This window comes from Actinomyces urogenitalis DSM 15434 (genome assembly GCF_000159035.1).
GTDB classification, from domain to species: domain Bacteria; phylum Actinomycetota; class Actinomycetes; order Actinomycetales; family Actinomycetaceae; genus Actinomyces; species Actinomyces urogenitalis.
This window is the reverse complement of sequence record NZ_DS999576.1, coordinates 190,968-241,715: the sequence shown is the minus strand read 5'-3', so window position 1 is coordinate 241,715 and position 50,748 is coordinate 190,968. Positions and strand designations below refer to the sequence as shown.

The 50,748-nt window shown below is 69.3% G+C and carries 44 protein-coding genes and 2 tRNA genes; 11 read left to right on the top strand and 35 right to left on the bottom strand.

Going from position 1 to position 50,748, the window contains the following annotated elements:
- Nucleotides 1-210: 210 nt before the first annotated feature.
- Nucleotides 211-2,100: a helicase HerA-like domain-containing protein gene (locus HMPREF0058_RS09235; RefSeq protein ID WP_006549514.1), complete on the top strand. Its 1,890-nt coding sequence runs from the start codon at nt 211-213 to the stop codon at nt 2,098-2,100.
- Nucleotides 2,101-2,112: 12 nt separating this feature from the next.
- Here the strand turns inward: HMPREF0058_RS09235 and HMPREF0058_RS09230 are convergent, their stop codons facing one another.
- From HMPREF0058_RS09230 to HMPREF0058_RS09210, 5 genes are all read right to left on the bottom strand, one after another.
- Entirely contained in the window at nt 2,113-3,144 is a 1,032-nt protein-coding gene (locus tag HMPREF0058_RS09230; RefSeq protein WP_006549513.1) for a family 20 glycosylhydrolase, read from the bottom strand.
- The gene (locus HMPREF0058_RS09225; RefSeq protein WP_006549512.1) at nt 3,144-4,136 is read right to left on the bottom strand and encodes an acetylxylan esterase; all 993 of its coding nucleotides are present in this window, start codon (nt 4,134-4,136) and stop codon (nt 3,144-3,146) included. The genes HMPREF0058_RS09230 and HMPREF0058_RS09225 overlap by 1 nt, the downstream gene beginning before the upstream one ends.
- A gap of 14 nt (nt 4,137-4,150) precedes the next feature.
- Nucleotides 4,151-5,089 carry a carbohydrate ABC transporter permease gene (locus tag HMPREF0058_RS09220; RefSeq protein ID WP_197055195.1) on the bottom strand — a complete coding sequence of 313 codons (939 nt, stop codon included), beginning with the start codon at nt 5,087-5,089 and terminating at the stop codon, nt 4,151-4,153.
- Nucleotides 5,073-5,963 (bottom strand): carbohydrate ABC transporter permease, encoded by an 891-nt coding sequence (locus HMPREF0058_RS09215; RefSeq protein WP_006549510.1) that lies wholly within the window; start codon nt 5,961-5,963, stop codon nt 5,073-5,075. The genes HMPREF0058_RS09220 and HMPREF0058_RS09215 overlap by 17 nt, the downstream gene beginning before the upstream one ends.
- Before the next feature lie 139 nt (nt 5,964-6,102).
- On the bottom strand, nt 6,103-7,371 hold the full coding sequence (locus HMPREF0058_RS09210; RefSeq protein ID WP_006549509.1) for an ABC transporter substrate-binding protein: 1,269 nt from the start codon (nt 7,369-7,371) through the stop codon (nt 6,103-6,105).
- 264 nt (nt 7,372-7,635) lie between these two features.
- Between HMPREF0058_RS09210 and HMPREF0058_RS09205 the strand changes: the two genes are divergently transcribed.
- Both HMPREF0058_RS09205 and HMPREF0058_RS09200 read left to right on the top strand, forming a co-directional pair.
- The gene (locus HMPREF0058_RS09205; protein ID WP_034234739.1) at nt 7,636-8,358 is read left to right on the top strand and encodes a GntR family transcriptional regulator; all 723 of its coding nucleotides are present in this window, start codon (nt 7,636-7,638) and stop codon (nt 8,356-8,358) included.
- A 1-nt stretch (nt 8,359) separates the two neighbouring features.
- Nucleotides 8,360-9,847, top strand: a complete 1,488-nt coding sequence (locus HMPREF0058_RS09200) for a DUF4127 family protein (protein ID WP_006549507.1) — start codon at nt 8,360-8,362, stop codon at nt 9,845-9,847.
- Between the two features lie 100 nt (nt 9,848-9,947).
- Here HMPREF0058_RS09200 and HMPREF0058_RS09195 read toward each other — a convergent pair whose 3' ends face one another.
- The 9 genes from HMPREF0058_RS09195 to HMPREF0058_RS09160 all read right to left on the bottom strand — a co-directional run bounded on the left by HMPREF0058_RS09195 (nt 9,948) and on the right by HMPREF0058_RS09160 (nt 20,393).
- Entirely contained in the window at nt 9,948-10,607 is a 660-nt protein-coding gene (locus HMPREF0058_RS09195) for a GNAT family N-acetyltransferase (protein WP_006549506.1), read from the bottom strand.
- Nucleotides 10,608-10,620: 13 nt separating this feature from the next.
- Nucleotides 10,621-13,593, bottom strand: coding sequence for a leucine--tRNA ligase (locus HMPREF0058_RS09190; protein WP_006549505.1), 2,973 nt, complete (start codon nt 13,591-13,593; stop codon nt 10,621-10,623).
- Between the two features lie 84 nt (nt 13,594-13,677).
- Nucleotides 13,678-14,175, bottom strand: a complete 498-nt coding sequence (locus HMPREF0058_RS09185; RefSeq protein ID WP_006549504.1) for an HIT family protein — start codon at nt 14,173-14,175, stop codon at nt 13,678-13,680.
- Nucleotides 14,176-14,209: 34 nt separating this feature from the next.
- A complete protein-coding gene (locus HMPREF0058_RS09180; protein ID WP_006549503.1) occupies nt 14,210-14,944 on the bottom strand; it encodes a metal-dependent transcriptional regulator in 735 nt (244 codons plus the stop codon).
- The gene (locus tag HMPREF0058_RS09175; RefSeq protein WP_006549502.1) at nt 14,941-15,678 is read right to left on the bottom strand and encodes a vitamin K epoxide reductase family protein; all 738 of its coding nucleotides are present in this window, start codon (nt 15,676-15,678) and stop codon (nt 14,941-14,943) included. Before HMPREF0058_RS09175 ends, HMPREF0058_RS09180 begins: the two co-directional genes overlap by 4 nt.
- An 86-nt stretch (nt 15,679-15,764) precedes the next feature.
- Nucleotides 15,765-17,681, bottom strand: coding sequence for a metallophosphoesterase family protein (locus tag HMPREF0058_RS09170; RefSeq protein WP_006549501.1), 1,917 nt, complete (start codon nt 17,679-17,681; stop codon nt 15,765-15,767).
- 7 nt (nt 17,682-17,688) lie between these two features.
- Nucleotides 17,689-18,546, bottom strand: a complete 858-nt coding sequence (locus HMPREF0058_RS09165; protein ID WP_006549500.1) for an HAD-IIB family hydrolase — start codon at nt 18,544-18,546, stop codon at nt 17,689-17,691.
- Nucleotides 18,547-18,643: 97 nt separating this feature from the next.
- Nucleotides 18,644-18,817 (bottom strand): methionine/alanine import family NSS transporter small subunit, encoded by a 174-nt coding sequence (locus HMPREF0058_RS12165; RefSeq protein WP_006549499.1) that lies wholly within the window; start codon nt 18,815-18,817, stop codon nt 18,644-18,646.
- A gap of 1 nt (nt 18,818) precedes the next feature.
- Complete coding sequence (locus HMPREF0058_RS09160) at nt 18,819-20,393, bottom strand: sodium-dependent transporter (RefSeq protein WP_006549498.1); 1,575 nt, start codon at nt 20,391-20,393, stop codon at nt 18,819-18,821.
- 313 nt (nt 20,394-20,706) lie between these two features.
- On the opposite strand from HMPREF0058_RS09160, the gene deoD reads away from it, so the two are divergent.
- From deoD to HMPREF0058_RS09145, 3 genes are all read left to right on the top strand, one after another.
- Nucleotides 20,707-21,423, top strand: a complete 717-nt coding sequence (deoD, locus tag HMPREF0058_RS09155) for a purine-nucleoside phosphorylase (protein ID WP_006549497.1) — start codon at nt 20,707-20,709, stop codon at nt 21,421-21,423.
- Between the two features lie 48 nt (nt 21,424-21,471).
- Nucleotides 21,472-22,521 (top strand): NAD(P)-dependent alcohol dehydrogenase, encoded by a 1,050-nt coding sequence (locus tag HMPREF0058_RS09150; RefSeq protein ID WP_006549496.1) that lies wholly within the window; start codon nt 21,472-21,474, stop codon nt 22,519-22,521.
- Between the two features lie 110 nt (nt 22,522-22,631).
- A complete protein-coding gene (locus HMPREF0058_RS09145) occupies nt 22,632-22,886 on the top strand; it encodes a glutaredoxin domain-containing protein (protein WP_006549495.1) in 255 nt (84 codons plus the stop codon).
- A gap of 69 nt (nt 22,887-22,955) precedes the next feature.
- Here HMPREF0058_RS09145 and ppgK read toward each other — a convergent pair whose 3' ends face one another.
- From ppgK to HMPREF0058_RS09075, 14 genes are all read right to left on the bottom strand, one after another.
- Nucleotides 22,956-23,705, bottom strand: a complete 750-nt coding sequence (gene ppgK, locus HMPREF0058_RS09140; RefSeq protein WP_006549494.1) for a polyphosphate--glucose phosphotransferase — start codon at nt 23,703-23,705, stop codon at nt 22,956-22,958.
- A gap of 175 nt (nt 23,706-23,880) precedes the next feature.
- Complete coding sequence (locus HMPREF0058_RS09135) at nt 23,881-24,399, bottom strand: NAD(P)H-binding protein (RefSeq protein WP_141560545.1); 519 nt, start codon at nt 24,397-24,399, stop codon at nt 23,881-23,883.
- A 385-nt stretch (nt 24,400-24,784) separates the two neighbouring features.
- Nucleotides 24,785-24,857, bottom strand: a tRNA-Ala gene (locus HMPREF0058_RS09130).
- A 41-nt stretch (nt 24,858-24,898) separates the two neighbouring features.
- Nucleotides 24,899-24,971: transfer RNA gene (locus HMPREF0058_RS09125), tRNA-Ala, on the bottom strand.
- A 92-nt stretch (nt 24,972-25,063) separates the two neighbouring features.
- Complete coding sequence (locus HMPREF0058_RS09120) at nt 25,064-25,813, bottom strand: histidine phosphatase family protein (protein ID WP_006549491.1); 750 nt, start codon at nt 25,811-25,813, stop codon at nt 25,064-25,066.
- Complete coding sequence (gene rsfS / locus HMPREF0058_RS09115) at nt 25,810-26,220, bottom strand: ribosome silencing factor (RefSeq protein WP_006549490.1); 411 nt, start codon at nt 26,218-26,220, stop codon at nt 25,810-25,812. The genes HMPREF0058_RS09120 and rsfS overlap by 4 nt, the downstream gene beginning before the upstream one ends.
- Before the next feature lie 39 nt (nt 26,221-26,259).
- Complete coding sequence (locus HMPREF0058_RS09110; protein ID WP_006549489.1) at nt 26,260-27,489, bottom strand: hypothetical protein; 1,230 nt, start codon at nt 27,487-27,489, stop codon at nt 26,260-26,262.
- Entirely contained in the window at nt 27,482-28,162 is a 681-nt protein-coding gene (nadD, locus tag HMPREF0058_RS09105) for a nicotinate-nucleotide adenylyltransferase (protein ID WP_034234808.1), read from the bottom strand. The genes HMPREF0058_RS09110 and nadD overlap by 8 nt, the downstream gene beginning before the upstream one ends.
- Before the next feature lie 100 nt (nt 28,163-28,262).
- On the bottom strand, nt 28,263-29,576 hold the full coding sequence (locus HMPREF0058_RS09100) for a glutamate-5-semialdehyde dehydrogenase (RefSeq protein ID WP_006549486.1): 1,314 nt from the start codon (nt 29,574-29,576) through the stop codon (nt 28,263-28,265).
- Nucleotides 29,577-29,680: 104 nt separating this feature from the next.
- Nucleotides 29,681-30,841, bottom strand: a complete 1,161-nt coding sequence (proB, locus tag HMPREF0058_RS09095; RefSeq protein WP_006549484.1) for a glutamate 5-kinase — start codon at nt 30,839-30,841, stop codon at nt 29,681-29,683.
- Entirely contained in the window at nt 30,838-32,403 is a 1,566-nt protein-coding gene (obgE, locus tag HMPREF0058_RS09090) for a GTPase ObgE (protein WP_006549483.1), read from the bottom strand. The genes proB and obgE overlap by 4 nt, the downstream gene beginning before the upstream one ends.
- Nucleotides 32,404-32,539: 136 nt before the next feature.
- On the bottom strand, nt 32,540-32,797 hold the full coding sequence (gene rpmA / locus HMPREF0058_RS09085) for a 50S ribosomal protein L27 (RefSeq protein WP_006549482.1): 258 nt from the start codon (nt 32,795-32,797) through the stop codon (nt 32,540-32,542).
- Between the two features lie 50 nt (nt 32,798-32,847).
- Nucleotides 32,848-33,168 carry a 50S ribosomal protein L21 gene (gene rplU / locus HMPREF0058_RS09080; protein WP_006549481.1) on the bottom strand — a complete coding sequence of 107 codons (321 nt, stop codon included), beginning with the start codon at nt 33,166-33,168 and terminating at the stop codon, nt 32,848-32,850.
- Nucleotides 33,169-33,359: 191 nt separating this feature from the next.
- Nucleotides 33,360-36,503 carry an Rne/Rng family ribonuclease gene (locus tag HMPREF0058_RS09075; RefSeq protein WP_006549480.1) on the bottom strand — a complete coding sequence of 1,048 codons (3,144 nt, stop codon included), beginning with the start codon at nt 36,501-36,503 and terminating at the stop codon, nt 33,360-33,362.
- A gap of 547 nt (nt 36,504-37,050) precedes the next feature.
- Here HMPREF0058_RS09075 and HMPREF0058_RS09065 point away from each other — a divergent pair.
- The 5 genes from HMPREF0058_RS09065 to HMPREF0058_RS09045 all read left to right on the top strand — a co-directional run bounded on the left by HMPREF0058_RS09065 (nt 37,051) and on the right by HMPREF0058_RS09045 (nt 45,509).
- Nucleotides 37,051-38,574, top strand: a complete 1,524-nt coding sequence (locus HMPREF0058_RS09065; RefSeq protein ID WP_034234811.1) for a cytochrome ubiquinol oxidase subunit I — start codon at nt 37,051-37,053, stop codon at nt 38,572-38,574.
- A 23-nt stretch (nt 38,575-38,597) separates the two neighbouring features.
- A complete protein-coding gene (gene cydB / locus HMPREF0058_RS09060; RefSeq protein WP_006549478.1) occupies nt 38,598-39,734 on the top strand; it encodes a cytochrome d ubiquinol oxidase subunit II in 1,137 nt (378 codons plus the stop codon).
- A 216-nt stretch (nt 39,735-39,950) separates the two neighbouring features.
- Nucleotides 39,951-41,723: a thiol reductant ABC exporter subunit CydD gene (cydD, locus tag HMPREF0058_RS09055; RefSeq protein WP_193390347.1), complete on the top strand. Its 1,773-nt coding sequence runs from the start codon at nt 39,951-39,953 to the stop codon at nt 41,721-41,723.
- On the top strand, nt 41,720-43,513 hold the full coding sequence (cydC, locus tag HMPREF0058_RS09050) for a thiol reductant ABC exporter subunit CydC (RefSeq protein WP_006549476.1): 1,794 nt from the start codon (nt 41,720-41,722) through the stop codon (nt 43,511-43,513). The genes cydD and cydC overlap by 4 nt, the downstream gene beginning before the upstream one ends.
- 40 nt (nt 43,514-43,553) lie before the next feature.
- On the top strand, nt 43,554-45,509 hold the full coding sequence (locus tag HMPREF0058_RS09045; RefSeq protein WP_374044897.1) for a GAF domain-containing sensor histidine kinase: 1,956 nt from the start codon (nt 43,554-43,556) through the stop codon (nt 45,507-45,509).
- 59 nt (nt 45,510-45,568) lie between these two features.
- Here the strand turns inward: HMPREF0058_RS09045 and HMPREF0058_RS09040 are convergent, their stop codons facing one another.
- The 7 genes from HMPREF0058_RS09040 to HMPREF0058_RS12830 form a co-directional block, all read right to left on the bottom strand.
- On the bottom strand, nt 45,569-46,222 hold the full coding sequence (locus HMPREF0058_RS09040; protein ID WP_006549474.1) for a response regulator: 654 nt from the start codon (nt 46,220-46,222) through the stop codon (nt 45,569-45,571).
- Nucleotides 46,223-46,306: 84 nt separating this feature from the next.
- The gene (gene mutM / locus HMPREF0058_RS09035) at nt 46,307-47,359 is read right to left on the bottom strand and encodes a bifunctional DNA-formamidopyrimidine glycosylase/DNA-(apurinic or apyrimidinic site) lyase (protein WP_006549473.1); all 1,053 of its coding nucleotides are present in this window, start codon (nt 47,357-47,359) and stop codon (nt 46,307-46,309) included.
- Nucleotides 47,352-48,182 carry a ribonuclease III gene (rnc, locus tag HMPREF0058_RS09030; RefSeq protein ID WP_006549472.1) on the bottom strand — a complete coding sequence of 277 codons (831 nt, stop codon included), beginning with the start codon at nt 48,180-48,182 and terminating at the stop codon, nt 47,352-47,354. The genes mutM and rnc overlap by 8 nt, the downstream gene beginning before the upstream one ends.
- A complete protein-coding gene (locus HMPREF0058_RS09025; protein WP_006549471.1) occupies nt 48,182-48,748 on the bottom strand; it encodes a YceD family protein in 567 nt (188 codons plus the stop codon). The genes rnc and HMPREF0058_RS09025 overlap by 1 nt, the downstream gene beginning before the upstream one ends.
- Before the next feature lie 91 nt (nt 48,749-48,839).
- Nucleotides 48,840-49,427, bottom strand: a complete 588-nt coding sequence (locus HMPREF0058_RS09020) for a hypothetical protein (RefSeq protein WP_006549470.1) — start codon at nt 49,425-49,427, stop codon at nt 48,840-48,842.
- 69 nt (nt 49,428-49,496) lie between these two features.
- Complete coding sequence (coaD, locus tag HMPREF0058_RS09015) at nt 49,497-49,982, bottom strand: pantetheine-phosphate adenylyltransferase (protein ID WP_006549469.1); 486 nt, start codon at nt 49,980-49,982, stop codon at nt 49,497-49,499.
- A 166-nt stretch (nt 49,983-50,148) separates the two neighbouring features.
- Nucleotides 50,149-50,748 (bottom strand): beta-galactosidase small subunit-related protein (locus tag HMPREF0058_RS12830; protein ID WP_006549468.1); only part of this gene is annotated, 600 nt, incomplete at its 5' end.

Below are 50,748 nucleotides of genomic sequence, written 5' to 3'. Positions count from 1 at the left end.
CACGGCGCAGCTCCTCCACGCTCGGTCGAGAGGTCGAGGCGGGCGTACCGTCCGCGCCAGGCACGGTGTGCAGGGGGACGACTTCGATGCCGTGACGGCGCGCGAGCTCGGGCGGCAGGCAGGCCGCGGAGTCGGTGACGACGGCGAGGCTCATGCCGTCCAGGGTAGTACCGGGCCCGGTCCCGGACCCCGAGCACGTACCATTCCCCTGTGACTGACGCCTCCTCCACCCAGCCCACTGATCCCGCTGAGGTCGCCCGTCTCAAGGCCGCAGCCGCCCAGGCTGCTGCTGAGGCTGCCGAGGCTGCGGCCCAGGCCGCCGAGGCACGTGCTGCGGCCGCGCAGGCAGCCTTGGAGGCGGCGCTTGCCTCGCCCCAGGCGCCGAGCGCGCCTGAGCCCTCACCTGATGCCTCACCCCAGGACGATCCCTACGCCGCCTCCGTGGCAGCCGGCTACTCCTTCTCCGGCCCTGTGCTGCCGGTCGGCACCTACCTCAGCGCGCCGACGGCGTCGAGCGGCTCCCCCGCCGCCGAACCCGCTGCTGAGCCCACCGCCGTGCCCGGGGTACGGGTTGGTATCCCCATGGGCCTGCTCAACCGCCACGCCCTCATCACGGGGGCCACCGGCACCGGCAAGACCCGCACGCTCCAGCTCATGGCCGAGGGCCTGTCAGCCGCGGGCGTGCCCGTCTTCCTCTCCGACGTCAAGGGAGACCTCACGGGCCTGGCCGAGCCAGGTACCTCCTCTCAGCGCCTGGAGGCCCGCCTGGCTTCCACCGCGCAGCAGTGGGCGCCCCAGGCCTTCCCCGTGGAGCTCTTCAGCCTCGGTGGCCGGGGCCACGGGGTACCGATCCGCACCACGGTCACGGAGTTCGGCCCCGTCATGCTCGCCCGCGTGCTGAACCTGTCCGAGACCCAGACCGCCGCCCTGCGCCTGGTCTTCCGCTGGGCGGACGAGCAGGGTCTGGCCCTGGTGGACCTGGGGGACCTGCGCGACGTCGTGACCTACCTGACTACCACGGACGAGGGCAAGGCGGCACTGCGCACCATCGGTGGGGTGTCCTCAGCCACCGCAGGCGTCATCCTGCGCCAGGTCACCGCGCTGGAGGCCGACGGCGCCGACCGCTTCTTCGGTGAGCCGGCCCTGGACGTGCACGAGCTGATGCGCGCCACCGCGGACGGGCGCGGCGTCATCAGCGCCCTGGAGCTCGACGACGTCCAGTCCCAGGGCGTGCTGGTGTCCACCTTCCTCATGTGGCTGCTGGGCGAGCTCTTCGAGGAGCTGCCCGAGGTCGGGGACCTGGAGCGTCCCCGGCTGGTCTTCTTCCTCGACGAGGCCCACCTGCTCTTCGACGGCGCCTCCCCCGCCTTCCTGGAGGCCGTCACCCACACCGTGCGCCTCATCCGTTCCAAGGGCGTGGGGATCGTCCTCATCACCCAGTCAGCCACCGACCTTCCCACCCAGGTGCTCGCGCAACTAGGTTCACGCGTCCAGCACGCGGTGCGCGCCCACACCCCTGCGGACGCGGCCAACCTGAAAAAGATCGTGACGACCTTCCCCACCTCCCCGCTGGACCTGCCCACGGTCCTGCAGACCCTGGGCACCGGCCAGGCCGTGGTCAGCGTGCTGGATGAGAAGGGCCGCCCGGCACCGGTGGCGCCGGTGGTCGTGGACGCCCCGGCCTCAGTCATGGGGCCCGCCCAGGCGACCACCGTCAGCCAGATCCTCACTGGCTCCACGCTGCTGCCCCGCTACGCCGAGCCCATCGACCCTGACTCGGCCAGCGAGGCCCTGGCCCGTCGGCTCGTCCAGGCTGAGCAGGCACGCGAGGCGGAGAAGGCCGCAGCGCAGGCCCGTGCGGCCCAGGAGAAGGCTGAGCAGGAGCGTCGCAAGGAGGCGGAGCGAGCGGCAGCGGCCCAGCGTAAGGAGGCGGAGCGCCTTCAGCGCGAGGCGGAGAAGGCCGCTGAGCGTGAGCGTCGCGCTGCCGAGCGTGCGGCCGAGCGCCGTCAGCGCGAGATCGACAAGACCCTGGGTAGCATCGGCCGTCAGGTCACCCGGGAGCTGACCCGCTCGATCCTGGGCAACCTGCGCCGGCGCTGAGACCGCAGGCCCTCAGCCCTGCATGATGCGGGCGAAGGCCTCCATGGCAGGCTCCAGCCCCTGCCAGACCTGCTCCGGCGTTTCCAGGCCCGGGTCATCGCACCACACTGCCAGGCTCGCGCCGCGCAGCCACGGGGTGTCTCCTTGCGGGTCCTGGCGCGTGCCGTCAGGGCGCGCTGGGAAGCGGCGCGGGTTCCAGCCGGCCAGGCTCTGCGCAGTCGGACGCGCAGCGTACGGGTGACCGGGACCGGCCAGGACGTAGTAGAGGTCGCGGTCGGAGTAGTTGATGACGCGATGCCCGGCAGCCAGGACGCGCTCCAGGGACGGGTAGCTCGGGTGCCAGTCAGTCCAGTAACCGACCGTCACCTGCGCCGACAGCCCCTGGCGGGTACCAGGCTGGTAGAGGGCGTCATTCCAGGCACGCACATCCGTGATCCCCAGGCTCTCCAGGTGCGAGACCACCTCACCGAGGAAGTGGACGTAACCGTCCAGGACGTGGGCGCCGGGCCCGCAACGCCGCTCGGCCTCCGCCGCCAGCTGGGGGAAGCGCTCGGCAAGCGGCGCCTCCTGGGTGACGTCAAAGGCCTCGTCCCCGCCCAGGCACCAGGCGGTGGAGGGCACCATCTCGTGCAGCTCGTCGATAAGCTCCAGCGCCAGGGCGACGGCCTCGGGCCTGGAGTAGTCCAGGAGCCGGGACCCTTCCTGGGTCTGGCTGGCGCGCAGCCGGGGGTGGTGGGCCAGCACCGCTCCCAGGTGCCCGGGCACGTCCAGGGCGGGCACGAGGCGCACGCCCAGCTCGCCGGCAGCCTCGACCAGTCCCGCAAGGTCCTTCCGGCTCAGGTGCTCGGGGCTGACCACCTCGGGATGAGCGGCTGAGGCCACGCGGTAGCCCTCGTTGTCAGACACGTGCAACTGGAGCTCGTTGAGGTCGAGGGCGGCCATGCGCTCCAGCAGGCGGTGGATCCAGGAGGCGCTGAAGTACTTCCGGCCGGCGTCCAGGTGGACGGCTCGGACCTCGTAGGCGCAGGGCGTCACGGCGCTCATCACAGGTGCTCCTGCAGCCAGCGGCAGTGGGCCAGCACCTGGCGGTGCCCGCCGCCCTCGTGGGCGCCGTAGGAGTAGACGTCAATTCGCTTGTCCGCGGCCGAGCACAGGTTGTGCGCCGCGAAGCAGGTAGAGGTGGGGCACACCGGGTCCAGCAGGCCCGTGGAGAAGAGCGTCGGGGCGCTCAGCCTCGAGGCGAAGCTGACGCCGTCGACATAGGACAGGGTCCGCAGCGCCGCCTGCTCGGCCTGCGGGCTGACCCCCAGGAAGCGCACGAGCTCCAGGTAGGGGCCGGCGCTGGCCAGCTGCAGGGCGCGCGGGATGTGGGTGATGAAGGGAGAGTCCACGCAGGCCGCCTGGACGTGGCCGTCCAGGGCCGCGGCGGCCAGGGACAGTCCCCCACCCTGCGAGCCGCCCACGCAGGCGATGCGCGAGGCGTCCACCCCTTCCAGGGTGCGCATGAGGCGTACCGCCGCCACCGAGTCCAGGATCGTGCGGCGGTAGTAGAAGGTCTCCGGGGAGCCCACGCCGTCGGTCAGCCATCCGGCTGCGTGGGCGCCGGTGCTGCCGGGGTCTGCGGTGGAGCCGTAGGCCCAGTCCCCGCCCTGGCCACGAGGGTCAACGATGAGGTGAGCGAACCCGGCCATCGCGTACCAGGGAACCTGGCCGGGCAGGCCGCGCCCGCCACCGTAACCGACGAACTGGACCACGCCGGGCAGGCCGGCAGTGCCCAGAGCAGCGGCGTCCTGCCTGCCACCAGCGTCAGGCACGGTGAGCAGCGCATGGACCGGATCGCCGTCGGCCCCGGCGAAGACCAGCTCCCGGATCGTCAGCCCTGGGAAGGGAGTGTCCTGGAGCTCGTCACAGATGAGCTCGGGGCGCTGCGGTAGGCCCTGGAGCTGGGCGGCCCACCAGGCGTCGAAGTCGGCCGGCTCGTCGAGCTCGGGGGCATAGGCACGCAGCTCGGGCAGGGGCATGTCAAGGACGGGCATATGCGTGGGCCTCCTCAGGCCTTGACCGCGCCGGCGACGGCGTTGATGTAGTTCTTCTGGAAGATGATGAAGATGATGAGCACCGGGATGATCGAGATGACCGTGCCGGCGGCGATGTAGCCGAACTTGTAGTTAAAGGAACCGTTGAGGTACTGCAGCGCCGCGGCCAGCGGGTACTTGGCTGGGTCCTGCAGGACGATGACCGGCCACAGGAACTCGTTCCAGCGCCCGATGAAGTCGAAGATCACCACCGTGGAGATGGCCGGCAAGATCGAGGGGATCATGATCTTGCGCCAGATGAGCAGCTCCGAGGCACCGTCGATGCGGGCGGCCTCGATGAGGTCTCGCGGCACGCCCAGGTAGGCCTGGCGCAGCAGCACGATGGAGAAGACCTTGAGGGAGCCGGGCAGGATGACGCCGACCAGGGTGTTGAGCAGGTGCAGCTTGGACAGGGTGAGGTAGTTGATGACCATGCCCGCGGCTGCCGGGATGATCATGGCCGCAATGAGCAGGACCATGATGACGTCGCGGCCCGGGAAGCGCATGCAGGCCAGCGGGTAGGCGCACAGGGAGGCCAGCACCACGTCGATGACGATCGAGCCGACCGTGATGACCACCGTGTTGCCGAGGTAGGCCGGGATGTTGAGGAACTCCCACACGCCCACGAAGTTGGCTACCGTCAGCTGGCTGATCTTGATCGAGGGGTCGTAGATGTTCTGCCCGCTCTTGAAGGCGGTGATGGTCATCCACAGGAAGGGGCCGGCCGCAATGACGGCCACGGCCAGCAACGCCACGTACTTCAGCGTCATGGTGGCGCTGCGGCGCGCCACCACCTTCGCCGGGCGACGACGGCGAGGCACGCCGGCGCGCTGGCCTCGCCTGAGGGCGCGGCGGGAGCGAGCGGCTGACGGCGAGGAGGCGGGCGCGGACATGGTCTCAGCGGGCGTTGTCATAGGTCATTCCCCCGTTCCTCTTGCCGTAGACGAAGACGACGACGGACAGCAGGCCCGTGATGACGGCCTGGACCAGTCCCAGGGTCGCCGAGTAGCCGAACTCGAAGTCCTTGAAAGCCCGGATGTAGGAGTAGTAGTTGATCACCATGGTGGAGTTGTTGGGTCCGCCCTGGGTCATGACGAAGATCGGGTCGAAGATCGCCACGGCCGAGATGACGGAGTTCAGGGAGCAGAACCAGATGTAGGGCTTGAGCATCGGGACCTTGATGCGGAAGAAGACCTGCAGGGCATTCGCGCCGTCGGTCCGGGCAGCTTCCTCGATCTCGGCGGGGATGGACTGCAGTCCCGCCAGGTAGAGCATCATGTAGTAGCCCAGCCCCTGCCACAGGGTGATGAACATGATGCAGATCATCGCGGTCTTGGAGGAGTTGACGAAGCCCAGCGGCTGGTTGGCAAGGCCCCACTCCATCAGCCAGGTGTTGATGATGCCGTGGGAGTCGAACAGGAAGGACCAGATGATGGAGACCGCCACCATCGAGGTGATGACGGGGACGTAGAACAGGGTCCGGAAGAAGACGATGCCCTTGAGCTTCTGATTGACCAGGCTCGCCAGCGCGATCGAGCACAGCTGGATGACCGGGACCACGGCCACGAAGGTGATGGTGTTGACGATCGCGATGTGGAAGGTGCCGTCTGACAGCGCGCGACGGAAGTTGTCCAGGCCGATGAACTCCACGTCCCCGATCATCGAGTAGTCGTAGAAGACCAGGGGGATGGATCCTGCGATGGGCAGGAACACGAAGAGCACGAGCATGACGAGAGCCGGTGCCATGAACAGGTAGGCAAGGATCGTCGTCCTGGTTCGGAGTTTCATCACAGTGCTTTCAGCGTGAGAGTGGGGTTCAGGGGCTGGGTGGGCGGCGCGGTCCGGGCCAGCTTGGCCCGGACCGCCGGCTCAGGACCGGCAGTGAGCGGTCCGCAGCCGCCAGCCGTCCACCGGTGAACAGGCTGGCTCATCCCTGTTTCAGCAGTGCGTCAACGGCCTCCTGAGCGCTGGCCAGGGACTCCTTGACGTCGTCGCCGTTGATGACGGCCGCCTCGTAGGCCTTGTTGACCTCGTCAGCGATGGTGGACTGGCCCTCCACTCCCAGAGAGAAGTCCGCGCTGGTCTTGGAGGCCTCAGCGCACATGGCCGAGGCCTGACCCTCGATCGTGGAGGTGTCCGAGGTGAAGTAGGGGTCCTGCGAGGCCTTGACCGTGGAGGGGAAGATCCCCGCCTCCTTGGCAAAGCTGAGCTGGTTGTCATCACCGGTGATGAACATGGCGAACTTGGCCGCAGCCTCCTGCTGGGAGGACTTGGAGGGGATGACCAGGTTCATCAGCGGGTTGCGCGAGACGCCTGCGGCGCCCTTGAGCGGCATGGCGATGCCGATCTGCTCGTAGACGTCCGGGGCCTCGTCCTTGATGCGTGCCACCGAGGCCGAGGAGGAGTTGATGATGGCCAACTGGCCGGTCTCAAAGAGCTTGAGCTCGGTGTCCCACTGCCCCCAGTCGGTCTTGGGCAGGTCATCCTTGTCCGTGAGCTCCTTGAAGCTGGAGAGCAGCTTGTCAGCAGTATCGGTGGCGAAGGTGGCCTTGGTCTTGTCCTCGCTCAGGATCGCCACGTCCTCCTCGGAGAAGAGGTTGAACAGCGTGGGCGGGTTAAACAGGTAGGCACCGGTGGCCGCCTTCATGGTCGGGGCCATCTGGAGGGCCTCGGTGTAGGTGGTGGGCTGGCTGGTCAGCCTTGCCTTCTCGAACAGGGACTTGTTGTAGATCATGATGTTCGGCGCGGCGTACCAGGGGAAGGCGTAGACGGCGTCCCCCAGCTTGGCCGAGTCCCACAGGCTCTCGATGTAGACGGCCTGCTCCTCGCTGGTGGTCAGCTTGGCGATGTCAGCCAGGGCCTTCTTGCCAGCCATCGTCAGGGCGAACTCGGTGTTGAGGTTGACCACGTCCGGGGCGGTGCCGCCGGCCGAGGCGGTGATGAGCTTCTCCTCGATGGAGTCATAGGGCAGGTCCGTCCAGTTGACCTTGACCCCGGGGTTGGCCTCCTCATAGGCCTTGATAAGGCCGTTGAAGTAGTCGGTGAAGGTGGGCTGGAGCGCGATGGTCCAGAACTCCAGCGTGCCCGAGCCCTCACCCTTGCCGCTGCCGTCGTTGCCGCCGCCGCAGGCTGCGGTGCCGGCCAGGGCCATGGTGAGCGCGGCAGCCTCCAGGAAGCGCCTCCTTGCGATGTCCATCCCGTGCTCCTTCCGTGAGACGCGCGCTGGCCGCTGAGACCCGTCAGGGCTCTCTCGCCATCGAGAAAGATGACCAACCCGCAATTGGGATACACCAGCAAATTAAGAGGGACTCCCTTAACTGTCCACCCACTTCATATATGACTCAAGTCACATTCATACTTATCCGCTTGTTTTTGCCACATGTTGGCCTCATCCTTCTTTCAAGAGGTGTACACACGAGGCACCCCACCACACAGTCAGAGCACACTGGAGTACTCCACATTGGCGACTGATTCACCACCTACCGGTCCGCAGGCCCTGCGTGAGGCCCTCATCGAGCTCGTCACCCACGAGCTCGCCGACGGTGCGCGCCTGCCCTCCGAGCGCGAGCTCGCCACCACCTACGGCGTCAACCGGCTCACCGTGCGCCGGGCTATCGACGCCCTGGTCACCGAAGGCCTGGTCCGCCGTCGTCAGGGCGCGGGCAGCTTCGTCTCACGCGCCTCGCGCTCACGCAGCCTCATCACTTCCTCCTTCACCGGGGAGGCACGCGCCCGCGGCCTCCAGCCGGGCAACGCGCAGGTCTCCATCTCCACCGTCAGTGCCGACGCCCGCATGTCCACCTTCCTGGAGGTCCCTCCGGGCACGGAGCTGCGCACGATCATGCGCCTGCGCACCATCGCCCGCGCCCCGATCGCCATTGACCAGACCTGGATCCGCCGCGACCTCGTGGAGGACCTGACCAGCCTGGACCGTGACGCCTCCCTGCTGGAGACCCTGCTCAGCCGCTACGAGCTGCCCATCGACCAGATCGACGAGACCGTCTCCGCCTCCGTCCTGGACCGGCGCTCGGCCCAGATGCTGCGGACCCTGGCGATGATGCCGGCCCTGCTGGTGGCCAAGACGATGCGCAGCCATGACGGCACCCCGATCGCCTACTGCGAGACGCTTCTGCGCGGCGACCGGTACAAGTACCACAACACCATCACGAGGAAGGGCAACTGAGATGCACATTGTCGTCATCCCGCTCGACGAGCGCCCGGTCAACACTCAGATCCCGGCGCTCGTCGCCTCCATCGGAGGAGCCTCGATCAGCCTGCCGCCCACCGCGGCGCTCCCCCGCTTCCGCACCCCCGCGGACCTCGACGAGCTGGCCGGATGGGTACGCGAGCAGTCCCAGGACCACGAGGGGGCGAGCCTGGTGGCCTGCATAGACACCCTCGTCTTCGGCGGCATCATCCCCGCCCGTATCACCGACGACTCCGTCAGCCAGGCGCTGGGACGCCTCGACCTGCTGCGCACGCTCAAGGCTGGCGACCCGGGCCTGAGGATCATCGCCACCTCGCTGGTCATGCGTGCCTCGGACTCCTACTCCAACCAGGAGGAGCCCACCTACTGGTCCGACTACGGACGTGAGCTCCACGCCCTGGGTGCGGACCTGCACCGCAGCCTGGAGCTCGACATCCGTGACGAGCTTGCCGGGCCGCCCTCCCCCTCGCCGGTGCCCGCGCGGGTGCGGGAGGACTATGAGGGACGCCGCCTGCGCAACCACATGGTCAACCTCGCTACGCTGGACCTGGTCCACGAGGGCGTGGTCTCCTCCCTGGCCGTCACTGCTGACGACACTGCCTACTACTCCGCAGGATCCGCCGAGCAGTACTGGATCGGCCACTGGCGCCGGGCGCTGCCCTCCCTGAGGAACATGCTCATGTACCCCGGTGCTGACGAGGTCGGCGCCACCATGACGGCCCGCGCGCTCGTCGCCGGGGCCCACCAGCCCGCCATCGCTGTCCACTGCGCGGACGAGGAGGGCATGCTGCGCATTCCCAGCTACGAGAACGTCCCGCTGTCCATCTCGGTGGAGGCCCAGATCCGCGCCTGTGACGCCCTGCCCTCCAGCGGTGACGACGCCGATATCCACCTCGTCGTCCACGCCCCGGGCCCGGTCAACGACGACTGGTGGGGATCCACGCCCGAGCCTGAGCCGGAGGCCGCCGCGCTGACCGCAAGCCTCGTGCGCGAGCTGCTGGCCTCGGGCAAGCGCGTGGCCCTGGCGGACGTGCGCTACACCAACGGTGCCGATCCGGTGTTGGTGGAGGACCTGCTGGCAGACGGCACCTTCTGGTCCCTGTCCGCCTACGGCGGGTGGAACACGGCCGGTAACACAATCGGCGCGGTGCTGGCGACGGCAGTGGCCGAGTACGTGGGCAGCGAGCGCGGGGAGCTGTGCGAGCGTGCCCGCGACATCGCCCTGTGGACCCGGCTCCTGGACGACTACCTCTACCAGACCCGGATCCGCACGGAGTACTACCGCTCCACCGGAGGCCAGACGGCCGTCATTGAGGACGCCTCGGCCCTGGCAGGCCTCGAGGCCGAGGTGGCCGAGCAGATGAGAGCATTCATCGCCACCCACCCGCAGGCGCCCCAGGTGGAGCTGGTCAGCGCCCGACTGCCCTGGCAGCGCCCCTTCGAGGTGGCCGTCACCCTGCGCTAAGGGCCTGCCGGGCGTCGCTTGAGCTCCTGGACCGTCGATATCCCCCGCTACCCGCGAGGGATCCGACTGTTCAGGAGCTGAAGCGATGACCCTGGGGGCGTCATTCCTGGCGCAACGAGCGCGCCATCGTCACCCCGCCGTCATCCTGCCCGATACGCTGGAGGCCGATCGCCTCGTAGAAGGCGATGGCGCCGGTGTTGTCCGCCCCCACACCCAGGTGCAGGCCCGCGGCTCCACGCTCGCGGGCGTGGTCGATCCAGGCCTCCACCAGCCGCCGCCCCCATCCCTGGCGCCGCACCGGCTCCAGCAGGTCGATGTGCAGGTGGGCGGGGTAGCGCCCGAGCCAGGGTGCCGGCTCAGGCGCGGGCGCGCGCAGCAGCCTGAGGTAGCTGCGGTCGGTCGGCGTCAGGCTCTCCGGATCCTCCCCCGCCGCAGCCAAACCCAGCTCCTCCAGGCGCGCCGGGGCGTACTCACCGGTGAACCACTGGCGAAAGGCCAGTGTGTCCAGGGTGCCGACGACGTAGCCCAGCGCCCGCCCGCGGCCCTGGCCCGCCCCGGCTTCGGCCTCGTCCCCGCTCCCGGAGGCGAGGACGAAGCAGCTGGCAGGATCGTGGAGCAGGTACGGATCGGCGTAGACCGCACCGACCAGCTCGGGCCGGCTCATCTGGGGGGTGATGTCCCGGCCGTAGGCAGCCGTGCGGACGCAGATCTCGTTGAGCGCGGCCAGGTCGCTGGCCACAGCCGTCCTGAGGAAGGTCACGACTGTCCCAGGCTCACTCAGGCACGACCGAGACGAGCTTGGGAGCGCGCACGATGACCTTGCGCACGCCCTTGCCCTCCAGGGCACGCACGACGCCGGGAGCCGCCAGAGCAAGCTTCTCCAGCTCGGCCTCGCTGATGCCAGGGTCAACCTCGAGGCGGTCACGGACCTTGCCCTTGACCTGGACCACGCAGGTGACCTTCTCAGCCGCCAGCAGCGACTCGTCCTCAACCACCGGGAAGGCCTCGTGAGCCAGCGACTCCGTGTGGCCCAGGCGGTTCCAGATCTCCTCGGCGATGTGCGGGGCCACCGGCGCGGTCATGAGCGCCAGAGCCTCCACCGCCTCGCGCGGGACGGACTGCAGGCCCGTGAGGTGGTTGTTGAGGACGATGAGCTTGGCGATCGCGGTGTTCAGGCGCATGGCCTCGTAGTCCTCGCGCACGCCCACGATGGTCTTGGCCACCAGCCGACGCGTGGCCTCGTCCGCGGGAGCATCCACCACGGTGGTCTCGCCGGTGGACTCATCGACCACGTTGCGCCACAGGCGCTGCAGGAAGCGCTGGGCTCCTGCCACGGCGCGGGTGTCCCAGGGACGGTCCTGGTCCAGCGGCCCCATGGACATCTCGTAGACGCGGAAGGTGTCCGCGCCGTAGGCCTCGTACATGTCATCCGGGGTGACGATGTTCTTCAGGGACTTGCCCATCTTGCCGTACTCGCGGGTAACTGGCTCGCCCTTCCAGGTGAAGCCGGCGGTCTCATCACCCTCGACCTCGTCAGCCGGAACGTACTGGCCGCGGGAGTCCGTGTAGGCGTAGGCCTGGACGTAACCCTGGTTGAACAGCTTGTGGTAGGGCTCAGACGAGCTGACCACACCCAGGTCGAACAGGACCTTGTGCCAGAAGCGGGAGTAGAGCAGGTGGAGCACTGCGTGCTCCACGCCGCCGACGTACAGGTCCGTCCCACCGGAGGTGTTTCCGGTCTGCGGGCGCGGGCCCATCCAGTAGGCCTCGTTGGCCGGGGCGACCAACTCGGCGTCGTCGGTAGGGTCGATATAGCGCATCTCGTACCAGCACGAGCCGGCCCACTGCGGCATCGTGTTGGTCTCGCGGCGGTAGGTCTTCGGACCCTCGCCCAGGTCCAGGGTGACGTTGACCCACTCCTCAGCCTTGCCCAGCGGGGGCTCCGGGGAGGAGGTGGCGTCGTCAGGGTCGTAGGAGCGCGGGGAGTAGTCGGTGACCTCGGGCAGCTCGACGGGCAGCATGGACTCAGGCAGGGCGTGGACGTGCCCGTCCTCGTCCCATACCACCGGGAAGGGCTCGCCCCAGTAGCGCTGGCGGGAGAAGAGCCAGTCACGCAGGCGGTAGGTCACCGCGCCGCGGCCGTAGCCCTTGTCCTCCAGCCAGGCGATCATGGCGGCCTTGGCCTCGTCCTTGGACTTGCCGTCCAGGCTGATCTCCTCGTTGGCCGAGTCCACGGCCACGCCGTCGCCGGTGTAGGCGACCTCGGACAGGTCGATGCCGTGGGGGTCGTCAGCCGGCCCGATGGTCTGGACAAGGTCCAGGTCGTAGACGTGAGCGAAGGCGTAGTCGCGGTCGTCGTGGGCGGGCACCGCCATGATGGCGCCGGTGCCGTAGCCCATGAGGACGTAGTCGGCCACGAAGACCGGCACGCGCTTGCCGTTGACAGGGTTGACGCCCCACAGGCCGGTGAAGACGCCGGTCTTGGTACGGCCCTCGTCCGTGCGCTCAGCCTCGGTGGCCGCGGCGGCGTAGGCGCGGTAGGCGGCCACCGCCTCGCGCGGGGTGGCGTGCCCGGCCTTCCAGGCCTCGCGGGTGCCCTCGGGCCAGGAGACCGGCACGGTCAGGGCGGCGGCGTCCTCGGCCTGGCTGGCGCCCAGCAGGCCGCCCAGCAGCGGGTGCTCGGGGGCCACCACCATGAAGGTAGCGCCGAAGAGCGTGTCAGGACGGGTGGTGTACACGGTGAGCTCAGCGGCGGGCTGCTGCGTGGCGCCGTCTGCGGAGCCGGCCGTCTCAGCCAGGCCCTCGACGGCGAAGGTGACGTTGGCACCCTCGGAGCGGCCGATCCAGTTGCGCTGCATGGACTTGACCTTCTCGGGCCAGTCCACGGTGTCCAGGTCCTCGGCCAGGCGGTCACCGTAGGCGGTGATGCGCATCATCCACTGGCGCAGGTTGCGCTTGAAGACGGGGTAGTTGCCACGCTCGGAACGGCCCTCGCTGGTGACCTCCTCGTTGGCCAGCACCGTGCCCAGGCCGGGGCACCAGTTGACCGGGGCGGAGGAGACGTAGGCCAGGCGGAAGGAGTCGACGACGTCGGCCCGCTCCCCTGCGGTCAGGTCCTCCCAGCTGCGCCCGCCAGGCACCTCGACCTCGCCGGAGGCGAGCTTAGCCTCCAGCTCGCTCACCGGGCGGGCGGCGCCCAGGCCGCGCCCGTCGCGGCGCGGGGCGGTGGGGTCAAACCAGGAGTTGAAGATCTGCAGGAAGATCCACTGGGTCCAGCGCACGTAGTCCACGTCGATCGTGGCCAGGGAGCGGCGCGGATCGTGGGACAGGCCCAGCCGACGCAGCTGACGGCGCATGTTGGCGATGTTGGCCTCGGTGGAGATGCGCGGGTGCTGCCCGGTCTGGACGGCGTACTGCTCGGCGGGCAGGCCGAAGGCGTCGTAGCCCATGGTGTACAGGACGTTCTTGCCCGTCATGCGGGTAAAGCGCGCCACGACGTCGGTGGCGATGTAGCCCAGCGGGTGGCCCACGTGCAGCCCCTTACCGGAGGGGTAGGGGAACATGTCGAGCAGGAAGAACTTCTCCTTGGAGGCGGCCGGGCCTGCCAGGGCTCCCACGGGGTTGTCGGCGTTGAAGGTGCCGCGTTCCTCCCAGCGGTCCTGCCAGGCAGACTCGATAGTGTCAGCCAGCTTCGCGGTGTAGCGGAAGGGCGTCGCGTTCTCAGGTGCCTGCACGTTGTCCGTCATGTGGACCAGCCTATCGCCCCAGGTGCCGGGCCTCGGCGGCTGTCCGCCGCTCGGTCAGGCGAGAGTGGTCACGTCCGAGGCTGGTCAGGCCAGTGCCGGCGATCCCATCTGCGCAGGTACAAAGGCGCCCCAGCCGTCCTCACGCAGGCCCGCCCGCAAGAGCTCCATGGCCTGATCCAGCGCGGCGCCGTCGGCCTGACGAGCACGAGAGGGAGCGATATCCGCCGCCTCGTGCAGCGGCAGGACGTGGATGTGCAGGTGCGCGACGTCCATCCCGACCACGGCGATCCCGGGACGCACAGCCTTAAAGACCCGCACCTGGGTGGCAGCGATCCGCCTGGCGACCACGGCGAGGTGAGCGATCGTGGCGTCGTCGGCGTCGATGTAGGACTCCACCTGCTCGCGAGGCACCACCAGCACGTGGCCGGGGGTCTGGGGCTCGATCGTGGCGAAGGCGACGCAGACCTCGTCCGCCCACGCGAAGCGGCCGGGGATCTGGCCGGCGATGATGCGGGTGAAGACCGACGGCTCAGCGGGAGGCTCAGCAGGGCTCGGGGCAGCAGTGGTGGTCTGGTCGCTCATGGGCCCAAGCCTAGCCACCTGACCGGGCCCGGGCTCAGGCCACCACCCACAGGCTCCCGGCAGGCAGGACAACCTCCTGCTGACCGGCGCCCTGACGTGCCAGGGCGGCGCGCACCGTCGTCGTGCGCCGGGCCCGCCCCGAGCCGGAGGAGGCACTGCCCCGCGTCACCACGGTGACCGGGACATCGAGTCCGATCCCCGCCTGCGAGAGCTCGCGCAGGACGACGGCGTCGTCACGGATCCGTCCCACAACGACGGTGCGCCCCACGGCCACCGTCTCCACCGCGCGCAGGGCGGGGACCACCACCCGCCCGTCCTGAGTGGGGATGGGGTCTCCATGCGGGTCACGCACCGGGTGGTCCAGCGCCCGGTCGAGAGCCTCCAGGAGGCGCTGCGAGCAGGCGTGCTCCAGGTCCTCCGCCTCAGCGTGGACCTCGTCCCACTCAAAGCCCAGGCGCTCCACGAGATAGGTCTCCAGCAGCCGGTGACGACGCACGATGCTCATCGCCCGCTCCCGCCCGGCCTGGGTCAGGGTCACCGCCCGGTAGGGCTCGTGCTCCAGCAGCCCGGCCTCAACCAGCCGGGCCACGTTCTCCGAGGCGGTCGAGGGCGCCACACCCATACGCCGGGCGAGCCCGGTCACCGAGGCCCCCGCCCCGCCCCACTCGCAGGCCGCCCACACGGCCTTGAGATAGTCCTGGGTGACGGCCGAGTCCTCCCCGCCGGTCCCCTGGTCCGCGCCACCTGACCGCTTGCTGCGCTCGCTCATCGCAGCAGCGCCACCCATCCGTCCCAGAAGGCGATCAGGATGATCGCCACGACGATGACGTACATGGCACCGGCAATCCACCACCGCGCCTGCCAGACCCGACGCGCCGCCGCCTCGGGCAGGCCCAGGTGCCCGCGCAAGGCGGCCTCGCCCCAGGTCGCGGCCGCCGTCGGGATCGTCACCGCCCAGATCACCATGCAGAAGGGGCACAGCTTGCCGAAGGCAAGGACCGAGACTCCCAGGAACCAGGCCACGCAGACGATCGCGCCGACCGTCCCCGCCACCATGCCCCACCACATCCACCGTGGCAGCCGCACGCCTGAGGCCAGCAGCAGGCCCAGTGCCAGCAGGATGGCAAAGGCCATGGCGCCGATGAAGGAGTTCGGCACGCCCAGCAGGTTGCCCTGCCACACGTTGAAGGTGTCACCGCAGGAGACCAAGGGGTTGATGTCACAGGTGAGATCAGCCAGCGGCTCGCGGATGATCTTCAGCTCGCTGACTATCAGCTCCCAGCTGGCCGCGATGCCGATGAGGGAGGCCACCACCAGCAGGAGGGCGTAGGAACGCGAGGAACCAGTGGCACGCCGCCAGGCCGGGACCGCCTCAGCCTCCTCTGCCCGCTCCAGGCCGCCGGGAGTCGCCTGGCCGTCCTCCGCCCGGACCGAAGCAAGGTAAGCCTGCAGCTCGTCCTCGCTCATCGCGTCGATCTCTGCCTCGGTCGGTATGCGAGCCATCGCGGTCCTCCTGGCTCCATGGTCTGCGGCGCCGAGCGGCGCGCGCCCCATTGTGCCCTACCTGCCTGGAGGGTCCAGGTGACGGTTCAGTCCCCGGAGACGATCTCCAGGGCCGCTTGGGACGCGCCCTGCCAGCTCGTCCCCACCGGTGGAACCTCGTTCCAGGCGCCCACCGTCACCGAGGCGTCGGTGTGGATAGTCACCGCGCGCCAGCCCAGGAGGCGCCCCTCCTCATCGAAGGCGAGCACATGCAGGTAGGCGTCGGACTTGAGCTTGCCCACCGAGGTCCCGCCCAGTCCCGCACCGGCACGCAGCTGGGCCACCGGCCCCTGCGCGCCCTCGGACACACTCATGCCGTACTCCTGGTGGGAGTGCCCGGCGACCAGCAGCGGGGCGCAGCCGGAGGAGATGAGAGGCGAGAAGGTGTAGGGCTGGTGGATGAGGACCAGGTCGACGTCGCTGCCCGGCTCACAGCTCACCTCGGCCAGGCGCTGGCCGATCTGCTCGGAGTTCTCCTGCCCACGCTGGTAGTTGCGGCCGGCAGGGGTGCGGTTGGCGTCGACGTCGCCCAGCACCCGTAGCCCGCCGACCTCCTGAACCGTGCCGTCGGTCACCGTCCAGCCGCGCGAGCGCAGCTGCTGCCCGGTTTCGTCAGAGTCGTGGTTGCCGATTGTGGCCACACGCGCCACGCCGCGCGGGACGGCCGAGGTCAACGCGTCCACGCACAGCTGCTCGGGGTTGGAGCCAGTCATGGTCAGGTCACCGTCATCAAGGTGTACCTGTGCCCCGGCCAGACGGTCGAGCTGGCCGGCCAGGGTGATCATGTCGAGGTTGCAGTGCAGATCGGTGGACAGCACCGCCGTCGTCGCGACGTGCTCACGCACGGCCAGACCACCGGTGACCAGGGGTGCCTGGGTCGCCTGCGCGGTCGCAGTCTCCTGCGCCTTCCCGCCGGTGAGCTCGGAGGCACCCGGCTGCGGGCTCGGCAGATCGTCAAGCTGCTTAGCCACCAGCGCGTCAGCCTGGGCGCGCAAGGCCTGCGTGTCCACGGCCGCGTCAGCGACCGTGACGTCGACCAGCCCGTCGACCTCCTGCGAGGCCTGCCAGGCCGCCGTCATATTGGCACCGGCCTTGGCGTAGAAGGCCTCGTTGTCGTCAATGACCTCACGTACCTTGGGCCCGTAGGCCTGGACAACGTCCGCCAGGCGCCCGGACAGGCGCGCGCCCTCCAGCGGCGTACCCGCCAGGACGGACAGGGTGGTGCCGGTCGAGGTGTGCGTGCCCAGCGCAGGTACCAGCAGGGCCAGGACCGTGCCGACGGCGGTGACGGCCGCCAGACCCGTGGCCATGCCGTGGCGCATGGAGGCCAGCAGCGAGTCCCGCAGGCGTCCTGAGGTCGCCAGGCGCCCCACAGCCACCAGGCACAGGACCAGGGAGGCCACCAGTCCGGCTCGGCGGACGGCGTCGGCCAGCAGGGCCCGCAGTCCCGCCTTGACCGTGAGGTCCGGGTGAGAGACGAGTGAGACGTAGGACGAGGCGTCGGTGGACAGGGTCTGGCCCAGCGTCGAGGCGTCGACCTGGGTGCTCGTGCTCTCGGCGGGAATCTCGCCGAGGACCACCTCGACGCCGATGACTCCGGCCGGTGAGTCCAGCGAGGCCTGCCCCAAGGGGCCTAGGTCCAGGGTGATCTGGGAGTCCAGGGTGGTGGACCACCGGGCCGTGTGGGGACCGATCGGCGAGCTGGCACTGGCCGTGACCAGGCCGATCGCCACAGAGAGGACGGCGGTGACCGCCAGCAGCACGAGGGTGCGCGTGACCTTGCGGAAGGCGACCGTGCGCGAGGACCACCAGCGCCGTCGAGCCTGGTGCGCCCTGGCCAGCGGACGGGTCAGCGTGTGCACCGCTGCCCGGGCCCTGGCGCGGCGATCCTGGTGGGCCCCGGTCGACTGTGAGGCTGGCTGCTGGGAGCTGGGCTCGGCGTCGGAGCGAAGCGTGGAGGTCACCGTAGCCTCAGGCCTCCTGCGTGCTCAGGCGCTGGGCGGCCAGGCGAGCGGCCAGCTCGGTGACGAAGGTGACCGTGTCCTGCCAGCCACCCACGGCGTGGCAGGCCACGCCCAGGGCCTTGACCGGGTAGTCGTTGCCGTCCGGGTCGAGCCGGTCGCCCACGAAGAGCATGTCATCCAGGCTGATCCCCGTGACCTCGGTGAGCCGGCGCATGCCATAGGCCTTGTCCACACCCTTGAGCGTGATGTCGACGCTGGTGGAGCCTCCTGAGCGCACCTCCAGCTCGGACAAGTAGGGGGCGACGGCGTCGCGCAACATCGCCTTCTTCTCCCCCGTCGGGTCCCAGGCGCGCTTGGCGTCGATCGGGGCCTCCTGGCCCAGTGCCGAGAAGGTGATCTGGCTGCCGCGATCCTCCAGGACCGGCCCCCAGGTCTCCTCCTCCCACAGCCCCAGGCGGCGGGCCTCACGCTCAACGACGGCGAAGCCCTCCTCGATCTGGGCAGGGCTGAGGTCGTTGGAGTAGACCAGCGTCCAGTCGTCCTCGGTGTCGCCGGTAGCAGCCGGGGCGTGGGTGTAGTAGCGGGTGCCGCAGGTCGGCATGAGGTGGAGGCGGGAAAGCTCCTCGCTCGTGGCGCCCAGGTGAGCCAGGACCTGGTCGCGGAACTGCTTGATCTGGCCGCCGGAGATGATGCAGACCTGGGCCTGGTCCAGCAGCAGGCGCAGCGCCACCGCCATCGGCTCCGGCATCGCGGTCTTGGAGGGGGCCAGCGTGTCATCCAGGTCGAAGGCGACCAGGGCGGGCAGCTGCGTGGCGTCGTCGGCCTCGACGGCCGCGGCGGTGCTCTCAGGCGTCGTCTCGCTCATGGCCGCATTGTGACGCACGGGCCCGCCACCAGGAAAACCGGTGGCGGGCCCGTGTCGGCGCGTTGCCCAGGGGCTCAGCAGCAGGTGGGCAGCGTCCTCAGGACTGTGGAGCGCCTTCACACAGGTGGGCGTGGGCGCGGGCGAAGGCTGCCGCGCGCTCCTCGTCCTCCTCGCGCTGGCCGCGTACCAGGAGCGCGGTGACCGAGACGGCCAGACCGCCCCACAGGACGACGATGGCGATGAGCATGAGGATGATCGCGGGTGCGTGCATGTCACTTCACCCCCTCAAGAACGTCCAAATCAGCCGGGGTGAAGTCGTCCACCGGAGTACGCCAGGGAACAGCCGTGAGCACGACCGTGCCCACCGCGACCACAAAGAGCATGCCCCAGCCGAAGACCGCCTCGAAGCTGCGGGCGTAGGCGTAGCCCTCGGTAGCGTAGGACCACACGGTCTGGACGAACATGACGCCGAGCAGCACCGGGATGACGACGGCGACCAGCAGACGCCACCAGCCGCGCACCAGGCGGGTCTCGGAGACGAGGTTGAGGTGGCGCTGGAGGACCTTGAGACGGCGCAGGACCAGTCCCAGACCCACGCAGACGATGAGGGCCGAGGCTACCACGCCGATGTTGTTGATGAAGGCGTCCACGACGTCGAGGTCGTACAGGCCCGAGGAGGTGCCGAACAGGACGAAGGAGAGCACCGCGGAGGGGATGCCCGTCACGAGCGTCGCCTTGAGGGTGGGCCAGCCGAACTTCTCAGCCACGCCGGCGCTGACCAGCTGAATGATCGAGATGAAGGAGGTCAGTCCCGCCATGGCGAAGGAGCCGAAGAACAGGACCCCGAACAGCGGGCCGCCGGGCATCTCGGAGATGACGGTCGGGAAGGTGACGAAGGACAGGGCAACCCCTGAGATGCCCTCCAGATCGGCCACGCCCACGCCCTCGGAGTGCGCCATGAAGCCCAGGGTGGAGAAGACGCCGATGCCGGCCAGCAGCTCGAAGGAGGAGTTGGCGAAGGCCGCCACCAGTCCCGTGCCCACCAGGTTGGAGCGCGGACGCAGGTAGGAGGCGTAGGTGAGCATGATGCCGAAGCCCACGGACAGGGAGAAGAAGATCTGGCCGAAGGCAGCCATCCACACGCGGTGGTCCCCCAGCGCCGACCAGTTGGGGGTGAACAGCTCGTTGAGCCCCTCGGTGGCGCCGGGCAGCAGCAGGGCGCGGACCACCAGCACCATGAACATGACCACCAGCAGCGGCAGGAAGATCTTGTTCGCCTTCTCCACCCCCCTGCTCACGCCGCGAGCGATGGTGAACAGGCCGAAGACCCACACGAGCAGCAGCGGGATGACGACGCCGAGGACCGGCTGGGCGGAGTAGCTGGGGCTACCAGAGTCGGGCAGCTCGCTCAGGCCGATGTAGGAGTTGAAGAACCCGCCGGCGTCACTCCCCCAGGCCGTGTTGAGGGAGAAGAGCATGTAGCGCAGCGACCAGGCCACGATGACCGCGTAGTAGGTCATGATGACGAAGCAGATCATGACGTGGAACCAGCCCAGCCACTCAAAGCGCTTGGAGATGCGACGCAGCGCGGTGGGTGAGGATCCCCGGTAGCGGTGGCCGGTGGCGTAGTCGAGCAGGAGGATCGGGATACCCGCCGCCAGGAGAGCCACGATGTAGGGAACCATGAAGGCGCCGCCGCCGTTGGTGTAGGCGACGCCTGGGAAGCGCCAGATGTTTCCGAGCCCCACCGCTGAGCCGATGGCAGCCATGAGGAAGCCGAGCTGGCCGCTCCACTGCTCACGCTCGACGCCGGCGACCGGCGATGGAGAAGAGGAGGTGGCGGACATGGGTGGTTGACCTTCCTGAAGGAGGGGATCCTGCCGTAGGACCATGCCTGCGGTCCTCGTACAGGCCGGGCAACGGTGTGCCCGGGGCGGGAACTCAGGAACGCTAACGCCGACCGGCGACCGAGCAGAGACTGTCCCACATAGTGGAATCGCGGGCCGTGCGACCGCACGTCCTCCATCGACGCAGCTCGTCAGGCGCTGCTCGCTCGAGCGCTGCACGCCTGTGGGAGACTGGGACCGTCGCAGACCCGGGGCACACTTCCCTGAGCCCTGCCGCGGCCCCTGACCCACTGCACCGCCACAAGGAGACACCATGGCCACTCCTCATATCAACGCCGAGCCCACCGACTTCGCTCCCGCTGTGCTCATGCCTGGCGACCCCAGGCGCGCCCAGCGCATCGCCGAGTCGGTCCTGGAGTCTCCCCGCCTGGTCAATGACGTGCGAGGCATGCTTGGCTTCACCGGGACCTACCAGGGCAAGCCGCTGAGCGTCATGGGATCAGGCATGGGCCAGCCCTCCTTCTCCATCTACGCCACCGAGCTGTTCAGCCAGTTCGGCGTCGAGCGCATCATCCGCGTAGGCACTGCCGGCGGTATCGGCGAGGACGTCAAGGTTGGCGACGTCGTCATCGCCACTGGGGCCCACACTGACTCCGCTATGAACCAGCTGCGCATCCCCGGGGTCAGCTTCTCCGCCGTCGCCGACTTCCGCCTGGCCATGGCCGCCTACCAGGCCGGGGTCGAGGCCGAGCTGGGCGATCGCCTGCACGCCGGCACGATCATCTCCCGCGACCACTTCTACTTCACGCCTGAAGGCCAGACGGACAGGCTCGCCCACTACGGAACACTGTGCGTGGAGATGGAGGCGGCGGCCTTGTACGGCGTGGCCGCCGAGTTCGGCAAGCAGGCACTGGCCGTGCTCACGATCTCCGACCATCTGCTGGACCACTCCGCGGACATGGACGCCTCCGAGCGCGAGACCCGCTTCCAGGACTCACTGCAGCTAGCCCTGGCCGCAGCGCTCAGCTAAGCCATACGCTCTGTTCACGATCTCTACCGTCCGTCTCAAGGAGCCCTCATGCCCCAGGTCTATGCCTACGCCTGCGAGGACGAGCGCAGCATCTTCCACCGCACCACCATCGAGCTGCGCGAGCCCGCGGACAACGAGATCTACTTCGAGATCAAGTACGCCGGCATCTGCCACTCGGACATCCACACCGCCCGCGGCGAGTGGGGACCAGCCACCTACCCGCTGGTACCCGGCCATGAGCTGGTCGGCGTCGTGACCAAGGTCGGCAGCGCCGTCACCAGGTTCCAGGTGGGAGACAAGGTGGGCGTGGGCTGCATGTTCGCCTCTTGCAAGGACTGCGAGTACTGCCGTGCCGGCGAGGAGCAGTTCTGCAACAACCCTCACGCCTACTTCACCTACGGCCGCGATGCCCAGGGCAACCCCACCACCGGCGGCTACGCCCAGGGATTCACGGTGCGTGAGGACTTCGCCTGCCGCATCCCTGACTCCATCCCCTTCGAGACCTCCGCTCCCCTGCTGTGTGCCGGTATCACCACCTACTCCCCGCTCAAGCGCTGGGGCGCTGGTCCGGGCAAGAAGGTCGCCGTGCTCGGCATGGGCGGACTGGGGCACATGGGTGTGCAGATCGCTGCCGCCATGGGCGCCGAGGTGCACGTCATCTCCCACTCGCGCTCCAAGGAGGCTGACGGCCTGCGCCTGGGCGCCTCGTACTACCACGCCTCCAGCGAGGAGGGTGCCCTGGAGGCCCTGGCCTCGACCTTCGACGTCATCCTGTGCACGGTCAGCGCCTCGGACCTGGACTACACGGCCTATATCCGGGCGCTCAAGCCCTACGGCGTCTTCGTGGACGTCGGTCTGCCCGAGGTGCCGGCCAGCATCAGCCTCAGCGCCCTGGTGGGCGGCAACAAGATCCTGGCGGGCTCCAACATCGGCGGGATCGCTGAGACCCAGGAGATGCTGGACTTCTGCGCCGAGCACGGCATCCACCCGGTGGTGGAGATGATCGGTGGTGAGGACATCACCGAGGCCTACAACAAGGTCACCGCCTCTCAGGTCCGCTACCGCTACGTCATCGACACCGAGACCTTCAACGACTGAGCCCGAGGACGGTGGCGTCGTCACGTCCGAGGTCCAGGCGCCCGGAATAACGCGTTCCCGCCCCGTGTTCCTCGCCTGACCAGACAACACCACCGACCAGGGAGATCCTTATGGCTGAGTCGACGATCGAGTTCTACGGCGCGCAGTGGTGCGGCGACTGCCGTATGGCCAAGCGGGTGCTGGAGGACCTTCAGGTCCCCTTCACCTACCACGACCTGGAGAAGGACGAGTCCGCGGTTCAGGCAGCCATTGATATCAGCGGCCAGAAGCACATCCCGGTCATCCAGTTCTCCGACGGCACCTTCCTGGTCGAGCCGAGCAAGGCTGAGCTCACCACCAAGGTCAAGGAGCTGGGCCTGGCCTGAGCACCAGCACACGAGGGCCGACGACGCAGGTGAGCTACGTCGTCGGCCCTCGTGCGTGCGTGGCGCGCCTCAGGACAGGCGCGAGGCGGCGTAGGCGGCGCCGACGATGCCGGCGGTGTTGAGCAGGGCCGCCGGCACGATCGGGGTGCGCAGGTCCAGCAGCGGCAGGAACTTCTCATGCTTCTTCGAGATGCCGCCGCCCACAACGAACAGGTCTGGGGAGAAGAGCATCTCCACGTGGGAGTAGTAGCGCTGCAGACGCTTCGCCCACTTCTTCCATGACAGGTCCTGCAGCTCCTTCTGGGCTGAGGAAGCACGCTTCTCCGCGTCGTGCCCGTCGATCTCCAGGTGCCCGAGCTCGACGTTGGGAACCAGGGTGCCATCGACGATGACCGCCGAGCCAATCCCCGTGCCCAGGGTCGTCACGATCACGGTGCCGCTGACCCCCTTGGCCGCACCAAAGGCGACCTCAGCCAGTCCTGCCGCATCGGCGTCGTTGAGGGTGTGGCAGGGGCGGTCGAGGGTCTTGGTCATGAGCACATCGACGTTGACCCCGACCCAGGACTGGTCGAGGTTGGCCATGAACGGAACCGTGCCGTGGATGATCGGGGCCGGGAAGGAGACGCCTACCGGCGTGCCCGGCTCGACCTCCAGCGCATCGATGATCTCGCGGCACACCCCGGCCACGGCCTCAGGCGTGGCCGGCATCGGGGTCGGGATACGCACGCGCTCGCCGATGAACTCCCCCGTCCCCAGGTCCACCAGGGCGCCCTTGACGCCAGAGCCTCCGATGTCGATCCCGCATCCAACCTGCCGCATGGCTTCCTCCTCAGTTCCTGGCTGCGATTGTGCCGCGCTTGGCCCCTCCAGGTTACCTGGGCAACCTTGGCCGCACGCCGGGTTCTCGGCTGCGCGGGCCATATGCGCTGCCCCTCGCGATCTCGTAGCTCGTCTCCGACGGTGTGCTGATCCTGCTCACCGTGATCGACGGCGATCAGGCGATGAACGCCTCGGTCATCGCCTCCAGCGCCTGACGAACATCCTCGGGCTCGCTAGCCAGTGGCAGGGTGTCACGGTCATGGACTCCCTCAAGGCCGGTGTCCACCTCCAGGGCAGCAAACAAAGCCTCCAGGTCCCTCGTCGCCTGCCCCGTCGTCGCCACCAGCTCCAGGGTCTTGCCCGTGGCCGCGGTGGAACGAAGGCTGGCAACGAGGACCTGAGCAATCTGGGCACGCGAGACGACGCCGTGGACGCCGTCAACCGCCCTGCCGAGAGTCTCAGGCCGGGACGTGTCAGCGACGATTACCTCGACCTCGTCCGGGAACATCCCAGCCTCGGAGTCATCGCGTACGAGCGCGCGTGCACAGTCCCGCGGCCAGCACGCCGCCCGGACGGCGTGCTGGCCGATGCTGCCCGAGGTACCAACCACCAGAACCCGCCCACCGGCAGGCACGGTCTCGGCACCAACGAAGCGCCCAGATGCGGATTGTGATGCAGTCTGAATCTGAGTCATACGGTAACCTTATAAGCCAGGCCGCCCACATGGGAGGAACTATCGGTATGCCCTTCCGCAGATCAGTACCAGCACCACGTCTGAGGTCGCCACGCAGGCCTCAGATCCCATTGCCCGATGGGCCAGCGCCTTCTCGATGACTACGTGCGCTACCCGCCACGCAGGGCACGCACCAATCGCCCACGCACGTACCAATCACCAAAGCGCCCCACAGGAGCCCCCTGCGCTCCTGGTCTGCCAGCTGCAGGCACAGGCACAGCCGTGGGCACAACAGCCGCAGCCGCAGGCGCAGCAGCCTCGGGCACGACGGCCCCATGCGCCCGGAAGCCACACGCACGCCAGCAAGACGAAAGCCCAGGCTCGCAAGCCTGGGCTTTGGTGATCGTGGAGCTAGGGGGATTCGAACCCCCGACCTCTTCCATGCCATGGAAGCGCGCTACCAACTGCGCCATAGCCCCGAGATGGGAGACCGCTGAGAACTGACGTTCCAAGCAGATCGTGGAGCTAGGGGGATTCGAACCCCCGACCTCTTCCATGCCATGGAAGCGCGCTACCAACTGCGCCATAGCCCCGAGATGGGCGTCCACCCTCGCGGGCGACGCGGATAACTGTAAGGAAAAAGGCCCGCACGGAGCAAATCCGCACCGCGTGCGGTACCTCACCCTCACGCGAGGAAGGCCCCGATCGCCCCCTGTCCCTGCTCGCCGGATCCAGCAGCACCACCAGCACCGGCCGTCTGCCCGCCACCGGCGTTCCAACACACAAGGGTCCACCCAGGCGTGCGAGAACCAGAGCGCAGCACCGCGTGATGGCAGTTGTCCAGGCCCCGCAACCCGAACCAGCCTCCCGGGTCCAGGCCCAGCAGGTACGTGGTGCCCAGAGTGATCGCAGCCCCATGAGCCACCACGACGACGGGACCGCGCCCCGCGCCCGTTCCTGCGCCTGCGCCCTCAGCCGTGCTCGCGCCGATGGTCCCCTGAGTACTCTGAGCCTTCTTCTGCTGCCCAGCCAAGCGTTCTAGCGCACGTCCCACGCGCTGGGCTGTGTGCGCACGCGTCTCCACGTCCAGCCCTTCAGGGTCCTCCCCCGCACGCCAGCGGGCGTACTGGTCAGGCCACCTGGCCTGGATCTCCTGGCGAGCCAGCCCTTCCCACTGACCGAAGCTGCGCTCAACCAGCGCCTCGTCGCTCTCCACCGGCAGACCGGTCAGCGCCGCGAGGCAGGCCGCCGTCGACTGGGCACGCTCAAGCGGCGAGGAGACGATCCGGCTCGGGGACAAGCCTGCCAAGGCCGGCGCCGCAGCACGCGCCTGCGCCAGCCCCGTCTCGTTGAGGCAGATATCAACCTGTCCCTGGACGCGCCCGGCGACGTTGTAGTCCGTCAGCCCGTGGCGCCACAGGATGAGCTCGCTCACCGCACTGAGTCGGCCGCGCCGCCCTCAGCCGCGCCCGAGCCTGCCAGCACGTCAGCGGGCAGCTCCACGAGCGGGCAGTCCTTCCACAGCCGCTCCAGGGCGTAGAACTCCCGATCCTCGGTCTGCTGGACGTGGACGACGACGTCGCCGTAGTCGACCAGCACCCAGTGCGCCTCCTCGAAGCCCTCGCGCAGCTTGCGCTTGGCTCCGGCCTTGATCATCGCCTCGTCGACGGCGTCGACGACGGCACGCACCTGCCGGTCGTTGGCGGCGGAGACCACGAGGAAGACGTCCGTCAGCGCCAGGCGCTCAGAGACGTCGATCGCAATGATCTCCTCAGCCTTCCGGTCAGCGGCCGCACGCGCGGCGGCGATCGTCAGCTCGATTGCTTCGGGGGTGGCAGGCACGTGTCTTCTCCGTGTCGGGGTCGGTGGCCAGGTAGTCGGTCAGGACAGCAGCAGCTTGAGCTGCTCAAGCGATGGCAGATTCTCAAGCCCCGGCGCGGCGCTGGTGCCCGTGTTGCGCCCGAGGTAGAACCACAGGAGGGTCCCCACCACCAGCACGACCACAAGGACGAGCAGCGCAATCAGGAGGTGGTGGGTCAGCGGGAACCCCTGCCGTCCCTGGTCCTCAGCCTCCCTGGCGCTGGGGACCTCTGCCCAGTCGGGCTCAGGCGCGTGGGCCCAGGCGTGCTGCGCACCATCGGCAGCACGGTGGGAGTGGTGCGACGGTGCCGCAGCGGGAGCCTGAGCATCCTGCGTGTGAGAGGGCGAGGCGTCATCCTGACGCAGCGCCTTCCACTGCGGGGTCTCGATGGTCTGGCCCTCCCCCATCACCTGCACGGCACTGAGCTCACCGGTGGAGGAGTCCACGGTCCGTACTCCCTGCACCGAGGCAGGGATACGCACGATGGGGCGGCGCGTCGGCGTCGTCGGAGCAGCAGGCTCAGGTGACGACGGCGTAGCCGCCTCCTGTGCCGCAGCGGACGCAGTCTCCTGAGCAGCCGGCTCGGCCGGGCTGAACGGGGTCGGGGCAGGCTGCGCAGCGGCGTCCGGGGCGCTACTGGTAGCCGGGGCAGGGGCGGGCGTGGCCGTCGTCGCGACGTAGCCGTAGGAGACCGCAGCGGGCGCCTGCGCAGGCTGGGCTGCGCGGTCCAGAACCGATCGACGCTCAGGAACCGAGGCCGGCTCGGCCACGGCAGGGCTCGCGGCGGTCGGCACCGCGTCAGGCCGGTCGGCAGCAGGAAGCACGCCCGTGGGGACCTCGGCGAGAGCCTCCTTCTCAGCGGTGTCCGGTCCCGACGTCGTCCAGGCAGCCTCGGCAGCGACAGGCTCCGGTGAGGCCGCGGACTCAGGTGCCTGGTGCTCAGCGGGGACCGCGGCGTGGGTCCCGGTGGCGGACAGCGAGGGGACGTCGACGTTGGGCTGGTCCGCCAGCGGGTCCTGCAGCGCCTTGGCCTGCTCCAGGGTGATCTCTCCGGCGGCAACCGCTGCGCGCAGGGCCTCCGCCTCCTCACGCAGGCGCTTGAGCTCGCGTCGGGTCAGCAGCGGCTGCTGGCCAGTGAGCAGCGCCTCACGCTCAGCCTGTCGCTCTGCCTGTCGGATCGCTCGCCGGGAGCGACGCGGCGCGGCACCGTCCGCCTGATCCAGGTGACCAGTCTCGCTGTGCTCACTCACCGTTGTTCTCCTTCCGAAGAGACTGCGACCGCGCCACGCGCGCTGTCATGGAGGGCGTCGGCCCTGCTTGCTGGCTCACACGATAGAGCCCGTACTTACGGATGTACTGCACCACACCGTCAGGAACGAGGTACCACACCGGTGCCCCGCGCCCCACGCGGTTACGGCAGTCAGTCGAGGAGATCGCCATCGCCGGTACCTCGACCAGCGAGACCCCGTCCTCAGGCAGACCAGGATCGGCGAGCACGTGACCAGGACGGGTCACACCGACCAGGTGCGCCATGTTGAAGATCTCCTGGTTGTCCTTCCAGGTCAGGATCTGCGCCAGAGCGTCTGCACCGGTGATGAAGAACAGCTCAGCACCAGGATACTCGGCAGCAATGTCCCGCAAGGTATCGATCGTGTAGGTGGTCCCGCCCCGGTCGATATCCACCCGCGAGACCGTGAAGCGGTTGTTCGAGGCCGTGGCGATCACCGTCATGAGGTAGCGGTGCTCGGCGGCCGAGACCCGCCGGTCCCGCTTGAAGGGCTGAGCCCAGGTCGGCACAAAGATGACCTCGTCCAGGTCGAAGACGTTCTGGACCTCAGAGGCCGCCACGAGGTGACCGTGGTGGATCGGGTCGAAGGTGCCGCCCATGATGCCGATGCGCAGAGGTCGGGAACCCTGGTCCACGTGTCTTCCTCCCGCTTCAGCCAGGTCCGTCAGGCCTGCTGTGCTGCTCGATCCCACCGCGCCGGACGCGCGGATGGCCCCATCCTGCCACGAAGCGCCCTCAGGGGCGCACATGCCCCTCTCCCTCGACCAGCCACTGGGTGGTGGTCAGGGCCGCCAGACCCATCGGGCCTCGCGCGTGCAGCTTCTGGGTGGAGATCCCCAGCTCGGCTCCCAGGCCCAGCTGGCCTCCGTCAGTAAAGCGCGTGGAGGCGTTGACCATGACGACGGCGCTGTCCACACCGGCGGTAAAGCGGCGCACCACCGCCAGGTCCTGGGACAGGACGGCCTCGGTGTGTCCGGTGGAGTAGCGGCGGATGTGCTCGGTGGCCGCATCGACGTCGTCAACCACCCGCACAGCCAGGTCCAGGCTGCCGTACTCGGTCTCCCAGTCCTCCTGGCTCGCCGCCACGAGCAGCTGGCTCGCACCGGCTGCCACGGCCTCCTGCTCAAGGATCTCGCGCGTGGCGTCATCGGCGTGCAGGACCACGCCACGCTGCCACAGCGCGCGGGCGGCCTGAGGCAGGTAGGTAGCGGCCACCTGACGGTGGACCAGGAGCGTCTCAGCTGCGTTGCACACGCCCACGCGCTGTGTCTTGGCGTTGACGATGATCGCCACCGCGTCCTCCAGCACCGCCGAGGCGTCCACGTAGACGTGGCAGTTTCCTGAGCCCGTCTCAATCACCGGCACCGAGGAGGACTCCACCACGGCCTTGATGAGCCCGGCCCCGCCTCGCGGGACCAGGACGTCAACGAGCCCGCGCGCCTGCATGAGCGCACTGGCCCCGGCGCGCCCGGCCGGGTCCACCGTGGCCACCAGCTCCGGCGGAAGACCGGCTGACTCCAGCGCGCCGCGCAGGGTCGCCACGATCGCCGCGTTGGTGTGCTCGGCCGCGTGCCCACCGCGCAGCAGGACGGCGTTGCCGGACTTCAGTGCCAGGGCCGCGACGTCCACGGTGACATTGGGGCGGGCCTCGTAGATGACGCCGACGACGCCCAGCGGCACGCGCAGGCGACGCACCCGCAGCCCGTTGGGCAGGGTCTGGCCATCGATGACCTGGCCAACCGGGTCTGGCAGGCTCGCCACCTCGTGAAGGGCCGAGGCGATCCCTGACAGACGCTCTGAGGACAGGGCAAGACGGTCGACCAGCCCTTCCTTCATCCCCTCCTGGCGCGCACGCTCCAGGTCGACGGCGTTGGCCGCCAGGATCGCAGGCTCCTGCTCGAGCAGGGCCAGAGCCATCGCGGCCAGGGCGGCGTCCTTGACCTCACGGGTCGCCCCAGCGACCTCACGCTGTGCCGCGCGCGCCGAACGAGCCAGCGCGGCGACGAAATCAGTGGCCTGGGAGGGATCGAGGGTGGGGTCCGCAGTCATGGGTCCACCCTAGAAGACATGCGCTACACAGCCGAAACACCGGGTGCTCCGCGCCCTGCCAGGCGCAGGGGTAGCCACCAAGGCGCAGTGCCCGGGGGCGTGCCTCAGGCCCCTAGCCCGTGCGGCAGCTCGGCGAGGTCGTCGCGGTGGACCACCGGAGTCACGTGGTCCGGGACCTCTCCCCCGCTGCGACGCGCCTGCAGGACCTCGTCCAGCTCTGCGGAGGCGTACCGGCAGATACCTCGCGCCAGCACGCCGTCGGGCCCCACGACCTCAACGACCGCACCCGATTCGAAGTTCCCGGCCACCCCGGTGACCCCGGGTAGCAGGAGCGACTTCTTGCCCACCGTCAGGGCCTGGGCGGCACCGGCGTCGATCAGCACCCGTCCCTCAGGCACCGAGGCGTGCGCCATCCACAGGCGGCGGCTGGGGCGGTGCGGCCCGGTGGCCGAGAACCAGGTCCCCAGGTCCGCCGGGACTCCGTCGGTCCCCAGCAGCCTCACGGCGTCGTCAGCGCTGGCAATGACCGTGTCCGTGCCTGAGGCGCAGGCGATGGTGGCTGCCTGCAGCTTGGTGCGCATGCCTCCCGTACCCAGGGCGGATCCGCGCATGTCAACGTTGACGCCTTCCAGGTGCGTGACGTCGGGAACGAAGCGGATCGGCGTGGCTCCCGGTGTTCCGGGCTTGGCCGTCCACATCCCGTCGACGTCAGTGAAGAGCACCAGGACGTCCGCGCTGACCAGGTGGGCCACGAGCGCGGCCAGGTGATCGTTGTCCCCGAGGCTGAACTCGGCGTTGGCCACGGCGTCGTTCTCGTTGACCACGGGCACCGCCCCCATGGACAGCAGGGCGTCAAAGGTGGCGCGCACGGTGCGGTAGTGACGCCGTACAGCGACGTCCTGCGCCGTGAGCAGCACCTGGGCGGTGACCTGGCCGTAGGCGCTCATCGCCGTCTGCCAGCGAGAGACGAGCCGGCCCTGACCCACGCTGGCCGCTGCCTGAAGCAGGCGCAGCTCGCTGGGGCGCTCATCCATCCCCAGCGCTGGCAGCCCGGCTGCCACCGCGCCGGAGGAGACCAGGACAACGTCGTGACCGCGCCTGCGCAGCCCGGCGATGAGCCGGGTGAGGATGTCGATCCGGTTGAGGTTGAGCCCACCGTCCTCACGGGTCAGGGAGGAGGATCCGACCTTGAGCACCAGCCGCGCGCCAGCCGGCAGCGCGGTGGGGCGGGTGGTCGCGGTGTACCCGGCGTCCTGCGTGCTCACTGGTGCTCCTCCTGCCAGGACGGATCGGTCCACAGGCCCTCAGCGGCTTCCTCACGCAGCTGGCGCCGCGCTTCCTCCTTGGCGTCCATCGAGGCGTGGTACTGCTCGCGACGCTCGACGTTGGTGCGGCGGTGGTAGTCCTCCACGCGCACGTCCGTCCCACGCGCCCCCAGCAGCTCGGCCCCGGCGGTCACGGTGGGCTCCCAGGTGAACAGGACACCGCCCTCGATCTCGCCGATGAGCACTGAGTCGCCAGCGTGGGCGCCCGCGCGCACCAGCTCGTCCTCCACCCCGGCGGTGGCTAGCCGATCAGCCAGGTAGCCCACGGCCTCGTTGTTGGTGAAGTCGGTCTGGCGCACCCAGCGCTCCGGCTTGTCCCCGCGGACCTGGTAGACCTGCCCCTCGCTGGGGTGCTGGATGAGCGCCACACGGGCCACGGCCTCACCACCGCGCCGTCCCACAGCAGCCGGGCGGATCACCGGGCGCTCAGGCGCGGCGATCTCAGGCTGGGCAGCACGGGCGGCCTCAACCAGCTCCGCCAGCGCGAAGGACAGCGGCCGCAGCCCCGTGTGGGCGACGGCGGAGACGGTGAAGACCCTCAGGCCGCGATCCTCAATGTCCTCGCGCACGAAGTCGGCCAGCTCCTCGGCCTCCGGCACGTCCACCTTGTTGAGGACCACCACGCGTGGTCGTTCCATGAGCGGAACCCGTCCGGTCAGGGACGGATCTGACTCCGCCTCGCCCAGGCCGTCGGCATACGCGGCCAGCTCGGACTCGATCGTGTCCAGGTCGCTGAGCGGGTCGCGTCCCGGCTCCAGCGTGGCGCAGTCCAGCACGTGGACGATCACCGCGCAGCGCTCAATATGCCGCAGGAAGTCCAGTCCCAGGCCCTTGCCCTGCGAGGCGCCGGGGATGAGCCCGGGCACATCGGCGATCGTGTAGCGGGTGGCGCCGGCCTCGACCACGCCCAGGTTCGGAACCAGGGTGGTGAAGGGGTAGTCGGCAATCTTGGGCCGAGCCGCGCTCATGGCGGCGATAAGCGAGGACTTGCCGGCGCTGGGGTAACCCACCAGAGCAACGTCCGCGATGGTCTTGAGCTCCAAGACCACGTCCAGCCGGTCCCCCGGCTCGCCCAGCAGGTGGAAGCCGGGCGCACGCCGCTTGGAGGAGGCCAGGGAGAAGTTGCCGCGGCCGCCGGTCCCACCGGCTGCCACCACCACCCGGTTGCCGGCCTCGACGAGGTCGGCCAGGACCTCGCCCTCAGACGTCTTGACCACGGTGCCGGTGGGCACGGGCAGGACCAGGTCCTCGCCGTCGACTCCTCGTCGCCAGTTACCCATGCCCGGGGTACCGCCCTTGGCGCTGCGGTGTGGCGAACGGTGGTAGCTCAGCAGCGTGGTGACGTCCGGGTCAGCCACGAGGATGACGTCGCCCCCGTGACCGCCGTCGCCGCCGTCGGGTCCGGCCAGCGGCTTGAACTTCTCGCGGTGGATCGAGGTGCAGCCGTTGCCACCGTCGCCTCCAGCCACGTGGAGGACCACTCGGTCGATGAAGCTAGGCATGTCTCCTCCTGGGGACGACGGCGGGGCGCGGCTAGCAGCATGAGTCGCGCGAGGCTGTGGTGAAGGTCAGGTTAGACGCCGCGAGGGCGGACGGCCGAAGCCGTTCGCCCTCGCGAAAGCGTGATGTGTGTCAGGCTCAGGCCTGCGCAGCCACAACGTTGACGACCTTGCGGCCGCGGTGCGTGCCGAACTCAACGTTGCCGGCAGCAGTGGCGAACAGGGTGTCGTCGTTGCCACGGCCGACGTTGTTGCCGGGGTGGAAGTGGGTGCCGCGCTGGCGGACGATGATCTCACCGGCGCCGACGAACTGGCCGCCGAAGCGCTTGACGCCCAGACGCTGAGCGTTGGAGTCACGGCCGTTGCGGGAGGAACCAAGACCCTTCTTGTGTGCCATGTCAGGCTTCTTTCTGTCGAGCTGATGCGTTCAGGATGCCGCGTGGGCGGTCACTTGATCGCGGTGACCTTGACGGCCGTCAGCTGGGCGCGGTGGCCCTGGCGCTTGCGGAAGCCCGTCTTGTTCTTGAACTTGAGGATGTTGATCTTGGGGCCCTTCTCGTCGCCGATGATCTCGGCCTTGACGGAGGACTTGGCCAGGTCGGCAGCAGCGGTGGTCACCGCGTCGCCGTCCACAAGCATGACGGGGGCGAGGGTGACCTCGTCGCCGATCTCACCGGCAAGCTTGTCGACAACCACGACGTCGCCGACGGAGACCTTCTCCTGACGGCCGCCGGCCTTGACGATCGCGTAGACCACTTGAATGCTCATCTCTGTCGAAATCTTCGGACACACCCTGTCAGCGCGTGGCGCTCGGCGGGGCATGTCTCCTGGGCAAGGTGCGAGACGCACCGGCGGATTACTTTATGCGATCCACCCTGGCTGGCCAACCTGAGCAGGCCCGTGACGGCTGTGTTCTTCCGCACGGTCCTGCCAGGTCGGTCACCTTCCGGGCAGTGCGCTCAGTCCTCGGACTGGCTGTCGCCCTGCGCCGCGGAGTCCTGGGAGCCGGCAGCCTCGGCCTGCTCCGCAGCATCCTTGTGGGCATGCTCGGCGGCCGCCGCGATCTGGGCCAGCGCCCCGCGGACTGCAGCGCGCGTGGCGTCGTCCGCGACGTCGTCGGCGTCCGGGCCCTTGCGTCCCCGGCCGCGCGACTTACCCGACTCGCCCTCACCCTTGCCACGACGGCTCTTGGACGCGCTGCGCGAGGCGGAGACGGACATATCCGCCTGCTGGTTCTCCACGGGGTTGTCGTGGACGATGAAGCCGCGCCCACCACAGCACTCGCACGGGGTGGAGAAGGCCTCGACCAGGCCCTGTCCCACGCGCTTGCGGGTCATCTGCACCAGCCCCAGGCTCGTGACCTCGGTGACCTGGTGCCGGGTGCGGTCGCGTCCAAGGCACTCCACCAGACGGCGCAGCACGAGGTCACGGTTGGACTCCAGGACCATGTCGACGAAGTCAATGACGACCATGCCGCCGATGTCGCGCAGACGCAGCTGCCGGACGATCTCCTCAGCCGCCTCGATGTTGTTGCGGGTGACGGTCTCCTCCAGGGTGCCGCCAGCACCGGTGAAGCGCCCGGTGTTGACGTCGATGACGGTCATCGCCTCGGTGCGGTCGATGATGAGCGTGCCGCCGCTGGGCAGCCAGACCTTGCGGTCGAAGCCCTTGGCCAGCTGCTCGTCGATGCGGTGGGCGCTGAAGACGTCCTCCGGGCTCACCCAGTGCTCCAGCCGGTCGGCCAGGTCCGGGCTGAGCTCGGTGACGTACTCCGAGATCGTCTTCCAGGCGTCAGGACCCTGGACGATCAGCTTGCGGAAGTCCTCGTTAAAGACGTCCCGCACCACACGCACGGCGAGCTCGGGCTCCCCCTTGAGCAGGACAGGAGCGCGGCCGGAGCCGGAGAGGATCTGCTTGGACTTCTTGTCGATCGCTGCCCACTGGGTGGCCAGGCGCTCGACGTCAGCCCGCAGCTGCTCCTCGCTGGCCCCCTCGGCGGCCGTGCGCACGATGACGCCGGCGTCGTCGGGGACGATCCGCTTGAGGATGCCCTTGAGGCGGTGACGCTCGGTGTCCGGGAGCTTGCGCGAGATACCGGTCATGGTGCCGCCGGGCACGAGGACGAGGTAGCGCCCGGCCAGGGTGATCTGGCTGGTCAGACGTGCCCCCTTGTGACCGATCGGGTCCTTGGTGACCTGCACCAGGACCGTGTCCCCGCTCTTGAGGGCGTCCTCGATCCGGCGGGGCTTGCCCTCCATGCCAGCGGCGTCCCAGTTGACCTCGCCGGCGTACAGGACGGCGTTGCGCCCCTTGCCCAGGTCCACGAAGGCGGCCTCCATGGAGGGCAGGACGTTCTGGACACGGCCGACGTAGACATTGCCGACCATCGAGGTCTGGGTGTGGCGGGCGACGTAGTGCTCGACGAGCATCCCGTCCTCCAGGATGGCGATCTGGTTGAGGCCGTCCTGCTCGCGCACGATCATCTGGCGGTCCACCGACTCCCGGCGCGCGAGGAACTCGGCCTCTGTGACGATGGGACGACGACGTCCTGCGGCCCGCCCCTCGCGGCGGCGCTGGCGCTTGGCCTCCAGACGGGTCGACCCCTTGAGGGCCGTCACCTCGTCACGCACGTCGCGACCAGAGTCCGAGCGCGAGCGGGAGCGACGACGCCGGCGCCGACGGGAGCTGGCCGAGCCCTCCTCACCAGCGCTCTCGGTGGTCTGGCCAGGCTCCTCGGACTGCGGCTCGGAGTCCTCACGCTCCTCGCGCGCGGCCTCCTCCTCAGGCTCCGAGCCCTTCTCGGTCTCGGAGGCCTCCGCGCGGGAGCGGGACCGACGTCCGCGCCCGCCACGACGGCGCTTGCGGCGCCCGTTGGTGGAGTCCTCCTGGTCCTCGGTCTCCTCCTGGGAGGCCTCATCAGGCTCGGCCGGTGCGGACGCCTCCTCAGGCTCCGGGGCGTGCTCGGGGGCCGACTGGGCCGCCGTGGCCTTACGGCGACGGCGCCCACGCTTGGCCGGCCGGCTTTCCTCGGCCTCCGGCTGAGGCTGGGCGGCATCAGCAGGGGCATCCTGCTCCTCGCCGTCCTCCTGCGGCTCAGGAGCGGCCGTCGGAGCCGCCTGGGCGGCCGTGACCTTACGACGACGGCGGGCACGCGTGGGGTCCGGGGCCTGGAAGAGCAGCGAGGCAGCCGGGAGGAAGGCCTCGGCCTCCTCGTCCTCGTGCTGGGCCGGGCTCTCCTCGACGTCGTCGTCCTCCTCGTCCTCCTCGATCTGGTCAGCCGAGGGTGCCGAAGGAGCGGAGGAAGCAGAGTCGGCGGACTGCAATGCGTCCTGCTCCGCCGTCGGCGCTGACACCTCGGCGGCCGGCTCCTCGTCAGAAGCCTCCTCAACGTCCTCGGGGGCCACGATGGTCTCAACCACCGGGGCGGCGTCCGAGGCAGCCTGGACGGCCATCACCCGGCGGCGATGGCGCGTCGTGCTCCGGGAGCGGGAGACAACCTCCTCCTCGTCCTGGGACGAGGAGGCTGCGGGAGACGGTGAGCCTGGAGCCACCGGAACGACCTCATCCTGAGGCTGCGGGGCTGGGGCAGGTGCGGACTGGGTGGCAGTGACCTTGCGTGAGCGACGCGGGCGGCGCGTGGTGGCGCCGGTCTCCGGCTCCGCGGCGGTGACCGGCGCGGTGGTCTGCGATTCCGCCTGGGCCGGCTTGGTCTGCTCAGGCAGGTCGGACTCGGTAGCCTCGGCGCCCTTCGCGGAGGCCTTCGCCTTGGTCGAGGCCGCGGTCTTACGGGTGCGAGTGGTCGTGGTCTTGCGCGTGGAGGACTTGCTGCGAGAACGCGCCTTGGGGGTCTCCTCCGCCGCGCCCTGCTCGGGCTCCTGGGGGTCAGCCGTCTTGTCGTCCTTCTCGGCAGCCTCGTCCTTGTCGGACGCGGAGGAGGTCTTGGTGGCGGTCTTGCGCGAGCGCGTCGTCGTGCGACGGGTGCGCTTGGCAGGGGCCTTGGCGGGCTCCTCGGCGGCAGGCTCCTGCGAGGCTGGCTCCTGGAGGCCCTGGGGCTCCTGCTCGTCAGCTGACTCGACCGAGCTGTGGTCTGAGGTTGTGGTCATGGTGCGATGCACTCTCCGGGCACCGCGGTTCTCGTCGTACCTACGAGACCGCGGCACGGTCATGCTCCGGGGCGGAGCAGAAAGTCTGCGTATGCGCCTTGCGGCGCCGGCCGTCGTCGTCACCCTCACGCGTCGGGACCGCAGCAGCGCTCAAGGCGGCGCAAGGCTCCCGGACGGGGTGGACCACGAGGTTCGGACACCGGGGGCCGGTACGTGACACCCGGGGCCACGGCGAGTATCCCACACTCACCGCCTCCCACCCACCTCATGACCACCCCGCAGCCATCGCCTCCAGCGGAATCGCCCGGCCTTTCAAGGACTTCAAGGCCTAGGACCTTAGTCCCCACGTCTCTCGCGCCCAAAGTCCCAGGGGTCGAAAACGCGGGCCTACCTGACAGAAGTCAGAAAAGCGTCACAACACAGGCGTACCAACGATGCCGCTTTGACGACACTGCGTCACACCGACGGCTACACTTGACCTGTGTCACCGTGACCTCGGTCCCGGCAGCCCTATTGAAGTCATCACTCCCTATGAAAGGTGGCGCTGGTGGTTCTCACACCCTTGGCGCTGGACTCCCTCGATCTTGCTCGTTGGCAGTTCGGCATCACGACCGTCTACCACTTCATCCTCGTCCCCCTGACCATTGGTCTGGCCCCGCTCGTGGCGTTGATGGAGACCCTCTACAACCGCACCGGCAACAAGCAGTGGCTCGTGGCGACCAAGTTCTTCGGGAAGATCCTCCTGATCAACTTCGCCCTGGGTGTGGCCACCGGTATCGTCCAGGAGTTCCAGTTCGGAATGAACTGGTCTGAGTACTCCCGCTTCGTCGGCAACATCTTTGGTGCGCCGCTGGCCTTCGAGGCCCTCCTCGCCTTCTTCCTTGAGTCCACCTTCATGGGCCTGTGGATCTTCGGCTGGGACCGCCTGTCCCCCAAGCTGCACAACCTGTGCATCTGGATGATGGCGATCGGCGTCAACATCTCCGCCCTGTTCATCCTGGGGGCCAACTCCTGGATGCAGCACCCGGTGGGCGCCAAGATCGACCCTGACACCGGCCGCGCCGTCCTGGACGGCGTGGGCGGCTTCTTCGCTGTCCTGGGCAACCCCCTGCTGTGGACGACCTTCTTCCACACCATCACCACCTCCTTCCTGGTGGCTGGTGCCATCATCCTGGGCGTGTCCGTGTGGTGGATGACCAAGGCCGCCAAGGCCACGCAGGACTTCGAGGCTCGTCAGCAGTGGCGCCGTATGACCCGCTTCGGCGCGATCACCATGGTCATCGCCGGCGTGCTGTGCATGTTCTCCGGCCACTTCCAGGGCCAGCTGGTCGTCAAGGAGCAGCCCGCCAAGATGGCTGCCGCCGAGATGCTGTGCGAGACCGCGCAGGGTGCCGGCTTCACCATTGCAGCCTTCGGCTCGTGCGAGGACGGCAGTGCCAGCCACGTCGTCACCATCCCGAAGGTCTACTCCTTCATGGCCACCAACAACCCCAACGCTGAGGTCATGGGCCTGAAGGAGGCCCAGGAGCTGTACGCCAGCAACTACGGCACCACGGACGTGGCCGGCAACGAGATCGACTACACCCCCGACGAGATGACGACCTTCTGGACCTTCCGCGCGATGATCGTGCTGGGTGGCCTGAGCGTCCTGATCGGTGTGGTGTCCCTGTGGCTCATCCGCAAGGACCGGCTCATCACCTCCTCGGGCTACGGCAAGCTGGCCCTGTGGTCCATGGGCCTGCCCTTCCTGGCTTCCACCTTCGGCTGGATCTTCGCTGAGATCGGCCGTCAGCCCTGGGTCGTCGCCCCCAACCTGGCCTCCTTCGAGGCCGGCGACCCCGTCGCTCAGGTCTACATGCTGACCCAGAACGGCGTGTCGACCGTCGTCTCCTCAGGCACCGTCCTGACCTCGATGGTCATCTTCACCCTCCTGTACGCCGGCCTCGGCGTCGTCTGGTTCATGCTCCTGCGCCGTTACATCCGTGAGGGTGTGCGCACGCAGACGGAGCAGGGCTCGGCGGCCTCGCAGGAGACCGGCCAGGCCGCTCCTGCTCTGTCCTTCGAGTACTGAGCCGAGAGAAGAGAGAACACACCATGACGCTGCTTTCCATCCTCTGGTTCATCCTCATCGCCGTCCTGTGGATCGGCTACCTCACCCTTGAGGGCTTCGACTTCGGTGTCGGCATGCTGCTCAAGATCCTCGGCCGCAACGAGCAGGAGCGCCGAGCCATGATGAAGACCATCGGCCCGCACTGGGACGGTAACGAGGTCTGGCTGCTCACCGCTGGTGGCGCCACCTTCGCCGCCTTCCCGGAGTGGTACGGCACCCTCTTCTCCGGTGCCTACCTGGTCCTCTTCCTCATCCTGCTGTGCCTGATCGTCCGCATCTGCGCCATCGAGTGGCGCAGCAAGATCAACTCCCAGAAGTGGCGTGACAACTGGGACTGGGCGCACACCGTCTCCACCTGGCTGCCCTCCATCCTGTGGGGTGCCGCCTTCGCCAACCTGGTCCAGGGCATGAAGATCGAGGTCGTCGAGGTTGCCACCGGCAACGTCATCCCGGCCGAGAACGTCCCCTCCGAGACCCTTCTGGCTGGCGCCTCTCACGAGCTGACCGGTGGCTTCTTCAGCCTGCTGACCCCCTTCACCATCCTGGGTGGTCTGGTCACCTGCTCGCTGTTCCTGACCCACGGCGCGCTCTACACCGCGCTCAAGACCGCTGGTGACCTGTCCGCCCGCGCCGAGGCCTTCGCCCGCAAGTCCGCGATCGCCTCGACGGCGCTGACCGCCGTGTGGGCCCTGTGGGCCCAGCTGGCCTACTCGCTCAACGCCCTGGCCTGGATCCCGCTGCTCGTGGCCGCGGTCTTCCTCATCGCCTCGCTGCTCATGACCTGGGCTGGGCGTCAGGGCTGGGCCTTCTCCCTCCACTTCGGTGGCATCGCCTTCGCCGTCGTCTTCATCTTCTCGGCCATGGCTCCCAACGTCATGCGCTCGTCGATCGACGACTCCTACTCCCTCACGATCGCCCAGGCCGCCTCCGATGACGTGACCCTGGCGATCATGACGGTCGCCGCGATCATCTTCGTGCCGGTCGTGCTCTTCTACACGATCTGGGGCTACAAGGTCTTCTCCAAGCGCGTCAGCGCCGAAAAGATCGACCCCAACGAGGGTGGTCTGCACCCGACCAAGGTGCGTGACTCCGCTCAGCCGGAGGCCGCCGTCGGATACTGACGGACCTGGCGGTCTCCCAGGCCCTGAGCCCAGAGCCGTCACCAGAACGGACCCGCCCGTCATCCAGTTCAGCTGGGTGGCGGGCGGGTTCCTTTCGCCGTCGTTTCAGGCCCTCAACAGTCGGTTCCCTGGCGGGGAGCATGGGGACCGACTGTTGAGGGCCTGAAACGACGAGGATGGACGAGGACCAGGGTCCTACCCCACTATCCTGGGACGGTGAAGCCACTGGACCCCCGACTCATGCGCTACGCACGCTCGGCGCGCCGCTATATCGTGCTGACCGCCGTCACCGGGCTGGCCACCGCCGTCCTCGTCGTCGCGCAGGCCTTCCTCATCTCCCGGGTCATCTCCCCCGTCATCACCGGTGAGTCGACGGTGTCCCAGGTCCTGCCGTTGGTGGGCGTGCTCGCGGTCGTCGTCATCCTGCGTGCCTTCGTGCTCCTCATCCAGGAGGCCCGCGCGCACCGGGCGGCAACCGGCACCATCATCGAGCTGCGCCGGCTGGTCATCGAGCGGGCCGCGGCCCTGGGACCGCGTTGGCAGGCCGCCCACGGCGCCGAGACGACGACGCTGCTCACCCGAGGCATGGACGACCTGGAGCCCTACTTCACCCGATACCTGCCCCAGCTGCTCATGGCGGCTACGGTCACGCCGCTGACAGGCCTGGTCATGCTGCTCCAGGACGTCCCCTCCACCATCGCGGTGGTCCTGACCATCCCGCTCATCCCGATCTTCATGATCCTCATCGGCAAGATGACCCAGCAGCACTCCGCCGACCGGCTGGAGGCCATGGAGCGTCTGGGGGCCCAGGTCCTCGACCTCATCGCCGGCCTGCCCACGCTCAAGGCACTAGGACGCGAAATCGGACCGGGGCGGCGCGTGCGTGAGCTGGGACGAGCCTACAACCGCACCACGATGGCGACGCTGCGCGTGGCCTTCCTGTCCGGCGCGGTCCTGGAGTTCCTCACCACGCTCTCGGTCGCCATCATCGCCGTCGAGGTCGGCTTCCGGCTCCTGTTCGGGCACATGGACCTGGCCACCGGGCTGCTGGTCATCATGATCGCGCCTGAGGTCTACCAGCCCCTGCGCCAGGTCGGCTTCCAGTTCCACGCCTCAGCCAACGGCGTGGCGGCCGCGCAGGCCGTCTTCGAGGTCCTGGAGGCCCCCGCCCTCAGCTCCGGCACGCTGCCCGCTCCCCGCCTGGAGGACGCCAGCATCGAGCTGGAGCACCTCAGCGTCGCCGCTCGCGGGGCCTGGGCACCCCACGACCTGAGCGCCACGATCCGTCCGGGCCGCCTCACGGCACTGTCCGGGCCCTCCGGCGCTGGAAAGACCACGACCTCCGAGGTCTTCCTGCGGCTTTTGGAGCCTGAGCAGGGCCGTGTACGCGTCATCAGCGCCGACGGCGCCGCACAGGACCTGGCCGAGACCGAACCCACGAGCTGGTGGAGGCAGATCTCCTGGGTTCCCCAGCGTCCCGTCCTCCTGCCCGGCACCATCCGCTCCAACCTCATGCCCACCGACGACGTCTCCTCCCCGGATCACGGCGCGCACGCCCCGGTTCCGGCGCGGGTGCTGGAAGCCACTCGGGTCACCGGCTTGAACGAGGTGATCGACTCCCTGCCCCAGGGCTGGGACACCCCCGTCGGCCACGCAGGAACCGGCCTGTCCGTCGGTCAGCGCCAGCGCCTGGCACTGACCCGGGCCCTGGTGTCCACCGCTCCCCTGGTGGTCATGGACGAGCCCACCGCGCACCTGGACGCCGCCAGCGAGGCGCACGTGCTGGATGGCCTGGCTGCGCTGCGTGCCTCAGGACGCACCGTCGTCGTCATCGCCCACCGGTCCAGCGTCCTGGCCCTGGCCGACGACGTCATCACCGTCTCCAGCGCTCCCGCGCCGCAGGCCGGGCTGACGGCCAAGGACGATGGGAGTCCTGGCTCGGCACCTGCCGCCACCGCCCTCACTGACGCTGAGGAGGCCGCCCGATGAGCCTGTTCCTTCACCGCGACGAGCGACGAGCGCTGCGGCGTGCCCTGTCCCTCCTCGAGCTCGACGGCGGCCGTGTGGCCCTGTCCGTCCTCACCGGTGCGCTCGGCCTGACCTCGGCCGTCGCCTTGTCCGGCGTCGCCGCCTGGCTCATCGCCAGGGCCTCTCAAATGCCCGACGTCGTGGCTCTGGGAGTCGCCCCCGTCCTGGTACGCCTGTTCGGTGTCTCCCGCTCGGTGCTGCGCTACTGCGAACGCCTGGTCTCCCATGACACCGCGTTGCGCGGGATGAACGCCTTGCGGACCCACCTGTACGAGATCCTGGCCTCCTCGCGCACGGACATGGTAGCGAGCCTGCGCCGCGGAGACGTGCTCTCCCGCGTGGGCACCGACGTCGACGCCGTCGGGGACCTCGTGGTGCGAGGCTTCCTGCCCGCGGGTGTGGCGGCCACGGTCGGCCTGGTCACCAGCGTGGCGATCGGCCTGGTCTACTGGCCGGCCGGACTCATCCTGGCTGCCTGCCTCATCCTGGCGGGCGTGCTGGGCCCCATGGCTACGATCCGATCCGCCCGCGCTGCCGAGCTTGCCCGGCAGGAGCAGGCCACGGACCTGTCCGCGACGGCACTGACCGCGATCGACGGCGGCAGCGAGCTGAGCGTGGCCGGGCGGATGCCCCACCTGCTGGCCGATCTGGACCGGGTCGAGCGCCACCTGGCCGCCACCCGGGACAAGGCCGCCAGGCCTGCCGCGGTTGCGGCGGCCGTGGACACCCTGGCCATGGGACTGGCTGTGCTCGGAGCCGTCCTGGTTGGTCTGCCAGCCGTCGCCGCGGGGACGCTGGGACCGGTCTGGCTCGCCGTCATCGTCTTGGTCCCGCTGTCCGCCTTCGAGGCGACCGCCAACCTCGGACCAGCCTCGGTCCAGCTGGTCACCTCCGCCGGCGCCGCCGTGCGCATCATCGAGCTCGTTGACCGCGCCGAGGCCACAGCGCTGCCCACGCCGGACTCCGCCCAGGGCCCTCGGCTCTCATCGCCCAGCCAGGGTGCCTCCCGTCTGCGTGCGCGCGGCCTGGCCGTGGGGTGGCCCGGCGGCCCGGTGGTGGCCGAGGGGATCGACCTCGACCTGGGACCCGGTGACCGCCTGGCCGTGGTGGGCCCCTCCGGCATCGGCAAGACGACCCTCCTACTCACCCTGGCTGGCCTGCTTCCCCCGCGTGCAGGCGAGCTGACCCTGGACGGCGTGGTGCCCTGGTCCGTGCCCCGTGACCAGGTGGCGGAGCGCGTCACCCTCACCCAGGAGGACGCGCATATCTTCGACACCTCCGTCCTGGAGAACCTGCGCGTGGCCCGCGGCACCGTCACGCCGCAGGAGGCCACGGCGTTGCTCCAGCGCGCTGGCCTGGGCACGTGGCTGGCGACGCTGCCCGAGGGACTGGACACCGTCGTCGGCACGGACGCCACCGCACTGTCAGGCGGGGAACGACGTCGTCTGTTGCTAGCGCGCGCCCTGGCGGCTCCGGCCCCCCTCATGCTCCTGGACGAGCCGGGTGAGCACCTGGACACCGCCACCGCTGACCAGCTGGTGGCAGACCTGCTCACAGCAGACTCCTCCCGCGGAGTCCTGCTCGTCACCCACCGCCTCAGTGCCCTGGACTGCGCCCACGAGGTCCTGGTCCTGGGGACCCAGGCCTGTGGCCCGGCACGGGTGCGGGCCCGCGGCACCCATGCCTGGCTGAGCGAGCATGACGAGGGCTACCGTTGGTCGTTGGAACAGGAAGGAGCGGGACGTGCCTGAACAGCACACGCCCCAGCACGCACCGCACGCCGCTGGTGTCATGGTGCCGGGGATGCCCTCCACCGATCTGCTCATGTCCTTGCCCTCGGTGCCCAGCCCGGAGGACTCCTCAACCTTGGGCGCGCTGACCTACGCCGTGCACCTGGACGCCCTGGGATCCACCAGGAGCCACCGGGTCGCCCAGCCGCTGGAGGAGACGACGGTCGAGCTGTTGCGCGCAGCCCTGCGTCTGACCAGCTCCTTGCGCGTTCCTGACGCCCTCAGCCGCCTGGTGGACTCCGCCTGCTCGCTGACCGGCGCGACCTGGGGCACGATCGCCGTCGAGGACCGTTCCCGCACCACCGGGCAGCCCAATGACCCGGTCACCGCCGGGTCCGCCACGGCGTCACCCGAGCACCTCCAGGCGCTGCTGGGAACGGCCAGCTCGGAGCAGGAGGTCGTCGTCGTCAACGAGCTCATGGGCTCCTCCGCCTTTACCGGCGCGATCGAGGGCGAGGACCCGGGCTCCGTGCTCTCCGCTCCTCTCAAGGTCCATGACCGGGTCTACGGGCGGCTCTACCTGTGCGACAAGCCCGGTGGCTTCGGCCCGGCTGACGTCACCACCGTGGCCACGCTGGCTGAGGCCGCCGCCGTCGCCGTGGAGAACTCACGCCTGTACCGGGTCGCGCGCAGCCGCGAGCAGTGGATGGCCGTCTCCCAGGAGCTGACGACGATGCTCCTGTCCGGCGCCGAGCAGGACGACGCCCTGACCCTCATTGCCCGGCGGGTGCGCGAGGTCGCCCACGCGGACACGGCCGCCCTGGTCCTGCCCAGCATCGGCCAGACCTGGGTGTGCGAGATCGCCGACGGCGCCCACGGCGCTGACCTCATCGGCACCTACTTCCCGGCCGAGGGACGTGCCCTGCAGACCCTGTCCAACCAGACCGGACTCATCATCCCTTCGCTGCACGAGCTGTGGGACGACTCCCAGCTCCAGGTCGAGGCCCTGGCCCGCTTCGGTCCGGCGCTCTACGCCCCGATGATCCACCGTGGCAAGGGTGTGGGTGTCATGCTGCTCCTGCGCGAGCAGGGAGCCCCGCTCTTCACCGCCCAGGACCTGGAGATCGCTGAGCTCGTCGCTGGGCAGGCGACTATGGCCTTCGAGCTGGCTGACGCCCAGCACGCTGAGGAGATGGCGCTGCTGCTGGGCGAGCGCAACCGGATCGGTCGGGACCTGCACGACCTGGCGATCCAACAGCTCTTCGCCACCGGGATGCAGATCACGGCTGCCAAGGACCGGCTTCAGGCTGCCTCGCAGCAGGCGGGAGCCACCCAGGTGGACGTGGACGCCGTGTGCCAGGTGCTGGAGTCCTCGCTGGCAGCCGTGGACGACTCCGTGCGCCAGATCCGATCCATCGTCCGCTCGCTACGTGACCGGGACGAGGACGTCAGCCTCGTGGAACGCCTGCGCCGTGAGGCCTCGCTGGCCCGCACCTCGCTGGGCTACGCCCCTTCCCTGCTCCTGAGCGTGGACGGTCGCGGGCTGGCCCAGGCACCGCGCGAGGCCGAGGACGAGCTCATTGACGCCGTCGACGCCGCGGTGGAGCCTGATATCGCCGATGACATGGTGGCCGTGGTGCGTGAGGGGCTGAGCAACGTGGCCCGCCACGCCCACGCTTCCTCCGTGACCGTTGACATCAAGCTTGAGGGCGTGCTGCCAGCCGGCTGCCTGGAGCCCGAGCCAGGTCAGGAGGAGCCCAACGACGCCGCGACGGGCAGCTCCGCGCCCTTCTCCGGTAGCCCCGTCGTCGAGATCGTGTGCCGTGACGACGGCGTGGGGGTCGATCCCTCCGTCACGCGCCGCTCAGGAACCGCCAATATGGCCGAACGCGCTCGCCGCCACGGCGGCACCTTCGTCATCGGGCCACGAGCCAGGTCCGACGGCGGACGCCGCGGGACCTGCTTCACCTGGCGGGTACCGCTGGCCGAGCCGGCTCAACCGCGTCAGGTCCGGTAGCCCGGATACGCGTGTGGCCGCCCCAGCTGGGGCGGCCACACGCGTCCAGGTACCCAGGCTCAGTGGTTGCGCCAGCCCGAGGCGCGCTGCCCGGCCACCCAGGCGGCTACCTGGGTGCGGCGCTGCAGGCCCATCTTGGCCAGGAGCGCGGTGATGTGGTTCTTGACGGTCTTCTCCGCCACGCCCAGCCGCTCGCCGATCTCCCGGTTGGACAGGCCGTCCCCGATCAGCTCCAGGACCTTGCGCTCGGCGTTGGTCAGGTCAGCGGTGGGGTCGTCATGGTCAGCACGGCGACGAGTCACGGTGCGCTCGTCCAGCAGGACCCGGCCCGCGGCCACCGCCCGGACGACGTCGGAGATCTCCGCGCCGTGGACGGTCTTGAGCAGGTAAGCACGTGCCCCGGCCTCCAGAGCCTCCGCCAGTGCCTCGTCGTCGTCGAAGGAGGTCAGCACGATCGGCAGGGCCTCCCGCACCGTCTCGCGCAGGTCGTTCATCACCTCGATCCCGGTACCGTCAGGAAGCTGAAGGTCCACGAGCACGACGTCGGGGCGGACCAGCTCGGCACGGCGTACCGCCTCAGCGCGGCTGCCGGCCTCAGCGACGACGTCGAGGTCGTCTGCACGATCAATGATCTCAGCAATGCCGCGCCGGACGATCTCGTGGTCGTCCACGATCATGACGCGGACCTGCTCGGTTGAGGAGGGAGTCGGCATACGTGAGAGAGTACCAGCGCTGGGGACCAACGTCACAAAAGCCGCACCGCTTCCTTTCAGCATTCCCGCCCAGCAGCAGAGGAATCAGCTGCTGGTACCCCACCTGCGCTGGCACCGCGGGCAGAAGGTGTGGCTCCTGGCGCCGATGACCTGGCGCTGCATGGTGGCACCGCAGCGGCGGCACTCCTGACCGGCGCGCCCGTAGGCCTCAAGCTCGCGGGCGAAGAATCCGGCGGCGCCCTCGGCGTCAACGTAGAGGGCGTCAAAGCTGGTGCCGCCCACCTTCAGCGCCCGGCGCATCACCTCGGCGGTGGCCTCAAGGAGCCGGCGCCCGACCCGTGGACCCAGGCTGCGGCCGGGCGAGGCCGCGTGGACCCGAGCTGCCCACAAGCCCTCATCGGCGTAGATGTTGCCGACCCCGGACACCAGCTCCTGATCCATCAGCAGAGCCTTGACACCTCGCCGTGACGAGCGCATCCGCGCCAGGACCCCGTCATGGTCCACCGCGGGGTCCAGCAGGTCTCGCGCGATATGCGCCGCGTCCTGCGGCAGGAACGGTTGCGGTGATCCTTCTCCCCCGCTCGCGCCGTCAGACGTCGCCACCATCTCGCTCAGGCGCAGTCCCCCGAGCATGCGCTGGTCCACCAGGTCGAGCGCGGCCCCAGCCTGCGGATGTGGGTCTGCCTCACGCGAGGTCAGGTGGAGACGCACCCTCAGGTGCCTGGGGCGCACGGACAGGTCCCGCACCAGGCTCGGGGCGCGGGTCGCGGTCAGGTCCACGCGGGGCACAGACGGGTCCGCCACGACGGCGTCAGCAGCAGGCGCGTCGCCCACAGGGCCCGGCTCTTGGCCGCGCGCGCTGGTTGCCGGTGCTGTGCCCCTGACCAGAAGCTGCCCGCTCATCCCCAGGTGGGCGGACAGGGCGCGGCCGTCATCCAGGGGCAGCCACAGGAACTTACCGCGGCGCACGGCCGCTTCCAGCCTGCGCCCGGCCAGGCCCCGGATGAAGGCCTCCACGCCGCCCTCCTGACGCCGCAGCGCACGAGGCTCCAGGACCTCGACTCCCGTGACCACACGGCCGACGAGGTGGCGCTCCAGGCCCCTGCGGACGGCCTCGACCTCAGGAAGCTCAGGCACCCGCGCCGCCGGCAGGGCTGGACTGCCCGGTCGGCAGCCCCAGGTCCGCTCGCAGGGCCTCGGTCGCCCCGGGAATCTCCAGCCCTCCGTCACCGTGAGAGGCAAGGATCGAGGCGTAGGCCGCCTCGGCGGCGTCGTGCTCAGCGACCTTCTTTGAGCTGCCGGTCCCCTCTCCACGCTCCTGGCCGTCGACGACGGCGACGGCGGTGAAGACGCGGGCGTGATCAGGACCCACGCTCGTGACGCGATAGCTCGGGCTGCCCAGGCGGTGCACGGCGGCCAGCTCTTGCAGGCTCGTCTTCCAGTCCAGGCCTGCGCCGCGCGAGGGGGCCTCGGTGAGGAAGCGGCTGACCAGCCGCAGGACAACCTCACGTACAGGCTCCAGGCCGACCGTGAGGTAGGTGGCGCCGATGAGCGCCTCGACGGTATCGGACAGGATCGAGTCCTTGTCCCGCCCGCCGGACAGGGCCTCGCCCTTACCAAGCTTGATGAACTCACCGAGTCCCAGATCCCGGGCCACGCCTGCCAGGGCCGGCTCGGAGACCGTGGCCGCTCGCATCTTGGCCAGCTGTCCCTCGGGCACCTCCGGGTGGTCACGGAAGAGGTCCTCAGTGACGATGATCTGCAGGACGGCGTCCCCCAGGAACTCCAGGCGCTCGTTGGTGGGCAGGCCACCGTTCTCGTGCGCCCAGGAGCGGTGGGTCAGCGCCAGGTCCAGCAGCGGGTCCTCGATCTGACAGCCCCAGCGGTAGACCAGCGACTCCAGGTCCGTACGGGCCGGCGGAGCCGTCCTGCGAGAGGGCTTGTGCGAGCCTCGGGACATCAGGCCTGCTCCTCCTGACTCTGCTCGCCCGGCTCCTCCAGCAACGCGGACAGAGCCGACCAGCGCGGGTCCAGCACCTCGTGGTGGTGGTCCTCGGGAAGGTCGTCCAGGCGCTCACCGCACTCTTGGCACAGGCCCGCGCAGTCCGGGCGGCACAGGGGGCGGAACGGCAGGTCCAGGACCAGGGCATCACGCAGCGCCGGCTCCAGGTCCAGGCTCGTCTCCCCCACGAGGAAGAGGTCCTCCGCCTCCTCGTCCCCTTCCTCCTTCTGGGCCGCAGCGGCCTCGGGCAGGAAGTAGAGCTCGTCAAAGGTCACGGTGCGGTCCTCGTCCAGGTCGCGCAGGCAGCGCACGCACTCACCGTGGACGTGGACGTCTGCCTCCCCGCGCACGAGCACGCCGTCGTCCATGGAGGTCAATGAGGCAACCAGCGTCATCTCGCTGCCCTCGGGCACGCCGACGACCTCCGTACCCAGGCCCGTGGGCGCAGGCAGGTCGAGGCGGACGTTCTTGACCGAGCCTACCGCGCGCGGCAGGTCCACGATGTCGACGACGAGTCCGGTCACGGTTTCCTCCTCATGGTCCCGGTCCGGGTGCGGACCTTGCGGTGCGAATCTACCTGCCCGAGCCGGTCACCGCCGCCCGAGCGCAGCCTTCTCAGCGCTGGGCGGAGGGATCCACGGACCAGCTGGCTGACGAGCGCAGGGAACGCCGCGAAGGCTCGGGGCGCTCAGCCTCGGTGTGGCCGGGACCGTAGCCCGTGGAGGCCCGGGACTCCAGGCGCCCAGCCAGGACCTCACGTCCGGCACGCACCTGCTCGCCGATCCGTCCCAGCTCGATCTCCAGACTGGCCAGCGTGCGGTCGCAGTAGTCGTCAGCCCCGTGGCGCAGCTGGGCGGCACGCTCCTCGGCGGCGGCGATGATCGCGTCCGCACGGTCATTGGCCTGGCGCACGACGTTCTCCGAGGAGACCAGGCGCTCAGCCTCCTCGTGGGCGTGGCGGATCAGGCGCTCGGATTCCTTCCGTCCCTGAGCCGCGACGGCGTCGGCGTCCGCCACGATGTCCTCGGCCCGGTGCACCGCGCGTGGCACGGCCCGACGTGCACGGTCAATGAGGTCGAGGGCCTCCTCACGGTTGACGATGGCGGAGGCACTCATCGGCATGGTGCGTGAACCGGAGATGAGGCTGTCCAGCTCGCTGAGGATCACGAGCAGGTCGTCACCGGCGTCTGGGCTGGTGGTCACGAGTTCTTCCTTCCTTGAGGTGGCGCAGGGTATCGGTGGGAGGGCGCGAGGCCTGGCAGGCAGGCAGCCTCAGTCCTGCCCCAGCTCCTGACGCAGGGCTGCGGCGACGACCGGTGGGACCAGGGCCGAGACGTCTCCTCCGTGGCGGGCGACGTCCTTGACCAGGGAGGAGGAGACGTGGGCGTGGGCCGGCGCGGCCGCGAGGAAGACCGTCTCCGGGCCCCCTAGGTCCCGGTTGAGCAGTGCCATGGGCACCTCAGCGTCCAGGTCCGTGCCGTTGCGCAGGCCCTTGACGATCGCGGTGGCCCCGCGCCCACGGCAGTAGTCAGCCAGCAGTCCAGGCACCAGGTCCACCTCGGCACCAGGCAGCTGCGCCAGGGCCTGGCGTGCCAGGCTCAGGCGGGTCTCGGCGTCGAAGAGGTGATGGCCTGACTTGGCGGCGTTGTGCGCGATGCCGACGACGACCCGGTCAAAAAGGGTCAGGGCGCGTGCGACGACGTCGAGGTGCCCCGTGGTGATCGGGTCGAAAGAGCCAGGGTAGACGGCGAGGGTCATGGCGTGAGGGTATCGCCCTGCCCGGCTCGTGGGTGGCCCCGCGCCGCTGCCCGCCTCACTGTGGCCGACGGCGCAGCCGGGCCCGTCCTCTCCCCTCCTGTCACGGCCCTGCCCGCCTCGGGGACCGGGGCGGGCAGGGCCGGCAGGCTCAACGATCGAGGCGTCCTCAGCCGCGCTGGACCCCGATCCAGGCGTCCAGGACCACCGTGCGCGCGGTAGCGGCGAACTGCGGGCGGGTGTCAGGGCCGCACGAGCGGGTGCCGATGCCGTGGTGCAGCCCGTCCAGGTGGAGCCACAGGTGCTCGTCCTTGTTCAACTCCTCCACGTGGTTGGCCGCGGTGAGGTTGTCCAGGTGCCAGGCAGACAGGGAGAAGGCAGGAGCCCCGTGCGTGAGCACCATGAGGCGCAGCGGCCCGGCCTCGTCCTGACCGGTGAGCCACAGGCTGCGCAGACCCGGGTGGGTGCCGCCCTCCTGGGGCCGTACCTGCATCTCCCACAGGTCCTCGATCTGCCCCTGGAACACGCCGTGGCGCGCTGCCAGGTCCATGTCCGCGTAGGAGGGTGCCGGACCTGTCCCCGACCAGGTGGCCTTCTCCAGCCCGGCCGGCAGCCCCAGGCGGATCCCCAGACGCGGCAGGACGCTAGGCAGGGGCCCCGAAGGCTCGATCGTGGTGCGCATACGCAGCCCGCCACGCTCGGCGGTGAACCGTGTGGTGACGTCCAGGCGCCACTGCCGGCTCGGTGCGCCCGCGCGCGAGCGGACGGT

Bases quoted from the DNA above. Each gene is read 5' to 3' on its own strand.
- HMPREF0058_RS09230 (WP_006549513.1), bottom strand. From the start codon at position 3,144: ATGAGCGCCGTGACGCCCTGCGCCTACGAGGTCCGAGCCGTCCACCTG.
- HMPREF0058_RS09225 (WP_006549512.1), bottom strand. From the start codon at position 4,136: ATGCCCGTCCTTGACATGCCCCTGCCCGAGCTGCGTGCCTATGCCCCC.
- HMPREF0058_RS09220 (WP_197055195.1), bottom strand. From the start codon at position 5,089: ATGACAACGCCCGCTGAGACCATGTCCGCGCCCGCCTCCTCGCCGTCA.
- HMPREF0058_RS09215 (WP_006549510.1), bottom strand. From the start codon at position 5,963: ATGAAACTCCGAACCAGGACGACGATCCTTGCCTACCTGTTCATGGCA.
- HMPREF0058_RS09210 (WP_006549509.1), bottom strand. From the start codon at position 7,371: ATGGACATCGCAAGGAGGCGCTTCCTGGAGGCTGCCGCGCTCACCATG.
- HMPREF0058_RS09200 (WP_006549507.1), top strand. From the start codon at position 8,360: ATGCACATTGTCGTCATCCCGCTCGACGAGCGCCCGGTCAACACTCAG.
- HMPREF0058_RS09190 (WP_006549505.1), bottom strand. From the start codon at position 13,593: ATGACGGACAACGTGCAGGCACCTGAGAACGCGACGCCCTTCCGCTAC.
- HMPREF0058_RS09185 (WP_006549504.1), bottom strand. From the start codon at position 14,175: ATGAGCGACCAGACCACCACTGCTGCCCCGAGCCCTGCTGAGCCTCCC.
- HMPREF0058_RS09180 (WP_006549503.1), bottom strand. From the start codon at position 14,944: ATGAGCGAGCGCAGCAAGCGGTCAGGTGGCGCGGACCAGGGGACCGGC.
- HMPREF0058_RS09175 (WP_006549502.1), bottom strand. From the start codon at position 15,678: ATGGCTCGCATACCGACCGAGGCAGAGATCGACGCGATGAGCGAGGAC.
- HMPREF0058_RS09165 (WP_006549500.1), bottom strand. From the start codon at position 18,546: ATGAGCGAGACGACGCCTGAGAGCACCGCCGCGGCCGTCGAGGCCGAC.
- HMPREF0058_RS12165 (WP_006549499.1), bottom strand. From the start codon at position 18,817: ATGCACGCACCCGCGATCATCCTCATGCTCATCGCCATCGTCGTCCTG.
- HMPREF0058_RS09160 (WP_006549498.1), bottom strand. From the start codon at position 20,393: ATGTCCGCCACCTCCTCTTCTCCATCGCCGGTCGCCGGCGTCGAGCGT.
- deoD (WP_006549497.1), top strand. From the start codon at position 20,707: ATGGCCACTCCTCATATCAACGCCGAGCCCACCGACTTCGCTCCCGCT.
- HMPREF0058_RS09150 (WP_006549496.1), top strand. From the start codon at position 21,472: ATGCCCCAGGTCTATGCCTACGCCTGCGAGGACGAGCGCAGCATCTTC.
- HMPREF0058_RS09145 (WP_006549495.1), top strand. From the start codon at position 22,632: ATGGCTGAGTCGACGATCGAGTTCTACGGCGCGCAGTGGTGCGGCGAC.
- ppgK (WP_006549494.1), bottom strand. From the start codon at position 23,705: ATGCGGCAGGTTGGATGCGGGATCGACATCGGAGGCTCTGGCGTCAAG.
- HMPREF0058_RS09135 (WP_141560545.1), bottom strand. From the start codon at position 24,399: ATGACTCAGATTCAGACTGCATCACAATCCGCATCTGGGCGCTTCGTT.
- HMPREF0058_RS09100 (WP_006549486.1), bottom strand. From the start codon at position 29,576: ATGACTGCGGACCCCACCCTCGATCCCTCCCAGGCCACTGATTTCGTC.
- obgE (WP_006549483.1), bottom strand. From the start codon at position 32,403: ATGCCTAGCTTCATCGACCGAGTGGTCCTCCACGTGGCTGGAGGCGAC.
- rpmA (WP_006549482.1), bottom strand. From the start codon at position 32,797: ATGGCACACAAGAAGGGTCTTGGTTCCTCCCGCAACGGCCGTGACTCC.
- rplU (WP_006549481.1), bottom strand. From the start codon at position 33,168: ATGAGCATTCAAGTGGTCTACGCGATCGTCAAGGCCGGCGGCCGTCAG.
- HMPREF0058_RS09075 (WP_006549480.1), bottom strand. From the start codon at position 36,503: ATGACCACAACCTCAGACCACAGCTCGGTCGAGTCAGCTGACGAGCAG.
- cydB (WP_006549478.1), top strand. From the start codon at position 38,598: ATGACGCTGCTTTCCATCCTCTGGTTCATCCTCATCGCCGTCCTGTGG.
- cydC (WP_006549476.1), top strand. From the start codon at position 41,720: ATGAGCCTGTTCCTTCACCGCGACGAGCGACGAGCGCTGCGGCGTGCC.
- HMPREF0058_RS09045 (WP_374044897.1), top strand. From the start codon at position 43,554: ATGGTGCCGGGGATGCCCTCCACCGATCTGCTCATGTCCTTGCCCTCG.
- HMPREF0058_RS09040 (WP_006549474.1), bottom strand. From the start codon at position 46,222: ATGCCGACTCCCTCCTCAACCGAGCAGGTCCGCGTCATGATCGTGGAC.
- rnc (WP_006549472.1), bottom strand. From the start codon at position 48,182: ATGTCCCGAGGCTCGCACAAGCCCTCTCGCAGGACGGCTCCGCCGGCC.
- coaD (WP_006549469.1), bottom strand. From the start codon at position 49,982: ATGACCCTCGCCGTCTACCCTGGCTCTTTCGACCCGATCACCACGGGG.